At 43.4% G+C, this 56,358-nt stretch carries 64 protein-coding genes and 3 pseudogenes (1 of these 67 only partly in view); 28 read left to right on the forward strand and 39 right to left on the reverse strand.

The genetic code is table 11. The annotated features are described in order from the left end of the window. Window positions 1-487: 487 nt before the first annotated feature. A complete protein-coding gene (locus F6K46_RS11455) occupies window positions 488-721 on the forward strand; it encodes a hypothetical protein (protein WP_293055910.1) in 234 nt (77 codons plus the stop codon). Between the two features lie 645 nt (window positions 722-1,366). Next, a complete protein-coding gene (locus F6K46_RS11460; RefSeq protein WP_293055908.1) occupies window positions 1,367-2,707 on the forward strand; it encodes an AAA-like domain-containing protein in 1,341 nt (446 codons plus the stop codon). On the opposite strand, the gene F6K46_RS11465 is transcribed toward F6K46_RS11460, so the two are convergent. Then, entirely contained in the window at window positions 2,668-2,814 is a 147-nt protein-coding gene (locus F6K46_RS11465) for a hypothetical protein (protein WP_293117031.1), read from the reverse strand. The genes F6K46_RS11460 and F6K46_RS11465 overlap by 40 nt on opposite strands. A gap of 89 nt (window positions 2,815-2,903) precedes the next feature. Here F6K46_RS11465 and F6K46_RS11470 point away from each other — a divergent pair, with 89 nt between their 5' ends. Further along, window positions 2,904-5,879: an AAA-like domain-containing protein gene (locus F6K46_RS11470; protein ID WP_293055906.1), complete on the forward strand. Its 2,976-nt coding sequence runs from the start codon at window positions 2,904-2,906 to the stop codon at window positions 5,877-5,879. 34 nt (window positions 5,880-5,913) lie between these two features. On the opposite strand, the gene F6K46_RS11475 is transcribed toward F6K46_RS11470, so the two are convergent. The 10 genes from F6K46_RS11475 to F6K46_RS11520 form a co-directional block, all read right to left on the reverse strand. After that, entirely contained in the window at window positions 5,914-6,813 is a 900-nt protein-coding gene (locus F6K46_RS11475) for an Rpn family recombination-promoting nuclease/putative transposase (RefSeq protein WP_293055904.1), read from the reverse strand. Between the two features lie 493 nt (window positions 6,814-7,306). Then, entirely contained in the window at window positions 7,307-7,741 is a 435-nt protein-coding gene (locus tag F6K46_RS11480) for a nuclear transport factor 2 family protein (protein ID WP_075905743.1), read from the reverse strand. Continuing rightward, a complete protein-coding gene (locus F6K46_RS11485; RefSeq protein WP_293055902.1) occupies window positions 7,705-7,944 on the reverse strand; it encodes a hypothetical protein in 240 nt (79 codons plus the stop codon). Before F6K46_RS11485 ends, F6K46_RS11480 begins: the two co-directional genes overlap by 37 nt. Window positions 7,945-8,140: 196 nt before the next feature. Further along, window positions 8,141-9,112: a GTP-binding protein gene (locus F6K46_RS11490; protein WP_293055900.1), complete on the reverse strand. Its 972-nt coding sequence runs from the start codon at window positions 9,110-9,112 to the stop codon at window positions 8,141-8,143. Window positions 9,113-9,367: 255 nt separating this feature from the next. Further along, window positions 9,368-9,625, reverse strand: a complete 258-nt coding sequence (locus F6K46_RS11495) for a hypothetical protein (RefSeq protein WP_293055897.1) — start codon at window positions 9,623-9,625, stop codon at window positions 9,368-9,370. A gap of 5 nt (window positions 9,626-9,630) precedes the next feature. Continuing rightward, the gene (locus F6K46_RS11500; protein WP_293055894.1) at window positions 9,631-10,689 is read right to left on the reverse strand and encodes a hypothetical protein; all 1,059 of its coding nucleotides are present in this window, start codon (window positions 10,687-10,689) and stop codon (window positions 9,631-9,633) included. Window positions 10,690-10,881: 192 nt separating this feature from the next. Beyond that, a complete protein-coding gene (gene cynS, locus F6K46_RS11505; RefSeq protein ID WP_293055891.1) occupies window positions 10,882-11,325 on the reverse strand; it encodes a cyanase in 444 nt (147 codons plus the stop codon). Window positions 11,326-11,675: 350 nt separating this feature from the next. After that, complete coding sequence (locus tag F6K46_RS11510) at window positions 11,676-12,563, reverse strand: ABC transporter ATP-binding protein (RefSeq protein ID WP_293055888.1); 888 nt, start codon at window positions 12,561-12,563, stop codon at window positions 11,676-11,678. 9 nt (window positions 12,564-12,572) lie between these two features. Beyond that, window positions 12,573-13,409 carry a nitrate ABC transporter permease gene (gene ntrB / locus F6K46_RS11515; protein WP_293055885.1) on the reverse strand — a complete coding sequence of 279 codons (837 nt, stop codon included), beginning with the start codon at window positions 13,407-13,409 and terminating at the stop codon, window positions 12,573-12,575. Between the two features lie 63 nt (window positions 13,410-13,472). Then, complete coding sequence (locus F6K46_RS11520) at window positions 13,473-15,122, reverse strand: ABC transporter substrate-binding protein (RefSeq protein WP_293055882.1); 1,650 nt, start codon at window positions 15,120-15,122, stop codon at window positions 13,473-13,475. 89 nt (window positions 15,123-15,211) lie between these two features. Between F6K46_RS11520 and F6K46_RS11525 the strand changes: the two genes are divergently transcribed. Both F6K46_RS11525 and F6K46_RS11530 read left to right on the forward strand, forming a co-directional pair. Continuing rightward, entirely contained in the window at window positions 15,212-15,379 is a 168-nt protein-coding gene (locus F6K46_RS11525) for a hypothetical protein (protein WP_293055879.1), read from the forward strand. A gap of 36 nt (window positions 15,380-15,415) precedes the next feature. After that, window positions 15,416-17,173: a sodium:solute symporter family protein gene (locus tag F6K46_RS11530; protein WP_293055876.1), complete on the forward strand. Its 1,758-nt coding sequence runs from the start codon at window positions 15,416-15,418 to the stop codon at window positions 17,171-17,173. On the opposite strand, the gene F6K46_RS11535 is transcribed toward F6K46_RS11530, so the two are convergent. After that, window positions 17,149-17,349 (reverse strand): hypothetical protein, encoded by a 201-nt coding sequence (locus tag F6K46_RS11535; RefSeq protein WP_293055873.1) that lies wholly within the window; start codon window positions 17,347-17,349, stop codon window positions 17,149-17,151. The two genes, F6K46_RS11530 and F6K46_RS11535, sit on opposite strands and share 25 nt — an antisense overlap. A gap of 80 nt (window positions 17,350-17,429) precedes the next feature. Here F6K46_RS11535 and F6K46_RS11540 point away from each other — a divergent pair, with 80 nt between their 5' ends. Next, window positions 17,430-19,325 carry an abortive infection protein gene (locus F6K46_RS11540; RefSeq protein ID WP_293055870.1) on the forward strand — a complete coding sequence of 632 codons (1,896 nt, stop codon included), beginning with the start codon at window positions 17,430-17,432 and terminating at the stop codon, window positions 19,323-19,325. A 1-nt stretch (window position 19,326) separates the two neighbouring features. Further along, window positions 19,327-19,449 (forward strand): hypothetical protein, encoded by a 123-nt coding sequence (locus F6K46_RS11545; RefSeq protein ID WP_293055867.1) that lies wholly within the window; start codon window positions 19,327-19,329, stop codon window positions 19,447-19,449. A gap of 225 nt (window positions 19,450-19,674) precedes the next feature. Here the strand turns inward: F6K46_RS11545 and F6K46_RS11550 are convergent, their stop codons facing one another. The 3 genes from F6K46_RS11550 to F6K46_RS11560 form a co-directional block, all read right to left on the reverse strand. After that, window positions 19,675-20,019 carry a protealysin inhibitor emfourin gene (locus F6K46_RS11550; protein WP_293055864.1) on the reverse strand — a complete coding sequence of 115 codons (345 nt, stop codon included), beginning with the start codon at window positions 20,017-20,019 and terminating at the stop codon, window positions 19,675-19,677. 142 nt (window positions 20,020-20,161) lie between these two features. Continuing rightward, window positions 20,162-21,274, reverse strand: a complete 1,113-nt coding sequence (locus F6K46_RS11555; RefSeq protein WP_293055861.1) for a M4 family metallopeptidase — start codon at window positions 21,272-21,274, stop codon at window positions 20,162-20,164. Between the two features lie 422 nt (window positions 21,275-21,696). Next, window positions 21,697-22,203, reverse strand: coding sequence for a hypothetical protein (locus tag F6K46_RS11560; RefSeq protein ID WP_293055858.1), 507 nt, complete (start codon window positions 22,201-22,203; stop codon window positions 21,697-21,699). Window positions 22,204-22,781: 578 nt separating this feature from the next. Between F6K46_RS11560 and F6K46_RS11565 the strand changes: the two genes are divergently transcribed. Next, window positions 22,782-22,922 carry a hypothetical protein gene (locus F6K46_RS11565; protein ID WP_293055853.1) on the forward strand — a complete coding sequence of 47 codons (141 nt, stop codon included), beginning with the start codon at window positions 22,782-22,784 and terminating at the stop codon, window positions 22,920-22,922. A 316-nt stretch (window positions 22,923-23,238) separates the two neighbouring features. On the opposite strand, the gene F6K46_RS11570 is transcribed toward F6K46_RS11565, so the two are convergent. Then, window positions 23,239-23,394: a hypothetical protein gene (locus F6K46_RS11570; RefSeq protein ID WP_158517497.1), complete on the reverse strand. Its 156-nt coding sequence runs from the start codon at window positions 23,392-23,394 to the stop codon at window positions 23,239-23,241. A 493-nt stretch (window positions 23,395-23,887) separates the two neighbouring features. On the opposite strand from F6K46_RS11570, the gene F6K46_RS11575 reads away from it, so the two are divergent. From F6K46_RS11575 to F6K46_RS11595, 5 genes are all read left to right on the forward strand, one after another. Next, window positions 23,888-24,610, forward strand: a complete 723-nt coding sequence (locus F6K46_RS11575) for a hypothetical protein (protein ID WP_293055844.1) — start codon at window positions 23,888-23,890, stop codon at window positions 24,608-24,610. Between the two features lie 595 nt (window positions 24,611-25,205). Next, the gene (locus F6K46_RS11580) at window positions 25,206-26,072 is read left to right on the forward strand and encodes a DUF1350 family protein (protein ID WP_075896768.1); all 867 of its coding nucleotides are present in this window, start codon (window positions 25,206-25,208) and stop codon (window positions 26,070-26,072) included. Between the two features lie 349 nt (window positions 26,073-26,421). Continuing rightward, window positions 26,422-26,625: a hypothetical protein gene (locus F6K46_RS11585; protein WP_293019706.1), complete on the forward strand. Its 204-nt coding sequence runs from the start codon at window positions 26,422-26,424 to the stop codon at window positions 26,623-26,625. Beyond that, a complete protein-coding gene (locus tag F6K46_RS11590; protein ID WP_293055838.1) occupies window positions 26,618-27,127 on the forward strand; it encodes a GNAT family N-acetyltransferase in 510 nt (169 codons plus the stop codon). The genes F6K46_RS11585 and F6K46_RS11590 overlap by 8 nt, the downstream gene beginning before the upstream one ends. Before the next feature lie 45 nt (window positions 27,128-27,172). Then, complete coding sequence (locus F6K46_RS11595) at window positions 27,173-27,931, forward strand: HEAT repeat domain-containing protein (protein WP_293055836.1); 759 nt, start codon at window positions 27,173-27,175, stop codon at window positions 27,929-27,931. Window positions 27,932-28,001: 70 nt separating this feature from the next. Here the strand turns inward: F6K46_RS11595 and nblB are convergent, their stop codons facing one another. Further along, the gene (gene nblB, locus F6K46_RS11600; RefSeq protein ID WP_293055833.1) at window positions 28,002-28,664 is read right to left on the reverse strand and encodes a phycobilisome degradation protein NblB; all 663 of its coding nucleotides are present in this window, start codon (window positions 28,662-28,664) and stop codon (window positions 28,002-28,004) included. A gap of 84 nt (window positions 28,665-28,748) precedes the next feature. Beyond that, window positions 28,749-29,216 carry a CBS domain-containing protein gene (locus F6K46_RS11605; protein WP_293055829.1) on the reverse strand — a complete coding sequence of 156 codons (468 nt, stop codon included), beginning with the start codon at window positions 29,214-29,216 and terminating at the stop codon, window positions 28,749-28,751. Between the two features lie 109 nt (window positions 29,217-29,325). Between F6K46_RS11605 and F6K46_RS11610 the strand changes: the two genes are divergently transcribed. Beyond that, window positions 29,326-29,484, forward strand: a complete 159-nt coding sequence (locus tag F6K46_RS11610) for an SDR family oxidoreductase (protein ID WP_293055826.1) — start codon at window positions 29,326-29,328, stop codon at window positions 29,482-29,484. Window position 29,485: 1 nt separating this feature from the next. Here the strand turns inward: F6K46_RS11610 and F6K46_RS11615 are convergent, their stop codons facing one another. The 4 genes from F6K46_RS11615 to murG all read right to left on the reverse strand — a co-directional run bounded on the left by F6K46_RS11615 (window position 29,486) and on the right by murG (window position 32,076). Further along, window positions 29,486-29,824 (reverse strand): hypothetical protein, encoded by a 339-nt coding sequence (locus F6K46_RS11615; RefSeq protein WP_293055823.1) that lies wholly within the window; start codon window positions 29,822-29,824, stop codon window positions 29,486-29,488. Between the two features lie 38 nt (window positions 29,825-29,862). Next, entirely contained in the window at window positions 29,863-30,588 is a 726-nt protein-coding gene (locus F6K46_RS11620; RefSeq protein ID WP_293055820.1) for a glutathione S-transferase family protein, read from the reverse strand. Continuing rightward, the gene (locus F6K46_RS11625) at window positions 30,585-30,740 is read right to left on the reverse strand and encodes a hypothetical protein (RefSeq protein ID WP_293055817.1); all 156 of its coding nucleotides are present in this window, start codon (window positions 30,738-30,740) and stop codon (window positions 30,585-30,587) included. Before F6K46_RS11625 ends, F6K46_RS11620 begins: the two co-directional genes overlap by 4 nt. A 238-nt stretch (window positions 30,741-30,978) precedes the next feature. Then, entirely contained in the window at window positions 30,979-32,076 is a 1,098-nt protein-coding gene (gene murG, locus F6K46_RS11630; protein WP_293055814.1) for an undecaprenyldiphospho-muramoylpentapeptide beta-N-acetylglucosaminyltransferase, read from the reverse strand. A gap of 337 nt (window positions 32,077-32,413) precedes the next feature. Between murG and F6K46_RS11635 the strand changes: the two genes are divergently transcribed. Beyond that, on the forward strand, window positions 32,414-33,241 hold the full coding sequence (locus F6K46_RS11635) for a nuclear transport factor 2 family protein (protein WP_293055811.1): 828 nt from the start codon (window positions 32,414-32,416) through the stop codon (window positions 33,239-33,241). Here F6K46_RS11635 and F6K46_RS11640 read toward each other — a convergent pair whose 3' ends face one another. Next, window positions 33,242-33,403, reverse strand: coding sequence for a hypothetical protein (locus tag F6K46_RS11640; RefSeq protein ID WP_293055808.1), 162 nt, complete (start codon window positions 33,401-33,403; stop codon window positions 33,242-33,244). A gap of 40 nt (window positions 33,404-33,443) precedes the next feature. Next, entirely contained in the window at window positions 33,444-33,647 is a 204-nt protein-coding gene (locus F6K46_RS11645) for a hypothetical protein (RefSeq protein WP_293055805.1), read from the reverse strand. On the opposite strand from F6K46_RS11645, the gene truB reads away from it, so the two are divergent. The 5 genes from truB to F6K46_RS11670 all read left to right on the forward strand — a co-directional run bounded on the left by truB (window position 33,605) and on the right by F6K46_RS11670 (window position 37,722). After that, the gene (gene truB, locus F6K46_RS11650; protein ID WP_293055802.1) at window positions 33,605-34,513 is read left to right on the forward strand and encodes a tRNA pseudouridine(55) synthase TruB; all 909 of its coding nucleotides are present in this window, start codon (window positions 33,605-33,607) and stop codon (window positions 34,511-34,513) included. The genes F6K46_RS11645 and truB overlap by 43 nt on opposite strands. 252 nt (window positions 34,514-34,765) lie before the next feature. Beyond that, the gene (locus tag F6K46_RS11655; RefSeq protein WP_293055799.1) at window positions 34,766-34,921 is read left to right on the forward strand and encodes a hypothetical protein; all 156 of its coding nucleotides are present in this window, start codon (window positions 34,766-34,768) and stop codon (window positions 34,919-34,921) included. Continuing rightward, entirely contained in the window at window positions 34,908-36,149 is a 1,242-nt protein-coding gene (dcm, locus tag F6K46_RS11660; protein WP_293055916.1) for a DNA (cytosine-5-)-methyltransferase, read from the forward strand. The genes F6K46_RS11655 and dcm overlap by 14 nt, the downstream gene beginning before the upstream one ends. Window positions 36,150-36,289: 140 nt before the next feature. After that, window positions 36,290-36,751: a DUF1499 domain-containing protein gene (locus tag F6K46_RS11665; RefSeq protein WP_366510697.1), complete on the forward strand. Its 462-nt coding sequence runs from the start codon at window positions 36,290-36,292 to the stop codon at window positions 36,749-36,751. A 608-nt stretch (window positions 36,752-37,359) separates the two neighbouring features. Then, window positions 37,360-37,722 carry a hypothetical protein gene (locus F6K46_RS11670; RefSeq protein WP_293117034.1) on the forward strand — a complete coding sequence of 121 codons (363 nt, stop codon included), beginning with the start codon at window positions 37,360-37,362 and terminating at the stop codon, window positions 37,720-37,722. Window positions 37,723-38,155: 433 nt separating this feature from the next. On the opposite strand, the gene F6K46_RS11675 is transcribed toward F6K46_RS11670, so the two are convergent. Further along, a complete protein-coding gene (locus F6K46_RS11675; RefSeq protein WP_293055791.1) occupies window positions 38,156-38,764 on the reverse strand; it encodes a hypothetical protein in 609 nt (202 codons plus the stop codon). Between the two features lie 172 nt (window positions 38,765-38,936). Here F6K46_RS11675 and F6K46_RS11680 point away from each other — a divergent pair. Further along, a pseudogene (locus tag F6K46_RS11680) lies at window positions 38,937-39,071 on the forward strand (DNA-binding protein); the annotation flags it as partial. 221 nt (window positions 39,072-39,292) lie between these two features. Here the strand turns inward: F6K46_RS11680 and F6K46_RS11685 are convergent. Continuing rightward, window positions 39,293-39,622, reverse strand: coding sequence for a cupin domain-containing protein (locus F6K46_RS11685; protein ID WP_293055788.1), 330 nt, complete (start codon window positions 39,620-39,622; stop codon window positions 39,293-39,295). 18 nt (window positions 39,623-39,640) lie between these two features. Then, on the reverse strand, window positions 39,641-40,723 hold the full coding sequence (locus F6K46_RS11690; RefSeq protein WP_293055785.1) for a Gfo/Idh/MocA family oxidoreductase: 1,083 nt from the start codon (window positions 40,721-40,723) through the stop codon (window positions 39,641-39,643). Between the two features lie 844 nt (window positions 40,724-41,567). On the opposite strand from F6K46_RS11690, the gene F6K46_RS11695 reads away from it, so the two are divergent. The 6 genes and pseudogenes from F6K46_RS11695 to F6K46_RS11720 all read left to right on the forward strand — a co-directional run bounded on the left by F6K46_RS11695 (window position 41,568) and on the right by F6K46_RS11720 (window position 46,863). After that, window positions 41,568-41,873, forward strand: coding sequence for a hypothetical protein (locus tag F6K46_RS11695; RefSeq protein ID WP_075896732.1), 306 nt, complete (start codon window positions 41,568-41,570; stop codon window positions 41,871-41,873). Window positions 41,874-42,341: 468 nt separating this feature from the next. Continuing rightward, window positions 42,342-43,188, forward strand: a pseudogene (locus F6K46_RS11700) (transposase); the annotation flags it as partial. A gap of 131 nt (window positions 43,189-43,319) precedes the next feature. Next, a pseudogene (locus tag F6K46_RS11705) lies at window positions 43,320-43,529 on the forward strand (IS701 family transposase); the annotation flags it as partial. Window positions 43,530-43,780: 251 nt separating this feature from the next. Beyond that, window positions 43,781-45,517: an ABC transporter ATP-binding protein gene (locus tag F6K46_RS11710; RefSeq protein WP_293117037.1), complete on the forward strand. Its 1,737-nt coding sequence runs from the start codon at window positions 43,781-43,783 to the stop codon at window positions 45,515-45,517. Window positions 45,518-45,532: 15 nt separating this feature from the next. Then, window positions 45,533-45,742 (forward strand): hypothetical protein, encoded by a 210-nt coding sequence (locus F6K46_RS11715; RefSeq protein ID WP_293057717.1) that lies wholly within the window; start codon window positions 45,533-45,535, stop codon window positions 45,740-45,742. A 239-nt stretch (window positions 45,743-45,981) separates the two neighbouring features. Continuing rightward, entirely contained in the window at window positions 45,982-46,863 is an 882-nt protein-coding gene (locus F6K46_RS11720; protein ID WP_293057714.1) for a 2OG-Fe(II) oxygenase, read from the forward strand. A gap of 373 nt (window positions 46,864-47,236) precedes the next feature. On the opposite strand, the gene F6K46_RS11725 is transcribed toward F6K46_RS11720, so the two are convergent. From F6K46_RS11725 to F6K46_RS11750, 6 genes are all read right to left on the reverse strand, one after another. Beyond that, window positions 47,237-48,049 (reverse strand): class I SAM-dependent methyltransferase, encoded by an 813-nt coding sequence (locus tag F6K46_RS11725; RefSeq protein WP_081431065.1) that lies wholly within the window; start codon window positions 48,047-48,049, stop codon window positions 47,237-47,239. 39 nt (window positions 48,050-48,088) lie between these two features. After that, a complete protein-coding gene (locus F6K46_RS11730; protein ID WP_293057709.1) occupies window positions 48,089-48,901 on the reverse strand; it encodes a class I SAM-dependent methyltransferase in 813 nt (270 codons plus the stop codon). Window positions 48,902-48,934: 33 nt separating this feature from the next. Then, complete coding sequence (locus F6K46_RS11735; protein WP_075896720.1) at window positions 48,935-50,101, reverse strand: pyridoxal phosphate-dependent aminotransferase; 1,167 nt, start codon at window positions 50,099-50,101, stop codon at window positions 48,935-48,937. A 3-nt stretch (window positions 50,102-50,104) separates the two neighbouring features. After that, window positions 50,105-50,446, reverse strand: coding sequence for an aspartate 1-decarboxylase (panD, locus tag F6K46_RS11740; protein ID WP_075896718.1), 342 nt, complete (start codon window positions 50,444-50,446; stop codon window positions 50,105-50,107). A 19-nt stretch (window positions 50,447-50,465) separates the two neighbouring features. Further along, window positions 50,466-51,332 carry a TauD/TfdA family dioxygenase gene (locus tag F6K46_RS11745; protein WP_293057700.1) on the reverse strand — a complete coding sequence of 289 codons (867 nt, stop codon included), beginning with the start codon at window positions 51,330-51,332 and terminating at the stop codon, window positions 50,466-50,468. Window positions 51,333-51,721: 389 nt separating this feature from the next. Next, window positions 51,722-51,868 (reverse strand): hypothetical protein, encoded by a 147-nt coding sequence (locus tag F6K46_RS11750; RefSeq protein ID WP_293057697.1) that lies wholly within the window; start codon window positions 51,866-51,868, stop codon window positions 51,722-51,724. On the opposite strand from F6K46_RS11750, the gene F6K46_RS11755 reads away from it, so the two are divergent. Further along, window positions 51,861-52,238, forward strand: a complete 378-nt coding sequence (locus F6K46_RS11755) for a hypothetical protein (protein ID WP_293057695.1) — start codon at window positions 51,861-51,863, stop codon at window positions 52,236-52,238. The genes F6K46_RS11750 and F6K46_RS11755 overlap by 8 nt on opposite strands. Window positions 52,239-52,394: 156 nt before the next feature. On the opposite strand, the gene F6K46_RS11760 is transcribed toward F6K46_RS11755, so the two are convergent. From F6K46_RS11760 to gntT, 6 genes are all read right to left on the reverse strand, one after another. After that, window positions 52,395-52,649, reverse strand: a complete 255-nt coding sequence (locus tag F6K46_RS11760; protein ID WP_075896712.1) for a hypothetical protein — start codon at window positions 52,647-52,649, stop codon at window positions 52,395-52,397. A gap of 470 nt (window positions 52,650-53,119) precedes the next feature. Beyond that, window positions 53,120-53,902: an SDR family oxidoreductase gene (locus F6K46_RS11765; protein WP_293057691.1), complete on the reverse strand. Its 783-nt coding sequence runs from the start codon at window positions 53,900-53,902 to the stop codon at window positions 53,120-53,122. 362 nt (window positions 53,903-54,264) lie between these two features. Next, a complete protein-coding gene (locus F6K46_RS11770; RefSeq protein WP_293057688.1) occupies window positions 54,265-54,846 on the reverse strand; it encodes a TetR/AcrR family transcriptional regulator in 582 nt (193 codons plus the stop codon). 9 nt (window positions 54,847-54,855) lie between these two features. Beyond that, window positions 54,856-55,080 carry a hypothetical protein gene (locus F6K46_RS11775; protein ID WP_293117040.1) on the reverse strand — a complete coding sequence of 75 codons (225 nt, stop codon included), beginning with the start codon at window positions 55,078-55,080 and terminating at the stop codon, window positions 54,856-54,858. Further along, window positions 55,032-55,160: a hypothetical protein gene (locus F6K46_RS11780; RefSeq protein WP_293057682.1), complete on the reverse strand. Its 129-nt coding sequence runs from the start codon at window positions 55,158-55,160 to the stop codon at window positions 55,032-55,034. Before F6K46_RS11780 ends, F6K46_RS11775 begins: the two co-directional genes overlap by 49 nt. A gap of 34 nt (window positions 55,161-55,194) precedes the next feature. Further along, window positions 55,195-56,358, reverse strand: partial view of a guanitoxin biosynthesis MATE family efflux transporter GntT gene (gene gntT / locus F6K46_RS11785; RefSeq protein WP_293057679.1) — the 3' portion only. It continues 162 nt past the right edge of the window; 1,164 of the gene's 1,326 nt are visible here — the last part of the coding sequence; its start codon lies beyond the right edge, outside the window — the gene reads right to left on this strand; it ends in the stop codon at window positions 55,195-55,197.

Consider the following 56,358-nt stretch of genomic DNA (forward strand, 5'->3'; position numbering starts at 1 on the left):
CAGTTGCTCGTAATTTTGCGCTGAATATCTATCGCTCCAATGGCTTCTCCAATATGGCTCAAGCACAGCGATACTGCCAATTTGGACTAGACACACTCAAGCGCATTTTTAGAATGAAATAGCCCTGCTATTTTACAATTAATTTTCTGTTGGTGGGCAGTGCCGATTTAATCTACTACAAGCTTAAAACTTTATAGGAAGCACTGCCCACCCTAGGATTCATTTTAACTTACTACAAGCTTTAAAATTGCTATCAAGCACTGCCATAGGATTTATTTTACTCTATTTTACAATGGATTTTCTGTTGGTGGGCAGTGCCGATTTAATTTACTACAAGCTTTAAAATTGCTATCAAGCACTGCCATAGGATTTATTTTACTCTCCACATTATCCATATTTCGTAATAAAAAAAATTTCTAAATTCCTTGACATTTGGTTAATAAATTAATATATTAATATTATAAGCCATTTAGAGGAATCACGATTCATGACCAAGAACATTCCGCCTAACTCCGATGACAAGAACACCCCAGAAAACCCTGGTCGCAAACCTAAGAAAGTCAAGCTGATCTTGATCGGTTCTCCTGAAAAAGTTTGGAAGACAATTATTGCCCTTTATGGCCTTAAATACGCCTATCCCAACGAGTGGAGCACTCCCGAGCCTACCGGGAAGCCTGATGAGATTATGACCAGCTTGATTCGCTATTTTTACGTAGACTAGGATAGTAATTTGCCAGGGTTTTGCCGCCCTGGCGACCATGAGTGAAACTTGTTTTGTGGAGGTTAGTTTACTGAGTTAGGATGTTGTTGTTTTGGATCAGTTGCTGAGGTAAGTGGTCAGTGGTCAGTGATCAGCCTTCAGCCTTGGCCTTTGGCCACGCTACGCGAATGGCTGATAGCTGATAGCTGATACGCTGTTCGCGTAGCGTGCGCGTAGCGCATTAACTGATAACTGATCAGCTCAGCAGTACTTGTAATGGCTTACACAATAGAATTCGGTCAAGCATTGGTTAACCAAAACTTGACCGATTTTTTTTATTGGTAAGCAGTCAGCAGTCAGCCGTCAGCGGTCAGCCCTTGGTCTTGGCCGTTGGCCACGCTACGCGAATGGCTGATAGCTGATAACTGATAACTGATAGCTGATAACTGATGGCTGATCGCTGATCGCTGAATGCTTACGAAAAAACTTCACGTTAGTTCACGGCACTTCACCTCTTCACATTAGTGAAGCTCAAAACTATCTTTGTGATTATTTTTTAACTGCTAAAAAAAAAAATCGTGACATTATTGTTTCTATCTTGATGAAATCATCAACAATACTTTAAAATAACTATAGGACTATCTACGGTAAAATCAGGGATCGACTATGATTAGTAAAGAAGCCTTCGAGCAAAAATTAAAGACCATGCCCTGGAAAAGGCGACAAGTGTTGGAGGCTGTGGTTGGTGGCAAAACAGATGAAGCAATCAAAGAAAAGGTTTTACGTGTCTATGATGTATCTACTGTAAGAAACCATATTTCTAAAATCTATAAAGACTTTGATATTGAAGCTAAGGGGTTTAAGTGTCGTTGTGAATTAGTTGAAATCGTTAATACCTATAAGCCTGAGTTAGTGGCTGACCAAGTATTAAAAGAGTACGAGTTGTCATCCTATCGTTCTAAAGCTGATAAATATAAATTTATTGATCAATCTCTTGATCAATCTAAAGCTGATCAAGAGATTTATATTGAGCGCCCACCCATTGAAGCTCGTTGTTATCAGGAAATTGTTAAGCCGGGAGCGTTAATTCGGATTAAAGCACCACAACGGATGGGCAAAACCTTATTGATTCAGAATATTATCGCCCATGGCGAAAAACAGGGTTATGGAAAGGTTTATTTAAACATGAATCAGCTCCCTTTCACTAACTTAGATACATTTTTAAAGTCCTTTTGTTGGCAAATTTGTCAAAAACTCAAATTTCCCAATCAATTTGAAACCTATTGGGATGATAGTTTTTTGACAAGTTTAGACAACTGTACCACCTACTTTGAAGAGTATTTGTTAGAGTCTTTAGAAACTCCGTTGGTGTTGTGCTTGGATGACCTTGATCGAGTGTTTCAGCATCAAGACATTGCTGAAGGGTTTGTGCCGTTGCTCCGTAGTTGGCATGAGACGGGCAAGTTTGACGATAGTTGGAAAAAACTGCGGTTGGTGGTAGGTCATGCCACGGAATTTTCTATTAGTTTAGATATCAATAAGTCGCCGTTTAATGTGGGATTACCTATAGAATTACTAGAGTTTAGTGATCAGCAGGTTAAGAGCTTTACCGACAGTTATGGGTTGACGTTATCTGTGGATTCAGTAACGAAACTGATGGCAATGGTGGGGGGACATCCTTATTTATTATCCCAAGCATTTGATTATCTCAAGAATCACCAACCAGCCGAGAAAACCCTCGATACCATTTTGGCTAATGCCCCCACAGAAGCCGGAATTTATGGCAGTCATCTGTACTTACTGTTAACTAGTATTCAAAAGCATCCCAAATTGCTGGAAGCGATTAAACTATTACTTAGTACAACCAACCCAGTGCGCCTGGATGCTACTATCACTCGCAAGTTGGAAAGTATGGGATTGGTGCAGCGCCATGGCAATGATTGTAGTTTGATATCTAATTTGTATCGTCAGTATTTTAGCGATCGCATTTTAGGGAATAGGGAGTAGGGAGTAGGGAGCAGGGAGTAGGGAGTAGGGAGTAGGGAGTAGGGAGTAGGGAGTAGGGGTAATATCATTATTATCAACATAGCAATAAGTACGATAACAATGAGCAAAACTATCTTTAACTATACCTAATTATTGAAAACTACTTGTTCTCTATCCTATCTCGCCAGACTTCCCAGACTTCCCAGACTTCCCACACTTGGTACACTCTTATCACTGCTCCCTACTCCCTACTCCCTGCTCCCTAAAACCCAGAAATTTGTACCTCACCGAATTGCAAACCGCTGTAATGACCAATCAACACTCAACAGTCTACAAAGTAGGGGGTAGTTTAGCTTACGATGAACCCACTTATGTGAAGCGACAAGCGGATCACGAGCTTTTTCAGGCATTGATGGCTGGGGAGTTTTGTTATGTGCTCAATTCCCGACAGATGGGTAAGTCCAGTTTGCGGGTACGAACCATGGAAAAGCTAACAAAGGCGGGAGTCGCTTGTGCCTCTATTGATGTTACCAGGATTGGCAATGAAGTAACGTCACAGCAGTGGTATGGCAGTTTGATTAGAAGTCTTGCTAAGAGTTTTAAATTGAAGGGAAAAATCAAGATAATTCCATGGTTAAAAGAGCGTGATAGATTCTCCCCAGTGCAGTGGTTAGATGAGTTTATTGAGTCGGTTATCCTAGACGAATTAAGTCAACCGATTGTTATTTTTATCGATGAAATTGATAGTATAATTAAAGTTAAATTTAAAGATGATTTTTTTGCATTAATTAGGGCGTGTTACAATCAAAGAGCCGAAAATCCAGCCTACAATCGTCTAAGGTTTTGTTTGCTGGGGGTGGCAACTCCCGCAGATTTAATTCAGGATAAACAACGCACCCCGTTTAATAATGGTCGGGATATTCGCTTGACTGGGTTTACTTTTCAGGAAGCCAAACAGCCTTTGCTTCCCGGTTTGGTAAGTAAAGTTAATAATCCTGAACAGGTGTTAGGTGAGATAGTAAACTGGACGGGAGGACAACCGTTTCTTACCCAGCGGTTGTGTCGTTTGGTGGTCGAGACCTGGGCATCGGGCAATAGTCTTTCCGTGGCACAGGTGGTGCGTAGCAAGATTATAGCAAATTGGGAAGCCCAGGATGAACAGGAGCATTTGAAGACCATACGCGATCGCATCCTCAGAAATGAGCAACGGGCTGGTATGCTTTTGGGTTTGTATCAGCAAGTGTTGGATCACGGTAGTCTAGCTGCTGATGGGAGTGAAGAACAGACGGAATTAAGGTTATCGGGGCTGGTGGTTCAGCGTGATGGTTGTTTGGAAGTTAACAACCGGATTTATGGGGGGGTTTTCAATTCCGATTGGGTCAAGAAAGAATTGGCCAGACTGCGCCCCTACTCTGAGGCTTTTACGGCTTGGGTTGATTCTGGGTGTAACGATGACTCTCGACTGTTACGGGGGGGAGCATTAGAGCAGGCGGAACAATGGTCTAGGGGAAAAGCCTTAAGCGATTTGGATTCCCAGTTCTTAAGAGCTAGTCAGGTTTTAGATAAGCGAGAAGTCCAAAAGGCTTTGGCGGCTCAGAAAGAGGCTAGTGAAATATTAGCCAAGGCTCAAGAGAAAGCTAAGCGAACCATACGCATAGGGGGAATTGTAATGGGTTTGTCCTTAGTTGCAGCAACTTTTGCTATGGTGACTGGTATCAAAGCTAGAGAAAAAATACAGGAAGCCAAAACAGGCACGCAATTAGAACAGCAAGGGAATTATATTTTACGACAGTTAACGGATAATAATGTTTACTACGACACCAGTACAGAAGTGGAAACGCTTTTGTACCAGGCAATGGAGACTGGGCAAAAGCTATTTAACATAGTAAAAGATAGTCGCCCCCTGGATCAATATCCTGGTACTGCTCCTATATATGCCCTCAATCAGAGTATTAGTAAATTCCGAGAACGGGCTATGCCCAAAGGGCATCAGGACAAGGAAACTAGTGTAGAATTTAGTCCTTCTGGAGAAAAGATTGCCACTGTTTCATGGGATCCGACTGCTAAAGTTTGGGACTTACAAGGAAATGAACTAGCCAAGCTCAAAGGGCATCAGGACGAGGTAACGAGTGTAGCATTCAGCCCGGATGGAAAGACGCTGGCCACGGCTTCATTGGACAAAACTGCCAGAATTTGGGACAAAAAGGGCAATCAATTAGCCGTGCTCAAAGGGCATCAGGACGAGGTAACGAGTGTAGCATTCAGCCCGGATGGAGAGAGGCTGGCCACTGCTTCAGATGACAACACTGCCAGAATTTGGGACAAAAAGGGCAATGAAAGAGCCGTGCTCAAAGGCCATCAGTCCAGGGTATCAAGTGTAGCCTTCAGCCTGAATGGACAGAAGCTGGTCACTGCTTCAGATGACAAAACTGCCAGAATTTGGGACAACCAGGGCAATGAAAGAGCCGTGCTCAAAGGCCATCAGTCCAGGGTATCAAGTGTAGCCTTCAGCCCGGATGGAAAGAGGCTGGCCACTGCTTCAGATGACGGCACTGCCAGAATTTGGGACAACCAGGGCAAGGAAAGAGCCGTGCTCAGAGGGCATCAGTACCCGGTAGATAGTGTAGCATTCAGCCCGGATGGAAAGAGGCTGGCCACTGCTTCTTCATCGGAGAAAACTGCCAGACTTTGGTACACAAAGGGCAATCAAATCGCCTTGCTCACAGGCCATCAGGCATCAGTATATAGTCTAGCCTTCAGCTCGGATGGAAAGAGGCTGGCCACTGCTTCAGAGGACAAAACTGTCAGAATTTGGAACAACAAGGGCAATCAAATCGCCTTGCTCACAGGCCATCAGGCATCAGTATATAGTCTAGCCTTCAGCCCGGATGGAAAGAGGCTGGCCACTGCTTCAGATGACAATACTGCCAGAATTTGGGACAACCAGGGCAATCCCTTAGCCGTACTTACCGGGTATGAGCACAGGGTATATAGTCTAGCATTCAGCCCGGATGGACAGAGGCTTGTCACTGCTTCATTGGACGGCACTGTCAGAATTTTGAAGGTTGAAAGTTTAGGTGAGCTGCTGCGTCGGGGCTGTGAATTGCTGGAAGATTACTTTGTTAGGAATCCTGAAGATAAAGAGAAGTTATGGGTATGCCAAAGGGAAAAGGGAACAGGGAATAGGGAATAGGGAACAGGCAAGAGGCAATAGGCAATAGGTTCGTTCACAACTGATCAATGTCATCCACACTCAACCCAGTATATTGAGCAATATCCTTCAGGGGTAACCCTGCTGCCTTCATCTGTTTAACAACCTTTTGTATACCTGCTTGTTCACCTTCTTGTCTACCTTGTTCAAGACCTTCTTGTCTACCTTGTTCAAGACCCTGTTCAAGACCTTCCTGAATCAAGGTTTGATTAACACTGTACATATCCCGGTAGACCTTCAGACTATCCTGGTACAGGGCTTGCTCCTCAGAGGAGAAATTGGCAATTTCGGCCACCTCAAATAGCTGGGCAAAAACATTCCCTTGCAACGGTTCAGGGGGAGCATTACAGCTGGCGAGATGCCTCAATAAAAATAACCACTTATCAAAATGGGTGTCTAGTTGATCAACAGATTTAGTAAATTTTGGTAGTTCCACATAGATGAATTTCAACTTATCGTAGAACACTTCACACCGCTGATTTTTTAGCTCTACCACATGCAACAGTTCTGAATCATGCTTATGGTCATCAAAACAAAAATCCAGAATACCGACAGTGTAGACTGCCCTTAGCTTATAATTCCAATTTCCCTGTTGCGCCTGTTCTTGGATGGGGAAAGTGGCATAGTAAACACTGCGGTCTTTGAAGAACGTTTGTTTTGCCTTTTGCATTTCCACAATGAAGCGTTCACCGGTTGTGCTCTGGCAATAAATATCAAAAATTGCTCTTCTGTCTACTAAGGTGTTACCCAGGAACTCTGGATTCTTAATGGTGACATCCTGAATCTGATGGTGGGGAGGCAACAGAGTATTTAAGAAATCAATCAACAGTGCCTTATTTGGCTCAGTGCCAAAGACGCGCTTAAAGCCGAAATCCGTGAGCAGATCAATATATTTATCTGGCAAGGGGAAAACCATATCAAAAATTCAGATCAATAAGAAGGTATTTTTATTAGCTTTTATTTCGGCGTTGCTGATTATGGGTATGGTTTCGCCCCCCTAGCCCCCCAATTCTGGGGGGAAGAAAACTCTTAAAGTCCCCCAAAGTTGGGGGATTTAGGGGGCTTTAATAAAACCAGATAATCGCGCATTCATTCCTTAATTCAGCAACGCCTTTATTTCGTCTATCTCCCTATTTCCGGATTGGGTGCATCTCTTTGATTTTACTAAAAAACTCTGGAGCTGTTGCCCCTATTGCCTATTGGGGTGCATCTCACCTTTGCTGTTTGAACCGGTGGGTGTAACGGGCATCAGTCGTGGAACAGGCTTCCAGCCTGTGGCAATTTTCGGAAGGGCGTTCCAACACTTTGTGGAACAGGCTTCCAGCCTGTAGCAATTTTCGGAACGAGCTATCCCAACACTACGAGGCGGAAAATCAGTGCGAGCCCGTCCCTAACACACCCTACGGCTGTCACGAAATCACAGACCTTTCCCACAAAAATTTTCTTTCAGACTCTTTAATCGGTACATCATTAATACTAGCTTCCCGTCTCTTCATTAAACCATTTTCAGCAAATTCCCAATTTTCATTGCCATAAGCTCGATACCAAAACCCAGAATCATCATGCCACTCGTATTCAAAGCAAACTGAGATGCGATTATCCATAAAACTCCACAGTCGTTTTCTCAGGCGATAATCTAATTCTTTTGCCCATTTGCGCTTCAGAAACGCAATTATTTCTTCTCGACCACTAATAAATTCGGCACGATTGCGCCATTCCGAATCAATGGTATAAGCGAGAGCAACTTTCTCGGGATTGCGGGTATTCCAGGCATCTTCAGCAGCTTGAACCTTAGCGGTTGCACTTTCTAAGGTAAAAGGAGGTAGGGGTGGTTTAGTTTCCATAGATAGATAGCGGTTTTAAATTTGGTTAGGTACAAATTATAGGCTTTTAGGGAACAGGGAACAGGGAACAGGGAACAGGGAGTAGGGAGTAGGGAGTAGGGAGTAGGTAAGAGGGAAAACAATCCTGTGTACCTGATAGTTATGAAAAACGCTGATAGCTGATAGCGTTTATCGCAGTTATGATGTACGATTATCAACCTCAAAGTCCCCCTTATTAAGGGGGATTTAGGGGGATCAATCTCAAAGTCCCCCTTATTAAGGGGGATTTAGGGGGATCAATCTCAAAGTCCCCCTTATTAAGGGGGATTTAGGGGGATCAATCTCAAAGTCCCCCTTATTAAGGGGGATTTAGGGGGATCAATTTACACCTCATGAGTATAATAATTGCTATAATAAACTCTAAACAAGACAGGCTTGGAAATCTTGACGAAATTCGTTTTCATCAAGATTGCGACCAATAAAGACTAACTCATTTTTTCTGGTTTCTTGTGGTTTCCAAGCACGGTCGGGACGACCCTCAAAAATCATATGTACTCCCTGGAAAACAAATCGATTATCTTCTCCCATGACATTAAGAATACCTTTCATTCTGAAAATATTTTGGCCTTGGCTCTGTAATAATTCCCTTAGCCAGGTGTTTAATTTTTCCAAATCTACTGCTCCTGGTTCCACAATGGCAAAGGAAAAAACGGATTCATCATGTTCATGAGCATCTTCTCCTAACAAGTCCGGGTCAATGTCTAGAGCTTGTTTAAGGTCAAAAGCCCGCACTCCTAACACTGAATCCATTTCAATGTCTGAGTTTTGGGTACGATAAATTTTCACTAAACCATTCATGGCTTTGATTTTTTGCTCTAACTCCTCTAGTTGTTCAGGGTCTACTAAATCAATCTTATTGAGCAAAATCACATTAGCGAAAGCAATTTGTTCCTGGGCTTCATCACTATCCCAGTGCTCTAAAATATGCTTAGCATCAACTACTGTTACCACGGCATCAAGGTCTAACTGGGTTTGAATCTCTTCATCCACAAAAAAGGTTTGAATTACCGGGGCAGGATCAGCAAGCCCAGTGGTTTCAATCACTAAATGATCAAACTTATCCCGTCTACGCATCAAGTTACCAATGATTCTAATTAAATCTCCCCGCACGGTACAGCAAATACAACCGTTGTTCATTTCAAAGATTTCTTCATCGGCATCGATAACTAACTTATTGTCAATACCAACTTCCCCAAATTCATTAACAATTACCGCTACCTTTTTTCCATGCTCGTGGGTCAAGATATGGTTGAGTAAGGTAGTTTTTCCGGCTCCTAAATAGCCAGTTAAAACAGTGACGGGAATAGCGTTATTTACAGTAGTTGCAACCATGACTAGTATAATGAATGAGTTAATTACAGCAATTTTCGCCCCCCTAGGGCGTGTTTTCTTGCCTCGGAGATCCCCCTAAATCCCCCTTAAAAAAGGGGGACTTTGAGAATGGCTCCCCCTTCCGCGCGGGGGGCTGGGGGGGATCTAAATCTTGCGGAAAACTTTGAAAACACGCCCTAGCCCCCCAAGCGAGCAATCCCTCGCTCGGGGGATTTAGGGGGCTTGACCAAAACCAAACGATCGCGCATTCATACTTCAATTTAGCAACGCCAGTTTTTGGATGTCTAGTTCCTGAATTTCTTCTATGGATTGATGAATCTTGTATTGTTGCGGAGGTGTTGTCATGATAGCAATCACGGTTTCTAAGGGAGGGCAATCTGCTTCATGACATTGTAGCTGACTAACAGAAATAGGTATTTCCGGATCTATTGCCAAGTGCTGATAAACCCAGTTTTTGATTTCCCTAATTTTAGCTGAATTAGTTTTAGACTTAGAGGTTTGAAATAAATTCATTATTATTAACCAAATCCCCGACTGGAACTGGAAATAGAATTTTGCAAAATTATTACTTCACCATTTTGCCCTCCGGCAGCTAAATAGTCTCCAGTAGGATTCCAAGCTAAACAAGAAAATTTTATTTTTCCGCTAAGTATTTTGGTAAGCTTTTTAGCCTTTGACCATAGTTGAATACCACCATCATTACTAGCGGAAGTTAGTAGGGATGAATTGGGGGCAAACGTGATGGATTGTATGGCTTGGTCATGTTGTAACACACGATTTTGCCAGTTGTTGATTTCGTTGTTAAACTCCCACACAATTACCGCATCTTGACAAGACGAAGCTAAAACTGGATCAGAAGTATTGGACCAAACAACTTTACTGACTTTGCCGGGAAATCCCTGGATTAACCAGTGGGAACGATTACCCCAGTCAAGTACAGAAATAGTGCGGTCTAGATTGCCTGAAGCAAGATAGTCACCATGGGATGACCAAGCACAGTCTAGACTAGATCCAGGGAGTTCAAGGGTTTCTGGTGGGTCTGACCAGTTTTCAATGTTCCAGACTTTAACACTACCATGGCCACTAGCAGCAAGGAATTTACCCTGGGGATGCCAAGCTATATTGAAAACTGATGAGTCTGCAAAGTTTAACTCTGCCATTAGTTGCCCTAGGTCAACATCCCAAACCTGAACCTGGCGATTGACGGCAAAAGCTAATAGATTTTTTTGGGGATGCCAAGCTAGGGAGTCAATCCAAGCGTTGCCCTGATCCAGGGTTGTAATTCGCTTAAAGTTGGGGGAATTGACCCCCAATTGCCAGATACTAACTTTGCCTTCCTGTCCAGCAGTCCCTAGATAATTGCCATCTTGGGAAAAGCCCACACAGTCTAGGGAATAGTCATGGCTGGCTGTCAAAATTTCGAGATTACCCTGTTGCCATAACGCCAGTTCTCCTGCAGCAGTAACAATAGCTAGATAATTACCTTGGTTTGACCAAACTAAGGCTGTGATGTACTCAGACAATAGCCGTTTATCTAACTGTTTTAGTGTGTTCGTGGTTTTGGATTTAGTTGACACTGATTCCCTGGTATAGCACTACACATTAAGATTAGTAGCGTAGGGTGCGTTAGGGGCGGGCTCCCCTTGATTTTCCCTCTCTTGACATCGGTTGAGAGAGCCCGGCCCGTAACGCACCACCGGGTCAAACACCATGCATTGAAATGCACCTGGATAATTTACGTTTACCCCGACAGCATTAATCATCCTAAGCTACCACTTTTTGTAGGGTAGGAATTTACCACACATAATGATTTGTACGCGATCGCCTTTCGGGTCTTCTACTTTCTCTACTTCTATGGAAAAATCAATAGCACTCATAATCCCATCCCCAAACTTCTCATGGACCACCGCTTTGATAGGCATACCATACACTTGCATAATTTCGTAAAAGCGGTAAATTAGGGGATCGGTGGGAATTTGAGGGTCTAGGGAACCCTTGAGAGGTGGCACGGTTAATTCTTCAGCTACGGATTCTGGTAAACCCAAAGCGGTGACTAGTTTGGTCGCTTCCTCCATATCTGCGCTAGCTTGACGATAGATCACAGAAGCAACCCAAGTTTCATCCCTACCTACAACGTTTTCCAAATCTTCAAAGGTGAGTCCTTTTTCTTTTTTTGCGGCTAACAACTGTTTAGTAATTTCTGCAATTGCCATAATAATTGATGTCTCCTGATTTTCGATCTTTGGTATTTTACACTGTAAGCATTCAGCATTCAGCTTATGTGCTACGCACACGCGTGCGCGAACAGCTATCAGTTTATGGGCTACGGCTGAAGGCTAAAGGCTGAAGGCTAAAGGCTGACGGCTGACCGCTGACGGCTGAATGCTTAGGGTGCATGTCAATTTTGTTAACCCCTGATTGAGATCCCCCTAAATCCCCCTTAATAAGGGGGACTTTTCAATCTAATTCCCCCCTTTTTTAAGGGGGGTTAGGGGGGATCTATGTACCTAATTACAAAGTTGACATGCTCCCGAATGCTTACTTTACACTAATAGAAGAATTTTTAGTGAATTCTTGCTTCTTCTACCGCTCTAGTTTCCCGATATAGATGGTTTTCCATTTCCTGTTTCAGTTCCATATAGGCAGGATGATGCTCAACCGTAGTGCGATCGCGTGGACGGGGGAAAGGCACTTCAAGCACCTCATCAATCCGCGCCGCAGGGCCTTTGGTCATCATCACAATCCGGTCGGATAACAACAGGGCTTCATCAATGCTATGGGTAATCATAATGGCAGTTTTACGCTGCTGCTCCCAAATGCGCTCGATTTCATCCTGTAAAAAGCCCCTAGTCAGAGCATCTAACGCACCAAAAGGTTCATCCATTAACAAAATTTGGGGATTAATAGCTAAAGCTCTCGCAATACCTACTCGTTGTCGCATACCCCCAGATAGTTCGTGAGGATGTTTGTTCTCTGCTCCGGTTAAACCCACTAGTTGGATATTTTCCTTAATAACCCGTTTTTGCTCCCTCGCAGAAATTTTAGGATAGACAGTTTCCACCGCAAACCTAATATTACCTTCCACAGTCATCCAAGGCATAAGGGCATAGTTTTGAAAAACCATACCCCGGTCAGGTCCTGGTTGAGTCACAAGTTGCCCATTGATAATCACTTCGCCACTGGTAGCGGAACTCAAACCCGCGATAATATTCAGCAAGGTAGACTTACCACAACCAGACGGGCCAATAATCGACACAAACGTGTTGTGCTCAATATCTAAATTGATATCTTCGATAGCGACAAAGTCCGCAGAAGATTGGCCAGTAATTTTATCAAACCAACCATGTTTACCAAAGAAAGTTTTTGAAATATGACGTAATGAAATTTGAGCGTCACTGTCATTGTCGTCTATAATGACCTTACGGCCCTTGGAAGAAAAAGAAGTACTCATAATAATTATTCATGAGGAGTTTTTACCGAAAGAAACCAGTTTTTCAAAATAGGCAAATATTTGATCAAGGACAATGCCCACAATCCCAATAATAAAAATTGCCACCAGAATATTGGGTATGTAAAGGTTATTCCACTCATTCCAAATGAAGTAACCTAAACCCGTACCCAATAGCATTTCTGCTGCCACAATCACCAACCAAGAAATCCCCATACTAATTCTCAAACCAGATATGATGTTAGGTAGGGCAGCGGGAATAATCACCTTAAAAATCGTGCGCCATTTAGAAGCGCCCAGAATTTTAGAAACATCAAGGTAATCTGGGTTAACATTGGCCACACCAAACGCTGTGTTGGTTAGGGTTGGCCAAATACTAGCAATGGTAATAATGAAAATCCCTGTCATCTCTGAGTTCCGGAATATATAAAGCCCCAGAGGTAACCAAGCCAGGGGAGAAACCGGTTTAAGAAGCTGGAAGTAGGGGTTAAAGGCTTTAAAGGCAATTTTGGAAATACCTACCAATATTCCCAAAGGCACAGCAATGATTGACGCTAACGTGTAGCCAATCGCTACTCTCCGCAGGCTAATTAACAAATTCCAACCAATACCCAAATCATTAGGTCCATTGTCATAAAATGGATGGGTTACCCAATACCATAATTCCTTAATGGTTAGGGAAGCCGTGGGCATACCCTTAGCAAAAATCTTCATCTTTGCTCCTAATTCCCAAAACAGTAAAAATATGCCTAGGGAAAGGATAAATAGCAACAGAGCTCTGAAGTTTTCATTTTCAAAGATTGTGAGTTGTTGTTTTTTGTGAGTTACGTTTTTGGGTATTGATGTCATGTTGTAATTGCTTTTATCTGCAAAGAGCTTGGTGAGGTAGACTTCAGGTAATTTAGTTATCCTCTAGAAACCGTATTTTTTAATTTGTTCATCCACATACTCTTGGGGTTTAGCTGGATCAAAGGTGTCAAATTCCAAGGTTTCTGTACGGTAAATTTCTGTAGGTGGAGTTTGTCCCACTTCCTGAGCCAATTCCCTAGCTAAATCTGTGAGGAAAATTTCTTTACCCACTTCATCATAATTTGCCGAGGTGATAGCTGATTTAACTTTTCCATCTCCTTGCAAATCCCAACGCACTAACTGAGAAGAAATCCAATTGGCAAAGCTCTGCCAAGGATAGGGATCAAAATCAATTCTGTCTGGTACAGCTTTGGTGTTACCTTGACCATCTTCAAAGTTACCCGTTAGTACAGCTTCCACCACTTCCACCGGCTGGTTCAAAAAGGCTCTTTCGGAGATGGCTTTGGCAATTTCTGGACGATTGGCTGGGTTACGGGCATAACCTGCAGCTTCGATAATTGCTTTGTTGAGGGAGCGGAAAGTGTTAGGGTTTTCCTCAATCCAAGCATCGCTTGCAGCAAAGGCACAACAGGGGTGTCCTTCCCATAACTCCTTGGTAAGCTTGTGGATAAATCCAGCGTCTTCATAGACAGCCCTTTGGTTAAAGGGATCGGGCATCAAGTAAGCATCAATGTCCCCTGCAACCAACTGAGCAATACTATCTGGTGGAGGAACAGGGCGAATTTTTACATCTTTATCGGGATCAACTCCGCCAGTGGCCAAGTAGTAACGCATTAAGAGGTTGTGCATGGAGTAAGGAAAAGGTACACCGATAGTGAAGCCTTTGAAATCGGCGGGACCGTTAATTTTACCTTTGTATTTGTTAGCTACAGTAATGGCTTGACCATTAATGTTCTCGATGCTGGCTAGTTTAACTCCAAAGGTGGCGGAACCTAAACCCAACGTCATGGCAATAGGCATCGGGGCTAGCATATGATAAGCATCCAGTTCTCCTGCGATCGCAGAATCCCTAACCGCACCCCAGCTAGGCATTTTTACTACTTTGGCATTAAAACCATACTTGGAGTAGAACCCTAAAGGTTCAGACATAATAATTGGAGTGGCACATGTGATGGGGATAAACCCAATTTTCAGGTCTGTTTTTTCCAGACTGTCTACATTTGGTGGTGGTTGATTCTCCCCTGTCTTCAAATCCTGAGTTTGCTGTTTAGAGGTACAGTTGGCTAGGGTAACTAATGCAGCACCTACTGCTAAATTTTTCAAGAAGCGGCGGCGGCTGAAACTATTGTAATGCCTTACATCCCCGAAAAATTCTCCAGCTTTAGGACCAAAGGCAGCGGCAAAAGCATTTTCGATACCACCAGCTTGTTTAGCTAGCTCTAGGACTAATTGCTCCCTCTTCGGGTCACCTTTACCAGCGACTTTTAGTAGCAGTGCCTTTCTAATATCAGCAGCATTAACGGCATCTGCTATCTTAAACGTATCAGGTTTATAAACTCCCATTTTTGTGAGGTCTTCGATCATATCCACTGGATCTTTAGGCATATCTTCTGCCATAAATTTCCAGTGTTCAGCAGTCATGTGGAAGCCACCACAAATCATACACCATAGATCTAATTCACTCAGATTACCTCTTTGGGAATCGAGGTCACCCCATTTTCCCGTTGCCTTTGTAACTGATGAAATTACCATAACTACATATATATATATGTTGATGTAGTTAGGTTAGGGCTGATGCTTCCAAGTCTTTTGTAGCTAAAAGTACATAAGCCTCGATTTTTTTGGCTCTACCGAAAATCCTGTGCTATTTTAGAGCCTTCTTTTCCCGACTCCGGATTCCCGATTCCCGATTCCCGATTCCCGATTCCCGACTCCGGATTCCCGATTCCCGATTCCCGATTCCCGATTCCCGATTCCCGATTCCCGACCCGCCCCAAATCCGAATCTGATATGATATCTCAATCCGTGAGCAGCAACCGGAATTTATGCAACTCGTTGATTGGCTGATTGTCCTAGTCTACTTAGTCTTGTCCCTCGGCTTAGGACTATACCTCTCTCGCAAGGCTTCCGGCAGTCTTGTGGATTTCTTTGTTTCGGGGCGATCGCTCCCCTGGTGGTTAGCAGGGACCAGTATGGCTGCCACTACGTTTTCCATAGATACCCCCCTCTACATTGCCGGAGTAGTGGGCAATCGAGGCATTGCTGGCAACTGGGAATGGTGGAGTTTTGGCATATCCCATCTAATCATGATTTACATCTTTGCCCGGATGTGGCGACGTTCAGAAATTGTGACTGATGCCGAACTCACCGAAATCCGTTATGGTGGGTCGATAGCCGCCCTATTACGGGGAACCAAAGCCTTTCTGTTTGCTGTACCAATCAACTGTATTGCCATTGGCTATGCCATGTTAGCCATGGTGAAAGTCGTAGGTGCTCTAGAAATTTGGCAAAGCCTTGGGATTGCGCCCGAAGCCAGTAGTGTAAAACTCTGGAGTGTATTAGGAGTCAGTGTTCTAGTCTTAGTCTACGCTGGCTTTGCTGGACTGTGGGGCGTAGTAGCTACAGATTTCTTCCAATTCTTTTTTGCCCTACTCGGAGCAATGATAGTTGCTGTGGTTGCCATTAACCATGTCGGTGGTATTCATCAACTAATCCCAAAAGTGCAACAAGTAACCCAACAGGATGTACTAGCCTTTTTTCCCCTCACAGTTGGTTCCGGAGGCATTAGTTGGAGTGAAACTGCTGGCATCAGTGCTAGCACATTTTCTGCCTATGTGTTCCTACAATGGTGGGCATGGCGTCGCAGTGATGGCGGTGGTGAATTTGTCCAGCGCCTGGCCGCATCCAAAAATGAAGCAGATGCCGAGAAAGCGGCTTGGCTATTCAATATCTTTCACTATGTAATCCGGACCTGGCCCTGGATATTAGTTGCCCTAGCCGCAATGGTAATCTATCCAGATTTGGCAGACCGGGAATTGGGGTATCCCAAACTGATGCTAGATTTTCTGCCAGGAGGGATGCTTGGGATAGTGGTAACCTCCCTGATTGCTGCATTTATGAGTACCGTCTCTACCTCCATTAACTGGGGAGCCTCCTATCTCACTAATGACCTCTATTTGCGCTTTGTTCATCCCCAAGCCTCAGAATCAGAACTGGTCTTTGTGGGGCGGATTGCTTCAGTGCTGGTCACCGTTTTAGGAGCCATTGCCGCCTTCTTTGCCACAGACGTTGCCACGGTGTTCCGATTAGTAATTGCCATTGGTACGGGACCCGGATTAGTGTTAATGTTACGTTGGTTCTGGTGGCGGATTAATGCTGCTGCGGAACTAACCGCCATGGTTGCTGGTTTTGTTGTCGGGTTTGGTACTAGTGTCGTGCCAGTTATTCAGATTCCTGACTTTGGTTGGCGTCTGCTGGTAACTGCTGGCATTACTGGTGTTTTGTGGATAGTGGTAATGTTACTCACGCCACCAGAATCTGATACCACCTTAGATGAATTTTATCGACGGGTGCGTCCAGCCGGTCCTGGCTGGAAACGTCAGCAGCTTCGCACCGGTTTAGCTCCAATCCAGGATTTGGAACACGATCTAAAACGGGTGCTCGCATCAATATTGCTAATGTTTGGAGCAATGTTAGCTATTGGAGGATTTTTGTTGCTAAAGCCCTTGACCGGTTGGGTTTCTCTGGTAATAGCCGTTCTAGGATGGATGTGGCTGCGTCAAATTAAAGGGAGTAGGGAGTAGGGAGTAGGGAGTAGGGAACAGGGAATAGGGAACAGCGGATCTGGGAATAGGGAATAGGGGAAGAGAGGGAAGTGTGCTAAATCTGGGAAAGATCGGAAATTATGGGAAGTTTGGAGATAGGTAATTGCAACGACTATACTATTAAAGCGGTTGTCATAATTATCAGGTACAGTCAATTTTATTACCCCGATTCCCGACTCCCGATTCCCTACTCCCTTTTAAAAAAAACCATAGTTTGGCATCTCATTTTAAAACTATGTTAAAAATTGTTAATCTCCAAAACCCTTTAGTAATCCTCCTGGTTATCCTAATTTTAGTAATCGGGGTGGCATTTTTTATCTACTCTCAAGTCCAGAAAAAACTTACCGAACCGAAACCATCTAACTACGAACTTTGTCGTAACGCTCAGATCAATCAACCTAGCTATTATCCCATCAATCAGACCCTATCATCAAGTCTTTATCAACCCGTTAGTGAGTGGATAGGACGACTGATCCAGCCGCCAAAGGATGAACGAACAACGGATGATTTGGTACTCTTTGAAGTCTACCATACTGCTCCTGAGTATCAGCATTTGGTAGGACAAATTGTAACCTTAGGATGGAGTAAGGATGCTCCAGGGATCCAAGACTATGTGAAGCGAGTTACCACAGATATTAATTTTAATCAAGCCACGATAGATAGCATCACAGGCGGCACTATCCATCCGGTTCGATTAAATAATCTCAATCAAGTAGGTCCCCTGGAATCTTTAGCTGCAGCCAGACCTGACGATAATGTGATTGTCATGGTAAAAAATCCAGTTGTGACTGAGTCAGAAACAAGGACATCTTTGACTATTGCCGAAGACCCAGTGCAAATTACCGGTCGCTTCTATGGCTTGGTTACCATTATTAAACGGGAGGCTCAAGAAAGCGATCGCTTTGAAGTATCTCACTTTAATAAAGATTCAAAACAATTTGATGGACCTCAAGAAATTATTCGTATTCCTCAAGTGGTGGCTGACCGAGATGGCATCCCTAGATCTACCAATTCCCAGATTGAAGACTCTCCTCTAAATAGCGCTGGTTGGTATATTTATGGTGCTCAGGATCCTGACGGCATTTTTGTTACCCAAGGGATTGAACCTAGGGCTTTGATGATGCTAGAGCCAGATCAAGTAATTTTGGGAGTTGAGGAAGGCGTAACTTACATTAAGGAAAAAAATTGGGAAAATACCGAACAGCAAAAAAGTACTGCCAAGACAGTTCTGCTGGATCCTTTAGCTGAACAACCAGAGGCGGCGATATCCCGTTGGCAGGAGGGAGACCGGGGAATTGTCATCCATCTTTTTGGGGGAATTGGTGGTAAGAAAAAAGATGAACGTGCCCTTTTTAATATGGTAAGCGGTCACTTTGCCTATGGTATTGCTCATGTAGTGCGTGACCCATTAAGCGATGAATTACGCTTTGATATAGAGTACGATCAAGTTTATGCTAGTAACCCCGATGGCATTGTTTCAGGGTCAATCAAATGGCCGAACTATATGGGAAATTTGCAGCGGGGTTGGTTAGGCGATCGACCTGTTTCTGATGTGATTGTTAAGTTGGATGCAGTCACCCAAGACTACGAGTTTGGTGATATTAAACTATCACCCTTGGACGAATTTAAGCATCAGTTACAAGTAATGATGGCTCGCTACCGCACCGGGGATGGTGACGGTGCAGCATTGGTTTCACCAGCAGAGTCCTGTGTACAAGACTCCAATCAAGGGCTGTATGTAGCCATCCAACAGATAGAAGATGAAGTGAATGCCAATCCTGACATTCAAGAGTGGTTGAAAAGTCATCCAGCAGACCCCCAAACTCAGCGATTTCAACAATTATCCGAGTTGGGACAAGCACTAGAAAAACAGCTGACTCCCCTAGGAATTGTTCGTAGTGACTGGAAGGAAAATGCTGAAACCTTGGTGGGAGTTGCTACCAGTGACAATCCCATTATCCCGATCATTAGAGGACTTACTAGCTGGCGCACTATACTACCACGACGTGGTCATGACGAAATCGCTAGTCTTTTGTTAAACCATGGCGCTAAACTTTGGGTTATCCGCACTAATCAAGTGGGAGGATTCGATCCCGATATTATCCCCTATGCTCCGACTACGTTATTTTAGAATGAAGAATGAAGAATGGAGAATGAAGAATGAAGAATGGAGAATGAAGAAGGGAAAATGGAGAATGGAGAATGAAGAATGGAGAATGAAGAATGAAGAATGGAGAATGGAGAATGAAGAATGAAGAATGGAGAATGGAGAATGAAGAATGAAGAATGAAGAATGGATAATGAATAATGGAGAATGGAGAATGGATAATGAAGAATGGAGAATGGATAATTCTAAATTCTTAATTCTTAATTCTTAATTCTAACTTAATTCTTAATTCTAACTTAATTCTAAATTCTTAATTCTTAATTCTTAATTCTAAATTCTTAATTCTTAATTCTAAATTCTTAATTCTTAATTCTTAATTCGACCTTGACCGTGCCATAGTGGTCAAGCGTCTTAGCAAAGGTTGCAGCATCTCAGGAACTGCTGTATCACCAATTTCCACAGTTTTTTTCCGTCCAGCGATTTCTACTGTCAGTTTGTAGCTAAACTGATCGGCACCTGGTGTTGATGACATCAGCTGTGCTGGTAGCTCAAAAAAACTAGTAGTATTCAGCAGACCTTGCAACTGATCAGCTTCTTCTGGCGATAGGGATTCAGTATCAACCTCAGTTGCCATATTCATCCCCATAAAACCGCCACTACGCTCAAAGTATATTTTCATAACACCCCCATAGTCTTTACTTCTTAGATCTTGCACCATAGTGACAGGACTTACGCACAGAATCCATGGGTAGGGTGGGCAAAACCTTGCCCACGCTACGGGAACGCAAACTGGCTGCATCGGTAACAGCCACTGCCCACCCTACAAGGGAAGAACTGGTATTTTATGTTTTGGCTACTCCCTAAGAGGGGGTGAAGAAAGACCTGATAAAGTCTGGCGCACCTGCGGCGCATCCTGGGGGTTCGGGGGGTTGAGGGGTCGGAGGCTGTTCAATAATCTCAACACCTACCTCTTCCCAACCTTTACGGACAGCTTTTTGTTCCAGGCTGCCAACACCAAATCGGTCTCCTGCCACCTTGTATGTCTCTCTGGCAGCATCCTCAAAATCTGAGGTGGAACCCAGCTTATCCCTCAAGGTAAGATACCAGATCCAACCGGCCTTGTCCCAAGCGTATCCACCAATGTCCAGAGCAGCAATGTAGAAGGCTCGGTTGGGGATACCAGAATTGATATGAACCCCACCATTATCTTGAGACCCGGTGTAGATGTCTCTCATATGACCTGGTTGAGGGTCTTTACCTAGTCTGGGGTCGTTATAAGCACTCCCTGGTTCTTTCATGGAGCGAATGCCTGTAGCATTGACATTCTCAGTAAACAGACCAGCTCCAATCACCCAATCCGATTCACTAGCAGTTTGGTTGAGTGTCCGTTGCTTAACTAGGATGCCGAATACATCAGCGAAGTGTTCGTTGAGAGCACCTGGTTGATTCCGATAAACCAGTCCCGCTTCATATTGGATCACCCCATGGGTCAGCTCATGGCCAATAATATCGATGGCGATGGTAAAGCGATTGAAGAGTCTCTCCTCTTCTGGCAAATCTTCATCCCCATCCCCATAGGTCATCTGTTGACCATTCCAGAAGGCGTTGTCAAAACCCCGCCCATAATGAACCGTTGAGGTCAACACCATCCCGCGATCATCAATCGAGTTCCGCTCGTATATGTCACGATATAAATCAAAGGTGGCTCCAGAACCATCGTAGGCTTCATCCACTGCTGTGTCACCTGTGGCTGGGTCTCCTTCCCCCCGGACTTCACGGCCAGGTAAACGAGTTTGGTAGTCTGCATGGCAGATCACCCGTTGTTTGGCTGCTCCTTCTTCTCGGGAACTGGGTCGTGTGGAGAAGTCAGCTAATTCCTGGCGCACTCCACGGAACTGACCAGATTCCACTAGGGCGCTCAATGCCCGTTCTCGCTGTATAGGGCTTCCCTGTTCTGAAACTTCCCGCAGCATATACGCCGGAACTATACAGTGCAAAGGGTTGTGGTGGTGATGGTGGTGATGGTGGTGATGGTGGTGATGGTGGTGATGGTTTATCTTGGTAGACATAGTATTATTTAAGTCTTTTTGCTATTACTATGATCGCCGTTGCTAGGGCAGGTTTTTTGTCAAGTTTTATTGCCAGAAGCAACACCTTGGAAGCCTTGCCAGCCACTTTTAATCATAGCGAAGTCAACTCAAAACAGTTTCTGATTTATAGCATTGCTTAATGGTAGGATGATTGAGTCTGTTTTATCTTGCCTTACTTCCAGTCTCTTCACCCTGTTTCAGAGTTTCATCAATCATCCCCCCAAATGAGCAACCCCTTTATCTGTGGTGTCTCGATTGAAAAAATCGATACCCAAATTAGCATTATAGGTTAGATTTCCGAGGGTTTAACTTTTTGATACAACAATCGTTACAATATAGTCGGATTGTATTATTTTTTCCTGATTAGTCATTGGCAAGGGTTCAACATTTTTTAATGTCATGGAATAGCCATCAAAATTTTTAACAGCTAAATTGTCTTGGGCTGCTCTGAGGGTTAACTCAACCTCCTCTGGTTTTGAGTTCTCCTTGACAACCTCGAAGGCAATGGTGACTTGTCCTGGTTGCACACAGACTACATCAGCTGGGCATCTGGAATCCTCCACTATATCCAGAACCTTAACTTGCATCGTTTTCGATTCCATTAATGCCATCTGATCGATATGGAGTTTAATCTCTTGATTTAAATCCGCCTTAACCAAATTTTCGGTTGGTTGAATCTCTTGATTTAAATCCGCCTTACTCACATTTTCTGTTGGTTGAGTACAACCGACGATCATCGGTTGAATCAGACTACAAATGATAATCAGTTTGATGAACCCTGAGACTAAAGCTAATCCTTTCAATTTCGTCATGATTGACCACCCCAAGTCTGTGTAACTGTAAGCAGTAAGCCGTAAGCCGTCAGCCGTCAGTGGTCAGTAGTCAGTGGTCAGCGGTCAGCGGTAACCCGTTCGCTGATAGCTGATAGCTGATAGCTGATAGCTGATAGCTGATAGCACCTCAAGTAGCGTGCGCGTAGCGCATTAGCTTACGTGTAACTTAGCAATCAAACCACTAACGGGCTAAAAACCAGATCGTTCTTCAATTGAAGTTATCTGAAATTATCGAGTTAGTTACTCTTTGTATTATTGCTATTTTTTTTTTATTAGTTGCATTATCACCAACACTGTACCCTTTAGGATAGAGAGTTAATGAAATATACAGGCAATAATCCCCCCAGCTCAAGGCTGGTCAGGGTAGCATTTTTGCCTCTACTTATTTTACCCTACTAATTTTAAAGGATTTTATCTTAATTGACACAATAAGAGACCGAAAAATCCTCAAGACCCTAATCGTGACTGTAATCTGATGGTAACCATTCAGCCCCGTGATACCGAGTTGCATTCAAAGAGAGTAGATTAGTTGGATAGGGAGATGGGGAGATGGGGAGATGGGGAGATGGGGAGATGGGGAGATGGGGAGATGGGGAGATGGGGAGATGGGGAGATTGGGAGATTGGGAGATAGGGAGATGGGGAGATTGGGAGATTGGCGGAAGAGAAAGTTGTACCTTTGACCGCAACTTAGTATGAATCAGCTATCAGCTAGTTATGAAGGGTAACATAACTGAGATATTCCAAACCGGGTCACGAAAAAGTGCCCTATTTTAAAAAACGATTAGGGCTGAGTCTCTTTATTAATCCAGCATTATCTGATTTTAGCTAAGACGTGAATGCTGAGGTCTGATTTGATTACAATATCTTGCGATTTATTAATTAACGTAAATTTATGGGAACTCCCACAAGCCAAAACCCCGCGTTTTTAAACCACCGGATGTAGGCTAGCTGCGACTTTAGTCGCCTAGACACAATTTTGCCACAAAGGATTGACAATACCTCGCGTAGAGTATTATTTAGATATGGGTACAGGCTGAGAAACCGAGGCGCAACCGGGAGAGAAACCCGCCACTGCTTGACCTAAAAGAAGTAATGCCCGGAGGGCAGGGAAAATCCTCCTTTCTTGATGCAGTCGCTCATGGGGGAAACCCCCAAGACCGCGCTGCATCGCTAAAAACCCAACCATCAACTAACAATTGGTGTGTGAACTCAGCAAAAACACTTTGAGAAAACAACGGTACGGCGGGGCACGCCGAAACCAGGTGAAACAGGGAAGCAACGAACTCTATAAGACACTTCTCAAAAAGTAACTAAACGCCTAAGGAGACTAGCCCGCTGGGTCTTTCGTGAACTGAACTAAAATCTTAGTCTTGACGGGATTTCGGTTTAGATATTGCCATTTGGACACGGAGGTTTAAGGCCGGTCGTAGATCTAGGAATCCCCGTCACAAAGTGAGCGGGGAGTGTCAACAATCCAGGAACTTGCAACAATGAATTTAAATCAATTAACTGGTAACTAAGGGTAATTGCTATTTGACGATCAATACTCTTACCCATAAGCCGGTCTTGTATAGGTTGGTCACGTTTTTCAACAGCCATAACACTTATCAAGACCAAGCTTAGATACCAAGCTTAGATATTGTTTCAGTTTATGGAACATCATGACTAAAAGTTTGTTAAAAATTTATCCCCTTGGCCATCTCAGTCTTGCTTTGGTGGAATGGGTATTACTGGCATGGGCGATTCGCTTGTGGCGTCGCTCAACTAGTCTGGCCATGATTGTCCTGCCCATTGTGCTAGCAAGCATTAGCTATGACAATCTAGTTTTGGCCATGGGGAGCCTGATTGGTAAAGGAGATCTCCTGAAATCACTGAGTATGGTACGCTTCCTGTTACACTTCTTAGTGGTGCCCCTATTTATTGTAATTGCTGTTGAGCTAGCTCACCGGGCTGGAGCAGTTTGGGCTAATACAATTGTACGAGTGTTATCCTGGGTGCTTGCCCTAGGACTGGGTGGGTATGAAGTGGCGACCCACTTTGTTGGCCTAGAATTGGTTCCAGTCACCTTTGCTGGTACCTTGCGCTACACAGTGGCGGAAGTGAGTGGTCCACCAATTGTAACAATTTTGGTCAATTTGTTCGTGCTGCTGATTGGTATCGGCATCTGGGTCAGGCTGAAATGGCCATGGCTATTTGTGGGAACCTTGGTTGCCCTAATTGGCAACGCTGTACCAATCTCTCGAGTTGGTACCATCGTCGGTAGCGCCTCTGAATTCGTCATGGCTCTGAGTTTGCTGTTAACTGAGCGGCGGACACAGTTTGTCCGTGCCCAACTCGGCTCAAGTGAAAAGACAATGAAGGTTGAAGGTTGGGTTGAAGGGTGAAGGTTGAAGGTTGGGTTGAAGGTTTAAGGTTGAAGGTTGGGTTGAAGGTTTAAGGTTGAAGGTTGGGTTGAATGTTGAAGGTTGAATGTTGGGTTGAATGTTGAATGTTGAATGTTGGGTTGAATGTTGAATGTTGAAGGTTCAAGGTTGGGTTGAATGTTGAAGGTTCAAGGTTGGGTTGAATGTTGAAGGTTCAAGGTTGGGTTGAATGTTGAAGGTTCAAGGTTGGGTTGAATGTTGAAGGTTCAAGGTTTAATAACCTGAAAGCTGAAAGCTGTAACCTCTAAGCTCTAACCTGTAACCTTCAACCTGTAACCTGCAACCTGCAACCTGTAACCTTCAACCTGTAACCTTCAACCTGTAACCTTCAACCTGTAACCTGTAACCTTCAACCTCTAACCTTCAACCTGTAACCTTCAACCTCTAACCTGTAACCTTCAACCTCTAACCTCTAACCTTCAACCTCTAACCTTCAACCTGTAACTTTCAACCTCTAACCTCTAACCTTCAACCTCTAACCTTCAACCTGTAACTTTCAACCTTCAACCTTCAATCTGTAACCTGCAACTTACTTATCCTTAAAGATATTACTGCCATGAATACCGAATTTAAATTTAGACCAATTCCCTTTGCTTGGGTTGCTATCCATCCCAAGCCGATAGGTGTTGTTCAATTGATTGGTGGTGCGTTTTTCGGAAGTTTTCCGACAATTTTTTACCGGTATATCGCCAAGCGATTATTTGAATCAGGTTATACCGTTGTTGCCAGACCGTTTAGATTTACCTTCCGCCATTGGCCTGTAGCAATTGGTTTGGTCAAAGAACAAAAAGCCCTATTCAATGGAATTTTTGAAGAAGCAAAAAAATTGGGCTATGAGTACAGTATCTATGAAGAAGACCCCTCTGCCAGAGGGAGTAATTATTTTTGGTTAGGTCACAGCCTAGGAACAAAATATATCGCACTTTTAGAGCTTTTAAGTGATTTGGAGTTCAAAAAAGTTCAGGGAATTCTGGGAAATTGTGTGGGTAAAGATCAAGAGAAGCAGATTGAAGATAGCCTCAAAAACGCTGAGATAAAAGATATTTCTTTGATCAATCAACCCTCTGTATTAATGGCTCCTGTTATTAGTGGTACCCGTAGTGCAGTTCCTGTTCCATTCATCGCTGATTTAGTAGACAGACTTGGTTTCGGGGTGTTACCCAAACCCAAACAAACCTATTGCTTGATTAAAAATAGCCGTTTATTTAATCTTACTGCTTTAATTAGCTTCAGTAAGGATAAGATTGCTCAAGAAGCTGGAACGGTACGTTGGCTACAACAGAATTTACCAAATAATCCCTTTCCACTCATTGATGAGAAACTTCCTGGTAAGCATTTGACTCCCCTCGGTTGGCTCCGGGGAAATGATCAACTTGCGGATACGGTTATTCAAGTTATCACAAAACTAGCTGATCGAGTCTAAGGGAGCAGGGAACTTCGGATCAGGGAATAGGGAACAGGGGGAAGAGTATCGGAAGTGTGGGAAGTGTGGGGAGATGGGGAGATGGGGAGATGAGGAGATGAGGAAGGGGTCAACCTACAACCTCTAACCTCTAACCTCTAACCTCTAACCTCCAACCTGCAACCTCCAACCTCCAACCTTCAACCTCCAACCTCCAACCTCCAACCTCCAACCTTCAACCAAATAACCTCCAACCTCCAACCTTCAACCAAATAACCTCCAACCTCTAACCGTCAACCGCTAAAAGCTGTGCCATTGTAGTAAGATGGAGAAAGTAAAGAATTGTTAAAATCAACGAACCATTAAATTCATGGCTATATTTCGTCAGTACATTGCTCCCCTACTGGCACTACTAGGCTTCTTAATTGCCCTATTGGCAGTCAGTTCTCGGATCTTTTTACCGAACGATATGCTAGCCCCTGCACCGATTGAAGAAGTTGACGCTGCCAGCATTCAAGCACCAGTATTCGCTCAGCTGGTTGTTAACCAAAATTTCGCGAAAATTGGTGAGTAAGCCATTGTTAGCAGGCTACCAGCTACGACTGGGAACGGTACGAGAACGGGCAATTTTGGTGAAGTTCATGGAGTTCACTTACCAAGAGCTTTTCCCAGAACAAAATGATTTTTCTCACCTGGCGAAGACTGTTAAACAGTACTTTTCCAGAGAAACCCCCCTGTGGTGGGTTACAGTAGCGGATCGGAAAGTTTCTAGGAAAGGGTCTATTGTAAATCATCCTTTGCCAGTGGGTTGTCTGTGGATGGGCAATGGGGTTGATCAGGCAAATGGCGATCGCTATGGCTATATCTTTTTACTGTACGTCATGCCAGCACACCGCCGTCAAGGCATTGGTTCAGCACTGATGCAGCACGCTGAAGCTAGGGCAAGGGCAAGAGGCGATCGCCAACTTGGACTACAGGTGTTTCAATCGAATCAAGTCGCTTTGAACCTTTACCAGCGACTGGGTTTCCGCACCCAATCTCTGTGGATGGTTAAACCATTGCACAGAAAATACTAATGAAGACTCTGGTAGAATCAGGCAAGATAAGGTAGGTTATCAGGCATGTATGACGATGATGATCTGAGTTTATTGGATAATACGGCTTTACTAGAAAGCCCTTTAGATGACATAGAGCCGATTGAAGATGAGTTAGAAGCTTCCAAACCTGATCCAGAGGAAATGCTGGCTCTGTTAACGGCACCGGAAAGCCAACAACGGATGCTAGCAGCTCGTGCCTTTTGTGAGTTGCAAGATGAGCGGGCAATTCCCCATCTGATTAACCTGTTAAATGATGTTTGTCCTTTGGTACGGGTAAGTGCTGCCTATGGTCTCGGGCACAATCCCAGTCCCACGGCAGTAAAGCCCTTGATTGACCAGCTAACCGTTGATTGGAACGGTTATGTCCGTAAAGGGGTTGTTTGGGCATTGGGGAACTGTCGCGATCGCCGTGCTTTAGCTTCTCTAATTGATTCCCTCAAAACGGATATTCCTGCAGTGCGTTTGTGGGCAGCTAGTGCTCTGGCGCAAATGGCAGAGTTAGATTATGAAGAAGTAATCGCATCGATTCCGCCCTTGATTACTGCTTTAAGGAAAGACCCAGTAGCAGCAGTGCGCAGTAATTGTGCTTGGTCTATCGGGCAACTGTGTCGGGAATTGCCCTCCAATGCGGTTTACGCTGGTGCTATTGATGCTTTAATTGAAGCAATTGCTGATGATCAAGACCTAGGGGTACAAGAAGACGCCAAAGCTGCCCTCTTGAAAGTGGGAGACCCCCGTGGACTTCAGATGATTGAAATGATTGACATGGAAGGGTTTTTGTAAAGGTTTTTGTAAATGGGCTTGGTATAGCCCTGGGCCTTTGCCCACACTCTTCTCCCTCCCTGTTCAAGCCTTATGCTTTTAAGGCATCTTGCGCTACACTAGCCACCTGCTCAACACTGTCATTCGCTAATGTTTCTAGGGCTGCCCTAGCTTCTTCTCCTCCCAGATTAATCAGTGCTTGTACTAACCGGTAACGAATTTGCCAGTCGGAATTAGTGGCAAAGGGAATCAGCAGAGGCACAGCCCGGGGGTCTCCCAATTCTCCTAAGGAACTAATGGCGGCTGTTTGGATTAAACTGGTATCGGATTTGAGAGCCTCTTCTAAAAGTTGAAATGAACGGGGTTCACCTAGTTCCCCTAAGGCAGCAATAATACTAAATTTAATGATCCACTCAGTGGTTTGGTTATAGGTTTGCTCTAAATCATCATAGGCTTCGGTGAGCTTCAAGGCACTCAAGGAATCTGCTGCTGCTGCCTGAACATCTGGTTCTGGATCATTCAAAAGGCGATCGCGTAATAGGGTCAAAGATACGGTTAAATCCTGATGACCTAAGGTATGGAGCTGGCTCACTGCCCCATATCGTATCCGAACATTGTTATCGTTAACCAAGGGTATAATTAGCTCAAATGCCACCGATGGTTCCAGCTGGCGTAGTTGGTTTAATCCACTAATGCGGTGGCCAAAATCCGATGAATTCAGCAGCTCTTGGACAGATTCACGAGTAACGCTCATGGGTAAATTGCTCAATATCTAGCCAAAACTCAACTTACCATGTTAGTTGTTCACCGTGAACACTGTTTGTCATAGACAGTTCCCTTAATTCTTTAACTCAGCTGCCATGGCGCGGACAATATCCCCAGAGGTCAGAATTCCAATCACTTGCTCTGCCTCATCTGTTACTGGTAAATGGTGGATTGATTTTTCCTGCATCAACTTAGCCGCTTTCCGTAAGGGTTTATCCGGTTTGATGCTCATGGGATGACCAGTCATTACTTCCCCAGCGGTTTGTCCGAGTGCTTTATGGAGTTCTTGGTCATAACGGGCAGGATTTTCTAAGTAAATCACGCTGTCGAGAAACATGATATAGACTGGCGGTTCTACTCCTGTCTCCTGCCACAGCAAGTCAGCTTCTGAAATCACTCCTACCAATTTGCCTGCTTCGTTAACCACTGGCAAGCCACTGATGCTTTGTTCAGCAATAATTTTGATGACTTCCTTGATCGGTGTTTGGGGCTGCACCACGATCGGCTCGCGGGTCATAACTTCAGCAACAGTTTTGGCCATAGTTGGGTTTGTAAAAGTTTTGAATGGTTTAGCAGGTGATAACTTTATTCTCCCACTGGCTTAGTCTAGAAGGTGACAGCAGTCTGAAAACTTTATTGTTCATTAAGCTTTGACCATTCAACTCGCTCCCCAAAAGCTCCGCGTTAATTCTATTGCCCCAGGGCCAATCGAAACACCCCTCTGGTCAGATGTTGGTTTAACACCAGAACAACTGCAATCCGTTGCTAAGCAGGTCAATAATCGCCTCATCCCAGAAGAAAGATTTTGATTCACCAGCAGATATTGCTAAAGCAACCGTTTTTCTTGCCTTGCTGAATCTTCGCGCTGAATAGGAGTAGAGTGGGTATCCTGCCCGCCCGAAAATATATTGAAACTGGCAAGATGCCAGTTCTACGCAAGATGCCAGTTTCATGCTTATTGCCCATTCCACAGGTGCGACCCGTAAATTGAAAATGCGATTGACCTTGGCCCAAAGGCCACGCTAAAAGCGATTGACCGTAGGTCACGCGGGGCGCGATCGCTATGTAAGTATATGCGCGTAGCGCTAATCGCTGACCGCTGATAGCTGATAGCTGATAGCTTACATCGCTATTGTGATTACTTGACATTTAAGGCAATTACCACATCTCCTAGAAAATTTTCTGGATTAAGAAGGCAAATAATCTGGAAAAAACTCCTGTTTCATCCGTTCACAATATTGACAGAGATTTTTGAATTGAGATACGCGATCAATAATCATACTCTTGAAAGGAGGTAAAATCATGTTTCCAATATAACCATAAGCCGTTGCATCTAAAGTGGTCGGTTTATCCCCCATAAAAAATGGTTTATCTGCTAAATAATCAGACAGGGCTTGAAAATCAGCATTAATAATTTGACAAATTTCCTTCTCGGAGTGACGACCCATTCCCTGTTCATAAATCTGATTAGAAATGGACTTTCGCACCTGTTGGAAAAACTGTTCCGATTCTGGTGTCGAGCTTCCATCAAAATAGAGATTCGTTAATGCTTGTTTGTATACTTGCCAGTTTTCTTCAATGTTCATACTAATATAAACCTCTCCCCAATACGTATTTTCTTTCAGCATCCGCCGAAAAGCTAAGGATATTGCTTTTTCGGTTGAGGTCAAATCGCGGTCAGGATCTATGCCCTCTTTTTCCTTAAGCATCTCGATAATTAGGGTGGAGTCTCCGATCAGTTTTCCTTCATAGTCTATAAACGGAACTTTGCCTTTGGGAGCTTTAGCAAAGTCCTTAGGAATCTCGATATCGTAAGCAATATTAGCTATACGCAGCCAAGTTTCCAATTTCATACAGGGTGGACTAATGCTCGGTAATCCCCAGAAAGGTGGTGCCTTATACAAAGTAATCATAAAAGTAAATTTGGTTCGATATTACCAATAACTATTATAGCAATTATACGACTTTTGAGGTACAAATTTCTGGTTTTTATGGAGCAGGGAGCAGGGAGCAGGGAGCAGGGAGCAGGGAAGAGGGAAGAGGTGAAAAATAATGTGTACCTCATAGCTACGAAAAACGCTATATAATGAATGGTAAAATGATAATAATTTATTAAATTAATCTAGTCATTATCGAATCAAAACCTCTAATATAGTCTACAGTAATTTTTTGTTTTTTTTGCAATTATTTTATTTATATTACTCGGTTTGAGCAATTTTTATTATATAAAATAAAATAAAGCACTTTTTAACCTAATGAGATACACATAATTTTTCTCTTTCCTCTTCTCTGCTCCCTGCTCCCTACTCCCTACTCCCTTTCCCATACTTAATCTTTGATTTTTCAACTAACTCACGAACTAGAGAGGCTAAACGCTTTCCACTATCTCTAATCGCAAGACTAGCTGCTTTGTGTTTCATATCTTCTAACCTAGTTGGTGACTTTAGTAAAGCCAGCACCTCCTGTTCTAAAATTTCCTGAGTCAACTGCTCTTGACGAAATACGAAAGCAGCACCAGAATCCTTAAAGCTAGCTGCATTGAAAGCTTGATGGTCTTCCGCTGCATAAGGGTAGGGAATCAGAATGGCTGGTGTTTCAGTTATCGCTAGCTCCGTTAAGGTTCCGGCACCAGCACGGCTAATGGCTAAGTTTGCCCGTTGCAGTAATGGTGCCATCTGGTCATAAAAGGGCATAGACAGGTACTGAGGATGGCTAAGAGTGTTAGCCTCTGGGTCTTTTTCTCCAGTTAAATGAACAATCCAAGCACCAGCTTCAAACCAGACGGGAGCACATTGGCGCACTAGTTTATTCACTGCCACTGCTCCTTGGGAACCCCCAACCACCACAATCAAGGGTACCTCTGGTGGAATCGGGAGTTCCAGTGCCTGAGTCAGTTGAAAACTATCGCGCACTGGTGTACCAACGGTTACAGTTTTAATCCGGGGTAGGTACTTGGAGGCGGCTTCAAACCCTAGGGCTACGGTATTGCAAAAGGGACTCAGCCACCGGGTTACTTTTCCGGGAATAGCGTTAGATTCATGTATAATAGTAGGTAGACCCTGCAACCGTGCTGCCATAATTGCAGGTCCAGCAATGTAACCCCCAGTGGTGAATACACCATCAAATTTACCCTCTTTCAGCAGTTGCCGCACTTGCCAAATTGAACTGACCAGGCCGGTAACGATGCGCAGAGTACCGAGACCAAAGCGTTGTTGAAAGCCTTCTACGGCAATGGTGTGCAGGGGGTAGCCTGGTGGTAGCAACTCATTTTCAATGCGGTCAGGAACACCTAGCCACTCGATAGTGTAATTGGGTAAGTGTTGGGCTACTGCGAGGGCGGGAAATATGTGTCCCCCCGTACCACTAGCGGCAATCAGCAATCGAATGGGTGACTTAGACACGGCTATCGGTCTCCTTGATCAATTGGGTGAGGGACTTTATGTGTTGGGTTAATGGGAGTCTGGATCCCCCCTAACCCCCCTTATTAAGGGGGGAATGGAGTAGGGAGTAGGGAGTAGGGAGTAGGGAGTAGGGAAACAATCCTGGATGGGATTGGACTAGACATAGGCTAGCAAACCAGATTTGGTATCATTGGTGAAACGTTGATGGTTGATTGGTTAGTGGGCTGACTCCAAAGGATTACCTTTCTCCAATCACCAATTATCAATTACTAATTACTAGTTACTAGTTACCAGAATTACCAGTTACCAGTTACCAGTTACCAGTTAACGATTACCAATGACCAATCCAGCAACCTTACTGCAACGACTATCCCAGTCTTTTACTACTAAAGTCAAGTCTATGTCTTGGGACTGGTCAGTATTTGTACTATTAACGGCAGGGTTGACCCTCGGCTCTCCTCTGAAAGCCGAAGCAGATAGTCCGGAAACGGCACCGCCTCAGCTTAAAGATACCCTCAGCCAAATTGATCGCTTCGCTAATAGCAAGGATGTTGAAGGGTTGCTGGAATTCTATAGCGCTAATTTTGCTAACTCCGATGGCTTAAGTCGGGATTTGATGGGAGAAGCGTTGGTTCAATTGTGGCAGCGCTACCCTGTGTTGAATTACCGCACGGAACTGACGGATTGGCAGCAAGAGGGCAACGCAATTGTGGCAGAAACAGTGACTTATATTACTAGTAACGAACAGGATGCTACTAAGACCAAATTTGAATCGACTTTGCGATCGCGTCAGCGCTTTGAAAACCAAAAAATTGTCTATTCAAAAATTTTGGCAGAGCGATCGCAAATCACATCAGGAGCCAATCCTCCTAATGTAACGGTGAAGTTACCAGAACAAGTCCGTATTGGTCAGCGATTTAATTTTGATGCCATTGTCACCGAACCCCTTGGAGATGATTTGCTGCTGGGAGTAGCTATAGAAGAATCCGTCAGCCCACAGCGCTATACTAATCCCACTGATATTGACCTGGAATCTTTGGCTGCCGGGGGAATTTTTAAGGTTGGCCGAGCCCCACTGTTACCAGAAGACCGCTGGATTTCAGCGATATTAATTCGGGGGGATGGCATGATTATGATTACTCGACGGTTACATGTGGTTGAGTGATTAGGTTTGAAGGGAGTAGGGAGTAGGGAGTAGGGAGTAGGGAGTAGGGAGTAGGGAATCGGGAGTAGGGAGTCGGGAGTAGGGAGTCGGGAGTCGGGAGTCGGGAGTAGGGAGTCGGGAGTAGGAAAATGAAACAGCCCTGCTCGTCATGAGGGACTGCATCAAGAGAGTATCAAAATCAAGATAGAATCAAATCTTATTACTATTCCCGATTCCCGATTCCCGATTCCCGATTCCCGATTCCCGATTCCCGATTCCCGATTCCCGATTCCCGATTCCCGATTCCCGATTCCCTACTCCCTACTCCCGATTCCCGATTCCCGATTCCCGATTCCCTACCTTTACAGATAAATTTTAAACTTGGTGCAAGGATTTCTAAACTTAAACAAACCAGCAGGTTGGACATCCCACGATTGCGTTGCTAAAGTGCGGCGTCTGCTACGGCTGAAGCGAGTAGGCCATGGAGGGACCCTTGACCCAGCTGCTACGGGGGTTTTACCGATAGCTCTGGGTAAGGCAACCCGACTGTTGCAGTATATGCAGCAGGATAAAGCCTACAAGGCTACCGTGAGACTGGGAGTGAGGACAACTACTGATGATTTGGAAGGAGAGGTGATTGCTACTCAGTCTGCAGCCGGGTTGACTCTGGAGTTGGTCAAGGGTTTCTTGAAACAGTTCGAGGGCACCATTCAGCAAGTGCCACCAATGTATAGCGCTATTCATATCAAGGGTAAACGGCTCTATGATTTAGCCAGAGCTGGTGAAGTGGTAGAGGTACCAGAACGAACGGTAGAGGTTGAGAAGATCGAGGTTTTGGATTGGCGTGGCGGGGAATTTCCGGAAATTGATTTAGCGATCGCATGCGGCCCTGGCACCTATATTCGCTCCATAGCCCGGGATTTGGGAGATGCCCTCGAAACCGGTGGTGTGCTGGCCGCTCTGACTCGTACTCGCAGCAGTGGTTTTGATTTAGCCGATAGTCTGAGATTAGAAGAATTGACCCAACAGCTGGAAAAAAGCCTATTCCAGCCAGTGTCCCCTAGTGTAGCTTTGGGGCACTTACCCTCTGTCACCTTGTCCGCTGATCAAGCCCGTCGCTGGTGTTTAGGACAGCGTATCTCTGGGGATGATACTCTAGTTAAAGTCTCTACCCTTGAAACCTCCACAAGTCCTGTGCAAGTGTACCACGAAGATGGCAGTTTTTTGGGTATTGGTAAAGTTATTTCCTCAAGCTCTGGGGTTTTGTTAGCTCCTCAAATGGTTTTTGTTTGATGCTATAGCAGAGGGAGTAGGGAGCAGGAAACAAAAATTATCACAATTGATTTATGATACCTATAGTTTATTGAATTGAACAGGACTTATCTAAGCTGAGTTAGACATAACAAACTATTCTAATATTGACAAGATTAAAGTCAGTAATATTGAGTTATAATTGAGGTTATAATAAACAAAAATCAAATTATTTTTTAAGCCACAAACTAACTAAAAATCATTATTTATAGCAATCCTAAATCAATTGAGATAATGTTTGTTCCCTGTTCCCTACTCCCTGCTCCCTGCTCCCTGTTCCCTGTTCCCTATTCCCTACTCCCGATTCCCGATTCCCGATTCCCTACTCCCTACTCCCTACTCCCTACTCCCTACTCCCTACTCCCTTCAAATAAAAATGGCAAAAAGTAAATCGGGCACTGTTCAAGACCTAGTCACGGTTCAGGAAGCTGCTCAAATCTTGGGTGTCTCCTCCGATACCATACGTCGGTGGGAAAAGAAAAAGCTGCTCAGAGCAAAGCGGTCTGAACGAAACTACCGCTTTTTTGACATAGAAGAATTAAAACGAATTCAAAGGAAGTATCAAGGCCTAGTTACTGGGGTTGAGTTTCGTGTTCTAAAGAGCAAACCCACTAGCTTCAGAGTCATTGAGTTATTTGCTGGGTGTGGAGGCATGGCACTGGGCTTTGAGAACGCTGGCTTAACCACCAAGCTGTTAGTGGAGATTGATAAAGACTGCGTAAACACTCTGAAGCTGAATAGACCTTCCTGGACAATCATACCTGAGGATATAGCCAATGTTGATTTTACCGAATACAAAGACAATGTAGAAATTGTGGCTGGTGGGGTGCCCTGCCAAGCTTTCAGCTATGCCGGTCTGGGTAAAGGTTTTGACGATACTAGAGGGACGCTCTTTTTTGAGTTTGCACGGTGTGTCAAGGAAGTACAGCCCAAAATAGCACTAGTTGAAAACGTTAGAGGTCTGATCCACCATGACCAAGGCAGAACCTTATCCACTATGCTGCGAACTTTAGAGGATTTAGGCTACAACCCTGCCTATAAGTTGCTCAGAGCGCAGTTTCTAGATGTGCCACAAAAGCGAGAGAGGGTAATTATCATTGCGCTTAGAAGAGACTTAGACCTAAACGCAATATTTCCTAAGGAAAAGGACTACACTATTTCTCTGAGGGAAGTGCTCAAAGATTGCCCTAAATCAATAGGAGCACAATATCCTCGCCGCAAGAGAGAAATTATGCAGTTAATCCCACCAGGAGGTTATTGGCGAGACTTACCAATAGAGCTTCAGAAAGAGTATATGAAAAAGAGTTTCTATCTCGGTGGCGGCAAAACCGGTATGGCTAGGCGGCTTTCTTGGGAAGAACCTTCCCTTACTCTCACCTGTAACCCAGCTCAAAAACAGACCGAGCGGTGTCATCCTGAAGAAACACGACCCTTGACAGTTAGGGAATATGCACGTATTCAGAGCTTCCCTGATGATTGGGAATTTACCGGTTCTCTATCATCAAAGTACAGACAAATCGGCAATGCCGTCCCTGTTAATTTAGCTTACCACATTGGACGATGTCTGATTGCGATGTTGCAAGGGGAATTCGACCCAGAAACGATGCAGACGTGTTGAACTTTGGCTTCTGCCCTTACTAACCTCAATTTTTTTGATAATTAGTCAACCAAATATGATATTAATAATACTAGAGATATGACTACAGTATGACTGTACAAACCCAAAAACTATCACCGTTGAGACTAATACTAATAGTATTGATATCTTTAGTATTAGTCGCTATTGTTGCCATAGGAGCTACCTTTGCCCTTTCAGGAGAATCGTTGATGAAATTTCCAGGAAAACAACCTACCAATATTGGGATTCAGTCCTCAGGGCAATTAGCACCTTGCCCAAATACCCCTAACTGTGTCAGCAGCTATAGCCAAGATGCCGAGCATGGTATTCAACCTTTAGCTTACAACTCAACCCCTACTGAAGCAATTGCTAAGCTTAAAACTGTGATTGAAAACCTAGAACGAACACAAGTTATTGAAGAGAAAGACAACTATCTCTACGCACAATTCACTACTCCTTTAATGGGATTTGTGGATGATGTAGAGTTTTTGTTGGATGACAGTGCTAAGGTAATCCATGTTCGCTCCGCCTCCCGTTTAGGAAAATCTGATTTGGGAGTTAATCGGAAACGGGTGGAAATAATTCGAGCGAAATTGAGCTAATTTGTAAGCTATCAGCCGTCAGCTGTCAGCCGTCAGCCGTCAGCCGTCAGCCGTCAGCCGTCAGCTTATTTTATTCAAAAGCTGTTCGCGCAGCGTGCGCGTAGCGCATAAGCTGAAAGCTGATGGCTGATAACTGTTCGCGCAGCGTGCGCGTAGCGCATAAGCTGATGGCTGATACCTGATAGCTTAATGCTTAAGTTTCACCTACTTGGGCAACAGTTATACTGCTAAGATTAATCATTCCTAATTTTTTTTGTAATGGTTAATGATTCACTTTAATTATTACTTATTACTATCCCGTTGCTGGGCAGTGCCTAGCAACGGGATTGACTTGCTTATGTTATCTGTTTCAAGCACTGCCCACCCTACATAAACTATTTAAAATAACTAAATTTTCAAGTTTAGTTAACTAATAGTTAATTTATTATTAGCTTGACATACTCTCTAGGCTTTGATAGTTTGGTTCTGGCGGTTAATTATCTAACCAGTGCTGGCATCTGATACTCCGAAAACTATTTCTGGATATATCCCAAAATATAGTTTTGGGTGAAGCCGAATTGGTAATAATTACTGTTAGGTACCCCATTAAAAAAATGGAGAAAATTATCATGAAAAAGTTTGCATATCTTGTGGTTTCGTTGTTGTTGGTATGTTTTACCTTGCTTGGTGCTGCATCCCCAGCCAATGCTGGATATCAGGCACGATTTTCTGACTCTGGAACTACAGGACCACGTGTTGAATTCGGTGTAACTGAAAATGCTACAAAGTACATGATTATAGGAGCATACGGCAATATCAATAATATCGATACTAAGAATCGCCCTCTGAAAATATACTCTACTTCAAAGAATCCAATTACCATTCAGATCACTGAACTTCCTGATGCTTCTACTGCTCCTGCTGGTGCAGATTTAGAAAGTATTGTAATCGACAAGAATACTGGCAAGTTGTACATCACATCGTTTAATTAGCACTAGGCCTTAGGCACTAGGCATTAGTGGAATTTTGATTCCCTAGGGTAGGCTATTGCTTACCGTTTGAATCTGAACCCACATTCTTCATTTCCTGAGGAATGTGGGATATATTTTTTTGGTAGATTAACTACTAATTGATGGATATAGCAATTCTACGACTTGTGAGGTACAAATTTCTGGTTTTTAGGGAGCAGGGACTGAGGCCGTGGGCCACGCGGGGCGCGTTCGGAGCAGGGAGCAGGAAGCCGGTAATAGGTAATAGGTAATAGGTAATAGGTAAAAAATAATGTGTACCTAATAGCTAAGAGAAACGCTATAGTTCCATGTTTTACGATGTGATGATCAACACAATTGCTATAGGTTAATGAGGAGAAGACATTCCTACTCCCTACTCCCTACTCCCTACTCCCTACTCCCTACTCCCTACTCCCTACTCCCTACTCCCTACTCCCTGCTCCCTAAAACCTAGAACTTTGGACTTCACTAAATATAAAAATGCGATCAGGTACAACACATTCACAACAATTAGTAAGCTTTTACCTATCCAAGACTCAATCATAGGGAAACTAACAATTGTTGCTACTAACACCAACAATTTTTCCACTGTGGATACGGTATAACCATGATGCTTGGGGTCCCAGTAAGAGAAAGGACTAATAAAACGATAGTTACTAACAGGAAAAAAGTGCCGGTGAGCATCATCGTTGTGAACTGGTAAATCTAATAAGGAGTGCAGGATCATACTTAAACATAGAATTTCCCAAAGTTGCCATCCCCAGTAATGGCTGATGATTACTCCACACAAGGCTAGGGGAAGGGAATGAAAGGTAGCAACAAGGTTCTGCCAAAAGGGTAATTCGTAGGTTTGTGACCAAATTTGGTACTCAGATTGACGACGAATTAATTTTGCCCAGATGTAAAGAATAAAAATTGGTAAATCGGGTAAGATAGCACCAATTGTAATGGGTAAAGCTGCCTGAGGTTGAGTCTGGTGATTCAAAACAGCAAGGTTAATAATGGCGTGACTAGGAGTATTCAAGGGTTAGTTTGTTGATGAATTTGGTTGAGCGATATTGCTTATAATTTTAAGGCAATAGGCATGCTAGCAATAGGCATGCTAGCAATAGGCATGCTAGCAATAGGCAAGAGGCAAGAGGCAAAATTAAAGAGGGTTTTAAGGGATGCAGGGCTATAGGTTATAATAATCAACCAATGAAGTTGAAATTCTTGGTTCGTGTAAGATTGTGTATCAGCCGGATAATCCACTGCATTGTGGGGCTCGTTTGTGGATTGAAACCTTCAGTGATATTCAATTTATTGGTGGTAGTTTTCCGGCTAGTAGTTGAGGGGGGGGGAAGCAGGGTAAACGCATCTAATTGGCTGATTCCTATATATAGTGTTTTTAAAATTAACTAAACACTATATGTGAAAAAATAAATGTCAATAAGTGCAATAAGCTCTGGTTTATTGAGAACTACCCCCGGTTACCCAACAAGATGCGTTTACCCTGTTCTTATCCCGAACTCAGGTTATATTAGCGATCGCAAAGGAGCCACACTCATCGGCACTATTCGTTCACTATATGAAAGTCTCCTATGGCAGGAGGCACTTCAATTACCAGAAGTTCCAAGGGAGATTTACCTTCAATGGCTTGGTGCTTAACTCCTGGTTCGATTTTAATTAGGTCGCCTTTTTTTATCGGCTGTATATCGTCATCAAGGGAGATATGTCCTGAGCCATCAAGTACATAATAATACTCTGTGATTTTTTTGTGATAATGCTTTTGGGGCTTATCTACACAAAGATGTTTAATTGTAGCCGGTTCTTGAGATATGAGTATTTTAATCGTGCCACAGTGTCCTCTTTTTTGAGGAATGCTATCACTAGAAACTATCATTCTATATAGACCTCCGTTCTAATTTAAACCGATCATTGTTGTATTGTTTTTTTTATACCATAAATTTAAAAAAATCACAATGTCCATCGCTACTATTGCCGAACAAGGATTATCTCGTTTTTCCTGAAAATATTCTATAGCCTTTTTCAAAGATTTACTCATTGTATCATCAAAAATAGGGGAGATAATTGTTTTGATAATACCATTTTTTAAAACTACTACACGCCCTTCTCTTCGGTTGTGACCAAGAATAGGCTCGTAGAATCCAGCTACGGTTATACCTTTGCTATGATCTTCTACAGCCAATACACGGTAGCGGGTATGGGTATCTTCAGGAGCTTTCCAGAAGTGCTGCTGAGAGTATCCTGGAAAAAAGTATTTTATATTTCCCTCCATAGAAGTATATAGCACAACGTCGGCTTTATTCACCGCCCTATAGTGTTTTTCTACCATCGCCTGCTTGGGCAGATACTGCTTTTTGCCGTTGAGATCAATACATAGATCGCCATAAAACATATTCCCAATTTTTTCCGGTAGATATTCGTCTCCCAGAGCCATAACATTGGTCACTATATGTGAACCTTCATATCCAAAAGCATAAAAATGATTATCCAAAAAGCGACCATTAATAAAGTCATTAATTCTATTTTTTGTCATTTCAGATACAACTCGATTTGGGCTAAGCTCCATACATAAAATTACTTGTTTAATCTTCTCTGTTACCGATGATGATAGATAATTTTCGTTGACAATCAGCTTTCCCGAAAATCTATTAAGCAAATCAATCAAGGTTTTGATTTCGCCAGATTCACAAATCGGTTTTTCGACAATTATGTTGGCGCTATTGTCAATTTCTACAATAGTTTTAATTGTTTCAACGTGATATTTGGTTGGGCAACAAATATCCCAAAAAAAAGGCTTTAGTTCTGCCGCTTGGTCAAAACAACATACCTTTATTCCTCTTTTTGCTGCCTCTTTTTGTTTAACCGGATCGGGATCAATAATCCCCACAGTCTCTATCTCAAGATCGCGGAATATTTTTTCATGTAAGCTGGCTACATGCCCATCACCTACACGGACACAACTAAGTTTTTCAAACATTTGTAAAGTAATGTAGTCTACTTTTTAGATAAGAGCTGATTTGTCAACAAAAAATCCCAAAAAAAAATTAATATGAGCCATTTTTTCTGGCGTTTACCCTGTCGTTTATAAAGTAATTATTAAGAATCATCAATATGACCTAACCCAAGTCTGATCATGGCGGTATAAATCAGCGCTTCACTGACTTCTGGTAGCAATTCATACTCTGATGTTCGGATATTTCCTGGATTGCCCGTAAGGGAATTCCCGCGTTGCTTAGTTCGATGAGTTCTGTCCTGGGGAAACTGTCGATGCTGACTCCTTATATGCCCACCCGCTTACATTCTTTTCTGAGGATCCTGCTGGCGGCATCTGAGGTAATTTACCCTTTACCGTGTCTTCCTCGGAATAGGTAGTCCGATCATTTAGGGGGTAAGTTTCTCGAACATTTGTCAAGTAATGTACAATTTTATTATTTTTTTTCCAATGTATAATTTTATTATTTTTTTTCAATGGAATTATACATTACTCTCAATCAATCTGTCAATAGGCTGAGGGGGTCACCTCTTTAAATAGTACAAATGAACCACTTGCCAAGCAGTAGGCATAGATCACAGAAAAGGGCCTGCAAACAATAGATAGCTTGAACTTTGGTTTCAATTCTTGCCCACGCCCAAAGCGAGCGTGTACACCCTACTCGGATTGATGCCGAGTGCCTACCAACGGCATAGCTAAAGAGCGTTATTAGGATTGTTTTTAGAAGCTATAGGACATCCACTGCCAGAGTATTGTCAAGGTCATTTCAGCTAGGGCTTGCGGTTGGTACGACGATTGCCTAAAACTTTAACTGATCGGTTTGCTGGTGATGGTATTAGCAGATACCGCCTTCTGTAGTGTAGAATTTTGGCGAGGCATCCGCAAGCTCAGAGATCACCCTGTAGTTGGAGTCCGCCGTGACCGTAAACTGGTTGATGGACGCCAACTATCTAGTCTGTACAAGGGAGGGCAACAAGTTCGGCTTGAAGGCAAACCTTTTGTTGTTTCCATTTCTTGGTTCTATCTCAAACGTGACGGCAAATTGAACAAGGGTTTTGTCCTCTCTACATTACCTATGAAAGCCAGCACTATCAACTGGTGGGGCAAGGGCAGGTGGCCTATTGAGGGCTGGTAAAAGAGCTGGTAAGCACCGTTAAGCGACTGCATCCCTAGCTTGCGCAAACCAAACGCCAGGATGTACCGTTGGCTGATTTTATCAATGGTAGCCTACCTGTTGGCACACTGGGCTTATCTTTCTACTGATTCGACCACCTTGCCCGATTGGGGGCAAGTAGCTGAAAAAGCTCTCCACTCTATCCTCCCTCAGCTTGTTGTCTGCATACTATTAACTGATATCCTCCGATTGCAACCTCTGCTCCTTGCACAGGTAATTGATATCAACATTTCTTGGTGCAAGATGTGAGTTAGTAAACTTTTAGGTGCGACCCGTGGCGAATTTAATTCTTACAGGACTTACGCACTTACGCTATATATAGCGTGTAAAGTCGAGGAAAAACAAAATTAATCCCTAAAGGGGAAAAACCGATAAAGTAAATGATAATATCAAGGGAGAAACCAACTAAAAAAATAATGGGAATAAAGATTGGACAAGCTAGATTACTGTCAATATTTGTTGAGTAGCCAAAACAATTACACCATAACTAATTTGGCAGAGAATCTACCAAAAATAAGTCATGATCAAATTAACCGATATTTAAAAAACGAAAAAATTACTCCTAAGACGTTGTGGTTAAATGTCTAGGTGCGCTTTCCAATGGCCGGGGAACCCGGCCTTGGGTCGCACCTGAATATATTGAAGTAGATGAAAACGGCTATCTAGTATTTGACGATACAGTTTTGGATAAAAACCCTTCCCATAAAATAGAATTGGTGCGAAAACAATACAGTGGAAATACTCATAGTGTGGTTCGAGGAATAGGAGTAGTAAATTGTATATACGTTAATAGTAAAACCGGTAAGTTTTGGGTGATAGATTACCGGATATATGCTCCAGAACAGGATGGAAAAACCAAACTAGACCATGTAGAAGACATACTCAGAAATTGTTTCATAAGAAACTCCCCTTTAAAAGAGTATTAATGGATAGTTGGTATGCCACTCAAAGACTAATGGCCTTAATTGATAACTGGGAAAAAATCTACTACTGTCCCTTAAAAAAGAATCGATTGGTGGATGAAACAGGAGGTAATGAAAAATCCCAAAGAATTGACTCATTGTCGTGGAGTGAGTTAGATGTCAAACAAGGGAAATTGATTAAACTAAAAAAGTTTCCTGACCAGAAAAAGGTGAAGTGGTTTCGGGTTACTATTTCTACCAATAGAACGGAATACATTGCCACAAATGAACTAACTGCCTCAGATATTGAACAGGTAAAATCCACTTGTTCTTACCGTTGGAAAATAGAGGAGTTTCACCGGGAACTTAAACAAGCGATGCAGCGCGGTCTTGGGGAGGCAGCGCGGTCTTGGGGAGGCAGCGCGGTCTTGGGGGTTTCCCCCATGAGCGACTGCCGTGGTCTCCCCCATGAGCGACTGCCGTGGTTTCCCCCATGAGCGACTGCATCAAGACATTGACTGGCATACAATCTTGTCAGTGTCGTAAATCTCGAATCCAAAGAAACCATATTGCTTGTGCTATTTTGGTGTGGAATTTTCTGAAAAGACTAGCTTACTTGACTAAATGTACAGTTTATAAAATTAAGCACCAAAGTTTATCTTCATATTTAACTAAAGAACTTAAAAAACCTTCTTTAGTTATGAATTTAGTCTGATCAGAATCTACGACCTATCTGGTGTCTTTGCGTAAGTCCTGTCTTAATAGGTCAAGCGCACCTTTGCCTGTTGCCTGTTGCCTGTTGCCTGTTGCCTAAAGCCCTTGCGCGTAGCGCTATAACAACCCATTCCGCCTGATCAGTCAGGGTTAATTACTGTGTTGAATTCAACGTTAAAGTCAAAACGAAATTCAAGGTTAACGTCAAAACCAAATAAGCGTAAGCATTCCAACTCTCCCCTGCAGCGGCTGATGGGTTACGCTCAGCCCCATCGTTCCCTAATCGGGAAAGCGATCGCATGCTCAATCCTCAACAAAATCTTTGACTTAGCCCCTCCGGTCTTGATTGGGATGGCAGTGGATGTGGTGGTCAAACAAAAAGATTCCTTGATTGCCCATCTAGGAGTCACCGATATCTTTAGCCAACTGGTATTGCTGGCATTCCTGAGCTTTATTGTTTGGGGATTGGAATCCGTTTTTCAATATGCTTACGAACGATTGTGGCGGAATCTGGCTCAAACCATTCAACACGAATTGCGCCTAGATGCTTACTCTCATCTGCAATTGTTGGAACTAGCGTATTTTGAAGATAGCAGTACAGGGGGATTGATGTCTATCCTGAGTGATGATATCAACCAACTAGAACGCTTTCTCGATATTGGTGCCAACGAAATTCTCCAGGTAGCCACAGCCATTATTACTATCAGTGCGGGCTTCTTTATCGTTGCTCCCAATGTAGCTTGGATAACTCTGATACCTATCCCCTTTATCCTCTGGGGTTCGATTAGCTTTCAACGTCTGCTTGCTCCCCGTTATGCAGCAGTTCGGGAAAAGGTAGGGTTACTCAATGGACAGTTAGCAAATAATCTAACTGGGATTACTACCATTAAAAGCTTTACAGCGGAAGAGTATGAAGCTAAGCGGATAGAGTCACAAAGTCTAGGGTATCAGCACAGTAACCAGAAAGCGATCGCATTTTCTGCTGCCTTTGTCCCCTTGATTCGGATGTTAATCCTATTTGGATTTACCGGAATTTTGCTCTACGGTGGTAAGTCCGCAGCCGCCGGGGAATTAGCAGTAGGCACCTACAGTGTTTTAGTTTTCATGACTCAGCGCTTGCTGTGGCCATTAACTCGACTGGGTAACACCCTGGATCAGTATCAACGGGCCATGGCATCCACTACTAGGGTAATGAATCTGCTGGATACCCCGATTGCCATGCACTCTGGGGATACACCATTACCTAGGTCTGAGGTTAAAGGGGAATTGGTATTAAATAATGTCACATTTGCCTACCGTAATCGCCCCCCTGTGGTAGAAAACCTTTCCCTCCACATCCCAGCCACTCAGACTATCGCGATAGTAGGTTCCACAGGGTCTGGTAAAAGTACCTTAGTCAAACTGTTATTAAGACTATACGAAATCCAAGCAGGTTCGATAACTCTTGATGGCATTGACATTAGACAGCTCAGGCTCAAAGACTTACGCCATGCCATTGGTCTAGTTAGCCAAGATGTATTTTTATTCCACGGCACCGTAGAAGAGAATATCACCTATGGCACTTTTGATGCCACCACCGAGGAAATAGTTGCTGCCGCTAAGACCGCAGAAGCCCATGAGTTTATCATGCAACTACCCCAAGGCTATGACACCATTGTCGGAGAGCGGGGTCAGAAACTATCTGGAGGACAACAGCAACGAATTGCGATCGCACGAGCACTATTGAAAGACCCCCCAATCTTGATTCTGGATGAAGCCACCTCCGCTGTTGATAATGAAACCGAAGCCGCCATTCAGCGCTCCCTAGAAAAAATTACCCAAAATCGCACAACCATTGCGATCGCTCATCGGTTGTCCACAGTCCGCAATGCCGATTGTATTTATGTCATCGAGCAAGGCAAAATAGTAGAGCAAGGACGACATGAACAGTTGTTAGAGCAACAGGGAATTTATGCCATGCTGTGGCGGGTGCAGTCTGGAGTGAAGTAATAGGAGTGTGGGGAGATGGGGAGATGGGGAGATAGGGAGATGGGGAGATGGGGAGATGGGGAGATTTTTATTAGACCTCTTGCAAAAATAAATATGAAATCAAAATCTATCCCTTTTGCATGCATGGCTTTTGCATGCATGCCTTGTCAAAACCCACGGTTTATGAGACTTATGCAAGAGGTCTTATCTAAAGGGGTTCAAAGGTCTGGCGATGGAGCTATTTGAGGAAAAGGTTTTAAATCCATTTTTCTAGTAGATTAAGAGCCCGTTGGCGTAAATCCTGACTATAGGGTCTGGTCATGATGGAATAAAATTGACAAGTCACTTTATTATAGGAAAGCTTGTCAATATATCAGCGCGCAGCGCTGTACTACAAACGACGAAGAGCGCCGATCATGAGATTCTTGCTCTGAGGCGCTCGAACATTTTATAAATCTACCTTCTGCCTTGGTGCTTTTTGCTATATGTATACCAATCTACCAAAATTATCATCCTTAGAGGAAGCTAGCAATTTAGTTAACCTCGATCGCTATCCCCTCGATCGACTATCCAGCGATCGCGGAAAAGTATTAATTGCAGATTGTCAAAGACAGCTTGATGATACGGGTTGTTGTCTCCTTCCAGAATTTATTAATTCTGAGGCATTAGAATTGTTCAAAAAAGAATCTGAGAAACTGTCAGTTCATGCTCATTACTCTAATATGCTCGCTAATGTCTACTTCAGTGAGGATGACGAATCTCTTCCCAAAGAGCATCCCAAACGTTTTTTATTCAATCGCACTAGTGGTTTTGTTCGTGCCGATTCTTTTCCCACTGATTCGCTGATACTTCAGCTTTATAACTGGCCAGCTTTCGCACCATTTATTCAAGCTTGCCTGAAGGAAGAAAAACTATACAAATATGCCGACCCTCTTTCCTATATTGCCTTCAACGTGATTAAACCAGGACAGGAGTTTCCGTGGCACTTTGACAATAATCATGTTTCGGTAACGGTCATTACTCAAGCTCCAGAGAAAGGGGGGATATTTGAGTATTGTCATAATATCAGATCGAGCCATGATGAGAATCATGATGGTGTGATGAAGGTACTCAAAGGCGATCGCACTCCCGTCACCTCTTTGAATCTAAGACCAGGGGATCTGCAAATTTTCAAAGGTCGCTATTCCCTGCATCGCGTAACAAAAGTGGAGGGGTCTATTCCACGCTACACCGCAGTCTTTTCTTATACTAAAGATCCACAAATGTATAGCAAAGTATATCGCAGCCTCCAACTTTATGGTAAGGCACTACCAACTCATTATCAGTTGGATAAAACCGATATGAGAACGGATGGTTTAGAAGATTAAAAAGATGGCAAGCAAGACAAAAGATAATTGAGAAACTTAACAAATTAGACTGGCCTCAACTAGCGGCATAATTTCAACCAGAGACTCCTTGCTTCATTGATGGTGAGTTTGTTGATGCTGTAGATGGCTAAAAATTTGAAACCATCAATGAAGCAACTGGCGAAGTTACAGCGGTTACCGCAGTTATGAAGTACATTGGATTATAGGGTCATATTTTGCCTTTTGATCTAACACAGACAAATCAATATCCATTGAGCTTTTTTGTATATCATTACTTTTGGTTGTTGAAAGAAATATTGACTGTTGCTCTCAAGTTCGGTAGTGAAAAGCTAATTTTGCCTGTAAGCCAATCAACTCTCTGGTGTGAACCAAATCAATTACCTACTTTCTCGCTTTTGAAAAAATACCATCCCAGTTCGCCAGCTTCAACAGCTCCAGCACTCTTGCCATAGGACACACTAAGTTCCGGATATTGCTCTCGAATTCTATCAGACTGAATCGCATAAGATTTCTGCATATGTTGGCTCAAATCTGTCGCTTCCAGCACCTTAAAACCTGCCGCACTCAGGTTATCTCGATAGGATTCAGGGGTAAAAAGATTATTAACAAGTAACCGCTCGTAGAGGTGCTTGCGAGTGGATTCACTAATATCCATGGTTGGGGTAGTTAAGTCATCAAAAACAAACCGTCCTTGGGGTTTTAAGACTCTGCTAATTTCCTTGAGTGCCAAACCTCGTTCTTCAATATGTAGGAGAGTTCCTTGACTCCAAGCATGGGTAAAGGATTCATCTGGGAAAGGCAAATCGAGGATTGATGCTTTCTCGAATGAAAGATTTAGTGAAGGATTATCCTTCGCTTTTATTTCGCAGTTGCGGATATGAGTGGCACTAAGATCGATTCCTACAACCTCACAACCCTTTTGCTGAGCGATCCAGACGGCAGCTTTACCGTTTCCACAACCTACTTCCAGTACCCGTGACTGAGCAGAAATTCCACTGTGTTCTAACATATATTCATTCCAGCGATCGCAGCCACGCAGAAAGTCTTCATAGGTGTGGACTTCATCTAAGTTGTCGAAATATCCCCAATGCTTGCTGCCATCTGGGTGCCAGGAAATCCGATAGCGATCATCTGAGTTATCGTAATAGCTTTGGGTATCAGCTTCTGTAAATTTTTTTGTCATCATAACCTCCTAGTCGTTTATAGTTGGATTTTGTTAAAACTCTTAGCTGATCCGCTTTTCACAGAGGAAGAACCACCAACCTACATCACCAGCTTCCACAGCAGCAGCACTTTCCTGATAAGACCTACTTAGTTTTGGATATTGCTGTTGAATGATTGCAGACCGAATTTGATAACATTTTTGCATATGTTGACTTAAGTCCATAGTCTCTAACAGCCTGAAACCTAAGTCGGTAAGATAGTTTTTGTAGAAGTCAGGGGTAAACATATCATTAACGATCAGCCGTTCGTATAGATGTTTTTGGGTAGAAATATTGATTTTTGATACTGGTGTTACTAGGTCATCAAAAGCAAAGATTCCCCCTATTTCCAGCACACGATAGATCTCTTGGAGTGCTAGCTGGCGTTGGTGAATATGGTAGAGAGTTGCTTGACTCCAGACATGGGTAAAGGAACTGTCATAAAAAGGTAGATCCGTTGCTGATGCTTTATGAAAGGATAAGCGTAAGGATGGATTTTTCTTGGCCTTTTCTGTGGCATTGTTGATGTGAGTAGTACTTAGATCTACCCCCACTACTTCACAACCCTTCTGCCGGGCAATCCTAATAGCCGCATTACCGTTTCCACTACCTATTTCTAGAACTCGGGAGTCAGCAGTAATTTGGCTTTGAGAGAGCATATATTGATCCCAGCGTTCACAAGCCTCGGCAAAATCCTCATAAGTACAGGAGTCATCTAAGTTATCGAAATATCCCCAATGCTTGCTGCCATCTGGATGCCAAGAAATACGGTAGCGCTCGTCCGAGTTATCATAATAGGCTTCAGTATCAGCTTCTGTAAATTGGTTTGCCACCATATGATCAACACCCTCTGTATACTAGTAGTTAACTCAAAACTTTGAGCGAACGAATACCTCAAGACGTTTCATGCCTTTTTCAATGGTTTCTGTATCTGTAGCGTAGGAAAGGCGGATATGATCGTCAGCTCCAAAAGCAATTCCTGGAATTGCTGCCACTTGCTGTGACTCTAACAGGCCATTGCAGAATTCTTCAGATTTTATCCCTAGTTGGCTGATGTTGGGAAACAGATAAAAAGCTCCATTTGGTTTGGGACAGGTTAAACCAGGAATCCTATCAAGGCACTCTAGCATAATCTGACGACGTTGGGCAAAGGTTTGTCGCATCTGTTCCACACAGTTTTGAGAACTAGATAAAGCCGCGATCGCTCCATACTGAGAGAAGGTACATACATTAGAGGTACTGTGGCTTTGAATCTTGCTCATAGCTTGGATTACTTCTTGGGAGCCAGCCAGGTAGCCAACCCGCCACCCCCCCATGGAGTAAGCCTTGGCAAAGCCATTACTAAGTAGAGTGCGGGAAAATATTTCCGGACTGACAGCGCCAATGCTCAAGTGTTGAGCACCATCATAGATAATATGTTCGTAAATCTCATCCGAGACTACTAGGATATCTTCTTCAACTACTACATCTGCCAAGGCTCGAATCTCGTCAGGGGTATAAACTATTCCTGTGGGATTTGAGGGGGAGTTGAGTACAAATAACCGTGTTTTAGAGGTTATTGCTTGACGAAGTTGAACAGGAGTAATTTTATAACTATTTTCCTCATTGGTGTGAACGATTATTGGTTTTCCTCCTGCTAACTTTACCATTTCCGGATAGCTAACCCAGTAGGGTGCAGGAATGATCACTTCATCTTCTGCTTCAATGAGGGCTTGCATCAGATTAAATAAAGAGTGCTTACCCCCATTCGTAACCAAGACATTTTCTGGAGAATAGCAGAGATTGTTATCAGTTTGTAACTTTTGGGCGATGGCTTCTCGCAACGCCCATTCTCCAGCTACTGTACTATAACGAGTTTTGCCTTCATCCAAAGCTTTCTTAGCAGCAGCGGTAATATGAGCTGGGGTAGGAAAATCCGGCTCACCTACACCGAAAATGCAGACATCAAGCCCCTCTGCTTTCATTGCCTTAGCTTTAGTTGTAATTGCCAATGTTAGCGAAGGACTGACTTGATTAACTCGTGCTGCTAGTTTCATTACTTATACATACTGAAGAAACTTGTTATTCTCATCAACTAGAATTTTTTTCGGTGGATTGATTTCGTCTGTTACGTCAAAGGCTAACAAAGTAATAAGGTCCCCTGGACTAACTAAACGGGCGGAGCCGCCATTCATGCAAATTACTCCTGAATCAGCTTCTCCTTCTAGGACATAAGTTTCTAGACGGTTGCCATTAGTATTGTCCACTACTAGTACTTTTTCTCCAGGTAGCAAATCTGCCTTTTCCATCAGGGTTCGATCCACCGTAATGCTCCCGACATAGTTGACGTTAGCCTCTGTTACTTGAGCCCTGTGAATTTTTGACTTTAACATAATTCGCATTGTTTTTTCCTCCTTTTAGTTATAGACAACATTTTTGTTTCAATTCTTCTAAGGTTTCCCTCGGAGAAAAACCAAAGCAAAACTCTTCACTATAAGCTGATTTACCATCAAACCAAACGCGATTAAGCCACCTTTTTGAGCCCTGAATAAAAGCAGTACGACCATGCAATATTCTGGAATTATTCATGAGAATAATTTGCTGAGGCTGCAATTTAAACTGTAACATATTTTCTGGTCGATTAAAAAAATCTTTTATTGTCTTAATTATTGGTAAATCTTCTGGTTTTACTGAAATTTTAACAGCATCATCCCATCTAAATCTGATGCGTGTTCTACTCTCATGCTCTTCAAAAATAGGTTTAGTAGATTGTCTATTTTCTCTCTGGACTGTTATGGCATCGGGTTGAAATAAATTCAGTAATCCACAGGGATTTGTACCAGTTAGATAATCATACAGTAATCTCCCATCTCCAATAGTCGTTAAACCACCACTTGCTACAGCAACTTCGCACTGGAGGGCTACTATTTTTGGTGGATCCACAGCAAAAGAACCATCTGTATGTAACGGTAGTTCTGTTGTCGTTGTATTGACATATCCAGGACTATTTTCCAGAGGGGTTACGGGTACAATTCCATGTTTATCTGAGTGTTCATGCTTGACTATCGAGCCAAAATATTGCGATAATTCTAATAAATTTTCCTTGTGCTGTGACGACCTTAGCTGAATAATAACATATCCAAACTGCTTAATAAGTTTGAACATTTTTTTGACGGTAGATGCGTTTAAGTCTTTTATGCTATAAGCTTCAAGTATATTGTGTTCAACATTTGATTTTGGAACGCACAATAAATACATTTTAGCTGCTTGCTCCTTATAGATTGTCATCTATCCTCTCGACAAAGGATATCACAATCTTGCCAATTTACCAATAACGCTCTTATCACTCTTGGAAAATTCGACGAAATTACGCTGTTTCAGCCGACGAAAACTCAAGCTTTAAACCCAGTCTGATGGAAGAGGGATAAGTAGTCGGAGCAAAGTTTTAGGCTCTGTCTGAATTTTTGTAAACACACCATGAACACTTGTAGCAGAATGGGAGCAGGTCAATTTTGTAAGAACACTTGAACTACAAACCCTTGAACTATACTGTTTTCCGGGCTTGAGTACCAGTTATCAGTCGTTTTAGTACATTTGTTCTGCGAATTTGACATGCGCCCGGTGGGAAGTGTGGAGAGAGGGGGGAGAAAAAGAGCGTATTTTTATGATTATTTTAGCTAATTAATATTAGTGAAAAGGGAATAGGGAATAGGGAATAGGGAATAGGGAATAGAGAATAGGGAACAAAGAATAGACAATAGGGAAAAAATCCTGTCTACCTCATTACTATAAGAGCCGCTATATAACCTTGGCCTATTGGCCACGCTACGCGAACAACTTTCAACCTTGGCCTATTGGCCACGCTACGCGAACAACTTGATAACCTACCCTACACCGAACGCCAAGGGCGAACAACCTGCTAACCTTGGCCTATTGGCCACGCTACGCGAACAACCTGCTAACCTTGGCCTATTGGCCACGCTACGCGAACAACCTGCTAACCTTGGCCTATTGGCCACGCTACGCGAACAACCTCCTAACCTTGGCCTATTGGCCACGCTACGCGAACAACCTCCTAACCTTGGCCTATTGGCCACGCTACGCGAACAACCTCCTAACCTTGGCCTATTGGCCACGCTACGCGAACAACCTTCTAACCTTCAACCTCCTAACCTGCTAACCATAAAAAAATAGCCGTAGAAATTATTTCCACGGCTGGCTGAAATCCACAGTAAGTCGATTTCACTACTTATGTTATGTGACTTTGTTCCATGACCAGTCCGATCATGATCTTACGTGATTAGACCTGGTCTTTTAGCTAGGGGGGAAACCCCCCAGCGACTTAAAATCTTAATCCAGAATTAGATACCTGGTCAAAGTACTAATCACTTCCCCAGGCATGCCACTCGGCTCAAGAGGAGTCCACTCATAAAGTTGTGCGTAGCCCTGGGTATACAGGGAATAGATGGTATTCATTACTGCCTTACGGGAGCCCTTAAGCCTGTGCTCAACCGGTTCTTTCTTCCCGAAAAAAATCTGAGAAGTATTCCCCGGAATTAGATACTCTGGATTATTGTCAGGATTCGGAACAAAGTCTGTAAACATGATTAACAACTTCAATTGGTTTATATAATATAATCATAATTATTATAGTTAATTTTGTCAATAGATTTTATAAATTTTTTTTGTAAGCTATCAGCTTATGCGCTACGCGAACGCTACCGGAACAGCTATCATATTTTGAATAAGGAATGTAGCGCGGATTGGGGGTTATATAAAGCTACAAACCTTAGTTTTAGAGGTAATAAATGTTAAGCTATGCTCTGAAAGAGCCGCTATATTATCGTTTTTTTTACATTTTATTTTCCCTAAAGTAGTTATCATTTTTTTAAGTAACTTTTGGGGTGCATCTCACTGTATTTATGCCACCACTCATGGGGAGAGTATGACAATTACCCTTAATCAAAATCTCCCCATCTCCCCATCTCCCCATCTCCCTATCTCCCTATCTCCCCATCTCCCCATCTCCCCACCCTCCCCTTTTTTTAGAAATATGAGATGCACCCTTCTCAAACCTAGTTATACTGATTCCGTCCAGCCATAACACCACCATCAACATCCCAGACCGCGCCAGTCACCCAACTAGCTTTCTCAGAAAGTAGATAAACAACGGCTTCAGCAACATCTTTAGGTGTTCCTACTCTGCCAATGGGATGAAAACTATTGAATCCTTCTAGGGCAGAATGGACTTGTTCTTTGGGGATGAAACCTTCGTAAATGGGAGTTTCTACTACCGCAGGAGATACGGCATTAACTCGAATATTATATTTTGCTAGTTCCATTGCTAAATGTTGGGTTAAAGAGTGTAAACCAGCTTTAGCCATGGAGTAGGCAGAAGACGGAGTAGCTTCTATGGCTTGTTTCGCCCACATCGAGCCAATATTAACGATTGCACCAGCTTTGCCATTATTAATCATATTTTTGACAATTGCCTGAGTGATGAAGAAGGTTGCTTTATTTATATCCAAATAGAGATCATAATCCTTTTCTTCATACTCAATGAACGGTTTAGGGAGAAACACTCCTGCTGAATTTACTAGTAATGTGGCATCACTATGATTGACATTTAAACGATCAATTAAAGCATTCCTCATCTCTGGATCAGAGATATTAGCTAACTCACCCACTACCGTTCCATATTGACTAAGTTCCGTTACTGCTTCTTCCAGTTTAGGCTGACGTGAGCCAATTAAAACCGCAGCACCACCCTGCTGAAGAATTAATTGAGCAACCGCTTTACCCATACCACTGGTGCCACCAACAACAATGATTTTTTGTCCCGCAAATGCTTGTGTCATGATTATCTCCTGAATTGATTGATGGATTGATTTGAATTATTTACCTACTAAAAGGTAGTTAAAGGAATAAAAAAAATTATTCCTTTATTAGCTGTCAGCCATCAGCGGTCAGCGGTCAGCCGTCAGCCTTCAGCTTATTTTATTCTCAAGTAGTGTGGAACAGGCTTCGACGCTGTGACCCCTAGGGCGTGTTTTCTTGCCTCGGAGATCCCCCATTATCCCCCTTAAAAAAGGGGGACTTTGAGTATGGCTCCCCCCTTTTTTAAGGGGGGCTGGGGGGGATCTAAATCTTGCAGAAAACTTTGAAGACACGCCCTAGCGGATTAGCTGATAGCTGATCGCTGATCGCTGACCCCTGATAGCTAATCACTGACCCCTGATAGCTTCTCTTTCAGACATGCACCAGTAATCTGATCAAAAGCAGCACTACTATCTTCTGCAACACGGGCTAATAATTGCGCTCCTTGTAACATGGAAAGTAGCATTTTTGCTTCCACTTCCACCGATTGGCTACACTGCCAAGCCTGGGTTTCACAGCCACGGTGCAATAGTCTAGCTAACCAAGATTCAGTGACAGAAAAGAAACTTCTGATCTCTGCTTGGATTTCGGAATTTAAAACAGTCAAATCTGCTGTCAACATTCCACACAAACAAATTTTATTGTCTTGCAAACCATCTCGATAGAGATTCACAAACTCTCTCAATTGTGCTTGGGGTGTTTTTCCTTCTTGCTCAATCTCAAGACATTTTCGTGTGAAGTTTTTTTGGTATCGTTTCACTAATTCCTTTACCAAATCATCCTTGCTGGGAAAATGGTAATGGATACTAGCCTTACGGATACCTATTTCTTTGGCAATGTCCGCGTAACTAAAGGCACTATAGCCTCGGTTGCGCACCATTGATTGAGCGACGTCTAGGATTTGTTGAGCAGTTTTCTGTTTCATGACTTTATCCTACCTACTACTAGGTAGGTTTGTCAAGTCTTTTTTGGAAAGGGAGTCGGGAGTCGGGAATCGGGAGTCGGGAATCGGGAATCGGGAATCGGGAATCGGGAATCGGGAATCGGGAATCGGGAGTCGGGAGTCGGGAGTCGGGAACAGGGAACAGGGAACAACAATTCTTATCATTCCTATACGGATTGCGATAGCATCGGGTGAGCAGCATAGGCCGCTCCCCATCTCCCCATCTCCCCATCTCCCCATCTCCCCATCTCCCCATCTCCCCATCTCCCCATCTCCCCATCTCCCCATCTCCCCATCTCCCCGCGCCCCCGCCCCACCAACTGACTAGGATTAACTATTCCCAGACCTCATGGTTTTTGGGACTTGAACTCCCAGGGCTAAGGCTCTTACTCCCATATAACAACACATAGCCAGCCATAAGATTTGACTACTGTGGAACCACCAAGATGCTACAGCGACAGGGAGAAAACCAACAATACTACCGGTTACAACACCTTTGCGAAGCAGAGCTCCTTCAGTTAAGCCCAAAAAATACCCATCCAACATAAAAGCCAGGGAACTCAGTCCTAGAAAGGGAAGTAGCCAGAGAAGATAATGGTGAAGTTCGTCAATTACCTCCCCATGATTGGTCATCAACCCAAACAGAGGATCTGGCAGGAAGACAAATAGAGAAGCTATGGTTAGTCCTATGCCCAGGCTGCTTGCTCCAGATAGGCGCAACAGAGAAGGAAATTTGTTGGTCAAGCCTTGACCGCGAAAGTTCCCTGCAATACTTTCCGTAGCAAAGGATAATCCCTCAATAAAGTAGAAGGTGATGATCATCACCTGCAACAGTAAAGTATTTATAGCTAGCACCATCGTCCCCAAATAAGCACTCAAATCAGTAAAGGCAGCAATGGTGACGGTTCCAGCAATAGAGCGTATCCAGATATTTCCATTCAACTTAAAGGTCGATGTTATGGCCTCTAGGTCGAAAATCTTTCCTACTAGCGCTAGCATTTGAGGATAGCCATTTTCTGTAGCTATGAAAATCATCCCCATAAATAACATTAGATACTGGCCAGCCGCCGTAGCATATCCAGCCCCTGCACTTGCCCAGCCCCAACGGATAATCAGCAGGTAATCCAGTATGATATTGGCTCCATTGCCAATAGCTGACAACACCAATACTTTGGTGCTCTTTTCCCGGCCTAGAAACCAGCCGATTAAAACCAAGTTGAGTAGGGTTGCGGGCGCTCCCCAAATCCGAGCATCAAAGTAATCTTGTCCAGCAGCTTTAACCTCAGGTGCAGCGCTGAGTACGGTAAAGCCAATCTCTCTAAGGGGATACTGTAACAAAATAATGAGTAGTCCGAGGGCTAAAGCAATCAAACCATTACGTAAAAGTACTAGAGTAACGCCATCTTGGTCAAAGCGTCCTTCTGCTTGAGCCGTTGGTCCGGTAGTGCCCATGCGCAGAAAGTTACAGTTGCGATAGACCAAGTTGAAGATAAC

It is taken from the genome of Moorena sp. SIO3E8 (assembly GCF_010692445.1).
Classification (GTDB): Bacteria; Cyanobacteriota; Cyanobacteriia; order Cyanobacteriales; family Coleofasciculaceae; genus Moorena; species Moorena bouillonii.

Coding starts and splice junctions, on each gene's coding strand:
- F6K46_RS11455 (WP_293055910.1), top strand. CDS start 488: ATGACCAAGAACATTCCGCCTAACTCCGATGACAAGAACACCCCAGAA.
- F6K46_RS11460 (WP_293055908.1), top strand. CDS start 1,367: ATGATTAGTAAAGAAGCCTTCGAGCAAAAATTAAAGACCATGCCCTGG.
- F6K46_RS11475 (WP_293055904.1), bottom strand. CDS start 6,813: ATGGTTTTCCCCTTGCCAGATAAATATATTGATCTGCTCACGGATTTC.
- F6K46_RS11480 (WP_075905743.1), bottom strand. CDS start 7,741: ATGGAAACTAAACCACCCCTACCTCCTTTTACCTTAGAAAGTGCAACC.
- F6K46_RS11490 (WP_293055900.1), bottom strand. CDS start 9,112: ATGGTTGCAACTACTGTAAATAACGCTATTCCCGTCACTGTTTTAACT.
- F6K46_RS11495 (WP_293055897.1), bottom strand. CDS start 9,625: ATGAATTTATTTCAAACCTCTAAGTCTAAAACTAATTCAGCTAAAATT.
- cynS (WP_293055891.1), bottom strand. CDS start 11,325: ATGGCAATTGCAGAAATTACTAAACAGTTGTTAGCCGCAAAAAAAGAA.
- F6K46_RS11510 (WP_293055888.1), bottom strand. CDS start 12,563: ATGAGTACTTCTTTTTCTTCCAAGGGCCGTAAGGTCATTATAGACGAC.
- ntrB (WP_293055885.1), bottom strand. CDS start 13,409: ATGACATCAATACCCAAAAACGTAACTCACAAAAAACAACAACTCACA.
- F6K46_RS11520 (WP_293055882.1), bottom strand. CDS start 15,122: ATGGTAATTTCATCAGTTACAAAGGCAACGGGAAAATGGGGTGACCTC.
- F6K46_RS11530 (WP_293055876.1), top strand. CDS start 15,416: ATGCAACTCGTTGATTGGCTGATTGTCCTAGTCTACTTAGTCTTGTCC.
- F6K46_RS11540 (WP_293055870.1), top strand. CDS start 17,430: ATGTTAAAAATTGTTAATCTCCAAAACCCTTTAGTAATCCTCCTGGTT.
- F6K46_RS11545 (WP_293055867.1), top strand. CDS start 19,327: ATGAAGAATGAAGAATGGAGAATGAAGAATGAAGAATGGAGAATGAAG.
- F6K46_RS11550 (WP_293055864.1), bottom strand. CDS start 20,019: ATGGTGCAAGATCTAAGAAGTAAAGACTATGGGGGTGTTATGAAAATA.
- F6K46_RS11555 (WP_293055861.1), bottom strand. CDS start 21,274: ATGCTGCGGGAAGTTTCAGAACAGGGAAGCCCTATACAGCGAGAACGG.
- F6K46_RS11560 (WP_293055858.1), bottom strand. CDS start 22,203: ATGACGAAATTGAAAGGATTAGCTTTAGTCTCAGGGTTCATCAAACTG.
- F6K46_RS11565 (WP_293055853.1), top strand. CDS start 22,782: ATGGGGAGATGGGGAGATGGGGAGATGGGGAGATGGGGAGATGGGGAG.
- F6K46_RS11570 (WP_158517497.1), bottom strand. CDS start 23,394: ATGCAGCGCGGTCTTGGGGGTTTCCCCCATGAGCGACTGCATCAAGAA.
- F6K46_RS11575 (WP_293055844.1), top strand. CDS start 23,888: ATGACTAAAAGTTTGTTAAAAATTTATCCCCTTGGCCATCTCAGTCTT.
- F6K46_RS11580 (WP_075896768.1), top strand. CDS start 25,206: ATGAATACCGAATTTAAATTTAGACCAATTCCCTTTGCTTGGGTTGCT.
- F6K46_RS11585 (WP_293019706.1), top strand. CDS start 26,422: ATGGCTATATTTCGTCAGTACATTGCTCCCCTACTGGCACTACTAGGC.
- F6K46_RS11595 (WP_293055836.1), top strand. CDS start 27,173: ATGTATGACGATGATGATCTGAGTTTATTGGATAATACGGCTTTACTA.
- nblB (WP_293055833.1), bottom strand. CDS start 28,664: ATGAGCGTTACTCGTGAATCTGTCCAAGAGCTGCTGAATTCATCGGAT.
- F6K46_RS11605 (WP_293055829.1), bottom strand. CDS start 29,216: ATGGCCAAAACTGTTGCTGAAGTTATGACCCGCGAGCCGATCGTGGTG.
- F6K46_RS11615 (WP_293055823.1), bottom strand. CDS start 29,824: ATGTCAAGTAATCACAATAGCGATGTAAGCTATCAGCTATCAGCTATC.
- F6K46_RS11620 (WP_293055820.1), bottom strand. CDS start 30,588: ATGATTACTTTGTATAAGGCACCACCTTTCTGGGGATTACCGAGCATT.
- F6K46_RS11625 (WP_293055817.1), bottom strand. CDS start 30,740: ATGAGGTACACATTATTTTTCACCTCTTCCCTCTTCCCTGCTCCCTGC.
- F6K46_RS11635 (WP_293055811.1), top strand. CDS start 32,414: ATGACCAATCCAGCAACCTTACTGCAACGACTATCCCAGTCTTTTACT.
- F6K46_RS11640 (WP_293055808.1), bottom strand. CDS start 33,403: ATGCAGTCCCTCATGACGAGCAGGGCTGTTTCATTTTCCTACTCCCGA.
- F6K46_RS11645 (WP_293055805.1), bottom strand. CDS start 33,647: ATGTCCAACCTGCTGGTTTGTTTAAGTTTAGAAATCCTTGCACCAAGT.
- F6K46_RS11655 (WP_293055799.1), top strand. CDS start 34,766: ATGTTTGTTCCCTGTTCCCTACTCCCTGCTCCCTGCTCCCTGTTCCCT.
- dcm (WP_293055916.1), top strand. CDS start 34,908: ATGGCAAAAAGTAAATCGGGCACTGTTCAAGACCTAGTCACGGTTCAG.
- F6K46_RS11670 (WP_293117034.1), top strand. CDS start 37,360: ATGAAAAAGTTTGCATATCTTGTGGTTTCGTTGTTGTTGGTATGTTTT.
- F6K46_RS11685 (WP_293055788.1), bottom strand. CDS start 39,622: ATGATAGTTTCTAGTGATAGCATTCCTCAAAAAAGAGGACACTGTGGC.
- F6K46_RS11690 (WP_293055785.1), bottom strand. CDS start 40,723: ATGTTTGAAAAACTTAGTTGTGTCCGTGTAGGTGATGGGCATGTAGCC.
- F6K46_RS11695 (WP_075896732.1), top strand. CDS start 41,568: ATGGTATTAGCAGATACCGCCTTCTGTAGTGTAGAATTTTGGCGAGGC.
- F6K46_RS11710 (WP_293117037.1), top strand. CDS start 43,781: ATGGGTTACGCTCAGCCCCATCGTTCCCTAATCGGGAAAGCGATCGCA.
- F6K46_RS11715 (WP_293057717.1), top strand. CDS start 45,533: ATGGGGAGATGGGGAGATAGGGAGATGGGGAGATGGGGAGATGGGGAG.
- F6K46_RS11720 (WP_293057714.1), top strand. CDS start 45,982: ATGTATACCAATCTACCAAAATTATCATCCTTAGAGGAAGCTAGCAAT.
- F6K46_RS11725 (WP_081431065.1), bottom strand. CDS start 48,049: ATGATGACAAAAAAATTTACAGAAGCTGATACCCAAAGCTATTACGAT.
- F6K46_RS11730 (WP_293057709.1), bottom strand. CDS start 48,901: ATGGTGGCAAACCAATTTACAGAAGCTGATACTGAAGCCTATTATGAT.
- F6K46_RS11735 (WP_075896720.1), bottom strand. CDS start 50,101: ATGAAACTAGCAGCACGAGTTAATCAAGTCAGTCCTTCGCTAACATTG.
- panD (WP_075896718.1), bottom strand. CDS start 50,446: ATGCGAATTATGTTAAAGTCAAAAATTCACAGGGCTCAAGTAACAGAG.
- F6K46_RS11745 (WP_293057700.1), bottom strand. CDS start 51,332: ATGACAATCTATAAGGAGCAAGCAGCTAAAATGTATTTATTGTGCGTT.
- F6K46_RS11760 (WP_075896712.1), bottom strand. CDS start 52,649: ATGTTTACAGACTTTGTTCCGAATCCTGACAATAATCCAGAGTATCTA.
- F6K46_RS11765 (WP_293057691.1), bottom strand. CDS start 53,902: ATGACACAAGCATTTGCGGGACAAAAAATCATTGTTGTTGGTGGCACC.
- F6K46_RS11770 (WP_293057688.1), bottom strand. CDS start 54,846: ATGAAACAGAAAACTGCTCAACAAATCCTAGACGTCGCTCAATCAATG.
- F6K46_RS11775 (WP_293117040.1), bottom strand. CDS start 55,080: ATGGGGAGCGGCCTATGCTGCTCACCCGATGCTATCGCAATCCGTATA.
- F6K46_RS11780 (WP_293057682.1), bottom strand. CDS start 55,160: ATGGGGAGATGGGGAGATGGGGAGATGGGGAGATGGGGAGATGGGGAG.